Source organism: Parasynechococcus sp., from assembly GCF_042954325.1.
Taxonomy (GTDB): domain Bacteria; phylum Cyanobacteriota; class Cyanobacteriia; order PCC-6307; family Cyanobiaceae; genus Parasynechococcus.
The window spans coordinates 1-42973 of the sequence record NZ_JBGKDS010000069.1 but is presented as its reverse complement, the minus strand read 5'-3'; the positions used below and the strand labels follow the sequence as shown (position 1 = coordinate 42973).

Here is a 42973-nt window from a genome sequence, read left to right as displayed (position 1 = left end):
CATGCTCTCGATCGGTGAGGAAACCGGCGAGATGGACAAAATGCTCAGCAAAGTGGCTGATTTCTATGAGGACGAAGTGGGAGCGATGGTGAAAGCTCTGACCTCAATGCTCGAGCCCGCGATGATCGTTGTGGTGGGCGGCATTGTGGGGTCCATTCTTCTGGCGATGTATCTACCGATGTTCACGATCTTCGATCAGATCGCGTGATCTCTTCAGCGACCGCCTGACCGGCCAACCATCCGCTGGTCCAGCAGTGCTGAAAATTGAATCCCCCGGTGACACCATCGATGTCAAGGAGCTCACCAGCCAAATGCAGCCCGGGGCAGACCCTGCTTTCCATGGTGGCCAGGTTGACCTCACCCAACGTCACCCCCCCCGCCGTCACGAACTCTTCGCCGAACGGTCCCCGCCCCTTCACCGAATACACAGACTCCTGAAGGGAGCGCAGCAGGGCTTGTTCAAACTTCGCTGGACAATCCGCCCAGCGGAGCTCAGGGTTCACGCCAGCCCGTTGCAACAGGGCAAGCCACAGACGTCGCGGTAAACGATCCACCAGCGGACGAGCCGCAGCCAGGGTGCGCCTGGCACTGGTTTGGCGCAGGTCCCGCATGGACTTGGCCAGGGTGGCCTGATCCTGAGCACCACACCAACGCACCTTGAGCTCACCCCGGTAACGCTGCCCATGGAGAGCCCGTGCCGCAAAGGCCGTCAGCCGCAGCAATGCTGGGCCGCTTAAGCCCCAGTGGGTGATCAAAACCCGACCAACCTGATGAAAGCGCTGCCCCTCGAGCTGAAGGGTCAACGCCACATCATCGAGGGCCACTCCGGAACAACTGACCAGTTCAGGGGCATCCAGCGCGAGGGTGAACAGCGAAGGAACCGGTGCAATCAACTGATGCCCCAGGGACTGGGCCAGTCGCCGACCGCTGGGATGACCCCCGGTCGCCAACAACAACCGCTTGGCTTGCACCATCTCGCCACCGCGGCAATGCACGTGAAAGCATCCATCCGGCTGATGCTCCACCCGTTGGGCCATGGCCGTGAGCTTCAGAGCCACCCCATGATCCCGAGCGGACTGCCTTAGGCACTGAACCACCGCGGAGGAGCGATTGGCCTCGGGAAACATGCGCCCGTCGGGTTCCTCCACGAGGTTCAGGCCATGGTCTGCAAACCAGGCGATCGCGTCGCCCGCAGCAAAACGGCTGAACGGCCCACGCAGGGGCCGTTGACCGCGTGGGTAATGGCCGACAAGTTCGGCGGGATCCCAGCAAGCGTGGGTGACATTGCAACGCCCACCACCACTGAGGCGAACTTTGGTGAGGGGATCGGGTGTGGCCTCCAGCACCAGCACCCGCTTCACTCCGGACTCAGCGGCAGTGATCGCGGCCATAAAGCCCGCGGCCCCGCCACCAACCACCAGGAGATCCCAGAGCGGAACGGACTGACTAATCGGCGCGGAAGACAAGGGCGACCCCGTTGTTGCAATAGCGCTTGCCCGTTGGCCGCGGGCCGTCATTGAAGACATGACCCTGATGGCCACCGCAGCGCTGGCAGTGATATTCCGTGCGCGGAATAATCAATTTGAAATCTACTTTTGTCGCGATCGCCCCCTCAAGAGGCTGAAAGAAACTGGGCCAACCGGTGCCGCTGTCGAACTTGGCGTCCGAGGAGAACAGCGCAAGATCACAGCCGGCGCAGTAATACGTACCTGACCGTTTCTCCTCATTGAACGGACTGGTGAACGGCCGTTCTGTCCCTTCATCGCGGAGCACCTGATAGGCCTCTGGAGACAGGCGCTGGCGCCAATCCGCGGCGCTGAGATCCCAGGCAGGATCCTTGGCCTTGGAAGCAGCCAGCACCGGCCGCGGCCACCATGTTGCCCCGAAGACACCAGCCACAGCCGCCAGCAGCAGAGAGCGACGCGACAGAACAGCAGCGGTGAGCGTCATCGGAGCGACTAATCGAAAGAGGTCGGTTCTAGCCGGGGGCGCATCATTCCGACAGGCAGCATGGAGCCATGGATGCCGCAGACACCATCAACAAGGCCTACCGCTTCAGTGTGGCGCCGATGCTCGATTGCACCGATCGTCACTTCCGGGTGCTGATGCGGCTCATCAGCAAACGGGCCCTGCTCTACAGCGAAATGGTGGTTGCTCAGGCCCTCCATCACAGCAATCGTCGCGACAAGCTGCTCGGCTTTGACCCGATCGAACACCCGATTGCACTGCAAATCGGAGGAGACAACCCAGCCCTTTTGGCGGATGCCGCCCGCATGGCAGACGACTGGGGCTATGACGAAATCAATCTGAATGTGGGCTGTCCAAGCCCGCGGGTGAAAGCGGGAAATTTCGGCGCCTGCCTGATGGCGGATCCGGACCATGTCGCACGTTGCGTGGACGCCATGGTTCAAGCCACACAGCGGCCGGTCACGGTGAAGCATCGCGTTGGCATCGATGACCTGGATAGCGATGCTTTGCTGACGGCCTTTGTGGATCGGGTCGCAGCCGCAGGGGCCCAACGCTTTTCCGTCCATGCCCGAAAAGCCTGGCTCGAGGGATTGGATCCCAAGCAAAACCGGACGATTCCCCCCTTGCAGCATGAACGGGTTGTGGAGCTCAAACAACGACGGCCCCAGCTCATCATTGAGCTCAATGGTGGACTGGACACGCCCGAGGATTGCCTCAAGGCACTGAACGATGTCGATGGCGCCATGGTGGGTCGCGCTGCCTACGCCCATCCCCTGCGTTGGCAAACCATCGATGCCCTGATCTTTGGCGAAGCGGAACGTTCGGTTCTCGCCTCAGAGGTGGTGCTCGGACTGATGCCACACGCGCAACGGCATCTCGAACGGGGAGGTCGACTGTGGGACCTCTGCCGTCATCTGGTTCAACTGGTGGAAGGAGTCCGAGGAGCGCGGCACTGGCGACGCAACCTCGGCCTGCAGGCCCAACGGCGGGGTGCAGACCTCAAGGTGCTGCAAGAAGCCGGTATCCAGTTACAGGACGCCGGCCTCTAATTCCACAACAGGGATCAGCCCTCAGCACCGCCGTAGCCGGAATAATCGCTGCCGCCACCCTCACCGCCACCGGAGGAACGACGGCGACGGCTGCGGCCGTCGTCATAGCTGCCGCTGTCGCTACCCGCATCGCGAGAACCAGCGCCATAGCTGCGATCCTCCCAACCACGGGCGCCGGATGGACGATCACCGCCACCACCGCCGTAGCCGCCACCATCACCGCCGCCGCGATAACCACCGCCACCGCCGCCGCCGTAGCCGCCACCACCACCACGGGGTGCACTCCCACGGGGTTCAGCTTTGTTGATCCGGAGCGGACGTCCCATCAGTTCGGCGCCCTGAAGGCCTTCGATGGCTGCGTCCTCAAGGGACTCATCGGCCATTTCGATGAAGGCGAAACCGCGTTTGCGTCCGGTATCACGCTCGAGGGGAAGGGCACAGTTGGTGACTTCACCAAACTGGGCAAACAGCTCAATCACATCCTCCTGCTCAGCGCGGAAGGGAAGGTTGCCAACAAAAATGCTCACGTTTCGCGTGGACCGGGTACGAAGAATGGGACCTGGAACATCGCCATGGGGCCATGACTCCGGAAAGAAGCGGCGTACCTCTGGCATCTTCAGGGTAGACCCGCCGGAGCAAACGGGTCATCCAAGCTGTTATGAACCTTGCAATCGCTGTGCCCAGAGCGCCAGCTGCTCGTCCACCCGCTCGAAGGCCGTCCCCCCTTCGGAACGACGGGCCGCCACCACAGCCCGAGGGGCCAGGGCCTCATGCAGATCAGCTTCAAAAGCGGGATGCAACTCCTTCCAGGCCTCCAAGCTGAGATCCCTCAACAGACAGTTCTCGTCGAGACAGCGGCGCACAACGGCGCCAACCAACTGATAAGCCTCGCGAAAAGGCACACCACGGGCAACGAGGTAATCGGCCACATCGGTGGCGTTGGAGAAGTCGGTCGCGACGGCTTGTTCCAAACGCTCCGGACGAAAACTCAGACCCTCCTCAAACAAAATCGCCATGGCTTCGGTGCAATCCCGGGTGGTGCGGAAGGCATCGAAGAGGGCTTCCTTGTCCTCCTGAAAATCCTTGTTGTAGGCGAGCGGAAGGCCCTTGATCATCGTCAACAAGCCCTGGAGATGACCGAACACACGGCCGGTTTTGCCGCGAACCAACTCGGGCACATCAGGGTTTTTCTTCTGTGGCATCAGGCTGCTGCCGGTCGCACAGCGGTCCGTAAGGCGGACAAAAGCAAATTCTTCCGACGCCCAGGCAATGACCTCCTCAGACAGACGACTGAGATGTGCCATCACCAATGAGGCCGCTGCCGTGAATTCAACGCAGAAATCACGATCACTGACGGCATCCAAACTGTTCGAATAAATCGTCTCGAAACCAAGATCCGAGGCGGTCCGGCGACGATCAATCGGGACCGGCGTCCCGGCGAGGGCCGCAGCACCCAACGGGCAAATGTTCACCCGCCCACGGACGTCGCGTAGACGCTGACGATCCCGCTCCAGCATCTCCATGTAGGCCAGCAAATGGTGAGCCAGGCAAAGCGGTTGGGCACGCTGCAGGTGCGTGTAACCCGGGATCAATGTGCTGCGGTGCTGGTCAGCCTGCTGGAACAGCGCACGCTGCAAGCGCTGCAGATCACCATCCAGCTCATCGAGACGACGGCGCAACCACAAGCGCAGGTCTGTGCCCACCTGATCATTGCGGCTACGCCCGGTGTGCAGCTTTTTGCCGACCGGCCCCAACAACGCAATCAGACGGCGTTCAACCGCGAAGTGAACATCTTCATCGGCCAGACCAGGCTGAAACGTCCCCTCGGCAGCCTCACGGCGCACAGTCTCCAAGCCTTGGACGAGTTGATCGGCCTCATCCGAGCTGATGACACCCGTGGAGGCCAACATGCGCGCATGGGCGATCGAACCGTCCAGGTCCTCCTGCAGCAGGGTGAGATCAAACCGAATCGAAGCATTGAACGCTTCGATGAACGGATGGAGACCCTGCTCGAAGCGATCACTCCAGGTGCCAGCCGAACCACCGGTCACACCACCAGCCATCACACGATCCATCGGTGCCCTCAGCTTGTCAGGCCAGTGGTCGCCGATCGACCAGAGCAACACTCGGCAGATTCACCGCTTCCGGAACTTTCAGCACCACCATTGAGGCATCGTCTTCCAACTGACGATCAACACCCACGAAGCGATCGAGCCGGTCGAACAGAGCATCAAGAATGTCCTGGGCACTGCGACCACTCCTGCAGGCACGCTCCAACGCGCTGATCAAGCGCTCTTCATCAAAGCGATCGCCGGTGATGCCAGGGGCTTCGGTGACTCCATCGGTGTAATAAAGCAGCACATCACCGGACTCGAGACGCACCTCACCGAGGCCGTAGTCCGCCTCCGGCTGCAAACCGATCAACAATCCCGCCGCATCGAGACGGGTGATGCTGCGACGCTCCGAGCGCCAAAGCAAAGGAGGGTTGTGGGCAGCATTGGCGTAGCGCAACCGGCGCGTTCGCGGATCGAAATCCGAATAGAACAGCGTCACGAACCGATGGGACTGGGCGAGATCCTCCTGGGCGAGTTGATTGAGATCGTGAAGGATGCGATCCGGTGGCAGACCACTCAGCACCTCAGCACGAAGCATGCCGCGAAGCATGGTCATCAACAGACCCGCTGGAACGCCTTTGCCCATCACATCACCCATCACGAGAGCCCAACGACCCCGTTCCCGTCGTCGCCCCATGAGCTCAGGCCGCGTTGGGATGAAGTCGTAGTAATCACCTCCGACCTGAAACGCCGGACGACAACGCGCCGCCAGGTCCACCCCCTCAATGACCGGACAGTGATCCGGGAGCAATTGAGCCTGAATCTCAGCTCCGATGCTCAGCTGGCGATCCACCCGTTCGTGACGACGAGCCTCCTGCAGCAACTGATCGTTTTCAATCGCCACACCGGTGAGATCAGCAACCATCTGGGCGTGACGGCGATGCACCTCGGACCAAACCAACGGCCCAGAACGATCAAAGACGTACAAACGCCCTCTGGAACGACCGCGGGCCACGATCGAAGTCGCGAACAGACCCGCCTTGGGAATGAAGCGCTGAACAAGACGATCCAGGGAGAGGATCTGAGTGTCATCACTACCGAAACCGGCCAGATGACCAGCATCCAGAGAGCCGAGCCGACGCAACAACTCCTGCTGCTTCGGCATCTGTTCAGACACCAAATGGATCTGTTCACGCCAGATCCGCCCGTCCGCCTGGAAGGGCACCAACAGGGCCCCATCGGTCATCAGCAACCGCGACGCAACCACAGGCACCAACTCAAGAAAACGCGTGAGGTTGGTGAAACTGCGCTGTGCAAACGACAGGGACGCCAGCAGATCCTGATTCCGTCTCTGCTCGCCGGTCAGGCTTTCAAATAACTGCCGCAGATTGGTTGTCTGCGCTGGAGAACTGGCGCCTCGAGCCGACGGTGAATGGTGCTGCCGGGGCGGCTTGCTGCTCACGGCTCAGCCCCTCGATGAGCCGCAAAGTAGCAACCCCGTCAGCGTCCGGCCAGCAAAGCCTCCACAAATTCAAAACTGTTGAACGGTCGAAGATCGCGAATCCCTTCACCGGCACCGATGAACCGAATCGGCAGGCCCGCTTCCGAGGCGACGGCTAGGGCGACCCCGCCTCGAGCGGTTCCGTCGAGCTTGGTAATGACGACACCGGTGAGCTGGGCAGCGTCGGCAAAGGCCATGGCCTGCCGCAAACCGTTCTGGCCCTGACTGGCATCCAGGACAAGCAGCGACTCGACATGGGCCTCCGGCGCGAGGCGATCAATGATCTTGCGAACCTTCTGGAGTTCCTCCATCAGATTGTGCTTGGTTTGTAGTCGACCGGCTGTATCCACTAGCAGTAGGTCGCTGCCGCGGGATCGAGCAGCGCCAACCGCATCGAACACAACCGCAGCGGGGTCAGCGTTGCTGGTGGGATTTGAAATCACATCCACGGCACTGCGCTCGCCCCACACTTCCACCTGTTGAACCGCCGCAGCACGGAACGTGTCGGCGGCCGCGATCAATGCGGAATAACCGCTGCGAACGGCCAGGTTGGCCAACTTGCCCAATGTGGTGGTCTTGCCAACGCCGTTGACTCCCACCATCAACCAAATGTTGAGGCGACCGCGCTGGGGACCCAACAACTCGACCCCTGATGCGCTGATCGGTGCCTCCAGCAGACCTCGCAACTGCTCCTTGAGGAAACGAATCCCTTCGGCGGGATCGACCACCTCCTGATTCATCCGCTCACGCAGGGCATCCAAGACTTGATCCGTGGCGGTCACGCCTGCATCGGCACGCAGGAGCAAGGTCTCCAGATCGTCAAGAACCTCTGGCGTTAAAGGGTCATCCCCAAGGTTCTCCAGGAGGCCCGCAACAAATCCCTGGCGGGTTTTTTCAAGCCCCCGTCGCAGACGCCCGAGCCAGTCGATCTCTTCGAGGGAAACCTCATCCGCCTTGCGCCCTTGAGCCGCAAGCACCTCCGCCGACCAGGTGAAGTCGTCATCAAAGGATCCAAGTTGAGGCTCTGCCGCATCGGCAACAGGCTGCACCGGAGCTGCGGAAGAGGCTGTGGATGAAGGAGCCGCTGGAACCGCAGGGGCAATCGGTGCCGACGTGGGCTCGACTGGAACAGCACGGGCGTCTAAGTCCCTCTGGCGTTGCTCACGCTGGGCCGCGGCCTGCTCCAAAAATGAGAGTGCCTGGGGCTGCTCAGGCTCAGGCTCAGGCTCAGGCTCAGGCTCAGGCTCAGGCTCAGGAGATGGTGCTGGTTCCGGCTCGGGCTGGGGCTCAGGTTGAGTGTCCACAGCTGCGGTCGGCTCGGGTTCAGCCGCAACAGCAACAGCCTCCTGCTGTGCTTTCAGGCGGGCATAGGCCGCCTTCGCCCAGGCCAGGGCTTCATCTTCTTTGGTGGTGGGCTGCGGAGCCGGTTCCGGTGCCGCAGGCTCGGCTACGACAGGTTCGGCTGCAACCGTTGTTGCGTCGGGTGTGGTTTCAGGCGCAGCCGGTTCCTCCACAGCCTGGGGACTGTCCGGTTCGGGCTGAACGGCCGGCGTTGCTTCGGAACTTTGATCCGATTCGCCGTTGCGTTGAAACCAGTTGAACACCATCAGGCCGACGCAGTGGATGCCGAATCATGGAAGCGTCGCAGGACTCCATTGATCATGCGCCGACCCTGTTCGTCGCTGTAGCGATTTGCCAGCTCAACAGCTTCGTTGAATGCAACGGCAGCAGGTGTTTTCAGATCGGTCAGATCCACCACCGCTAAGCGAAGGATGTCCCGATCAATCCGGGGCAATCGGCTGAGGCGCCAATTTTCCATCACTCCATCAAGCCGACGATCAATCTGATCTCTGGCCTCGAGCACCAGAGACACCCGACGCATGGCATCCAGGCGAATCTGTTCCTGATCACTGAGCATCAGCAAACGAGGCAGCTCCAAGCTGGCTGACAGACCGTTCAGCACCTGCTCCGCTCCGGTCAAGGCACTGCGGAGATGTGTTCTCACCTTGTCGTGGTTGGCACGATCGCTTTCTTGAAGCTCACTGTCGAGCAGGTTCTGCTGCGCTTGATCCAGTTCGGACGCACTGGCATCCAAGGCTTCCCGCCAATGGAACATCAAGCTGTCGAGAGCTTTCTGAAGCAAGCCATCCATGGCGAGCTTTTCCAGCTTGGGTTGGTTCTGTTCAGACACCTGGCCCAGGACTAACAAAGCCAGCTCGCGAGAGAGGGATCTGGACTGCATGGCGGTCAGGAGGACGGTGTAGCGGACGAACGAAGCTGAGCGATCAGGCTCGAAAAGCTGCGATTCACTGGAGCTTCACGCTCATCAGGATTCACGATTCCCGCGGAAATGATGGTGCGGAAGGCCTCTTCAACAGAAATGTTGAGCTCCCGGACGGAACCTTCAGGAACAAGGGTGTACCAACCGGTCGTGGGATTGGGTGCCGTGGGGATAAAGACACTCAACAGGGGCTGGTCGAGATCGGACTGCAACGACGGACCAACTTCACCGGTGACAAAACCAACGCTGAACAGTCCCTCACGGGGATATTCCACGAGCACAACGCGACGGAAACGGGTGGAATTGTCCCTGAGAACCGTTTCCAGAAGCTGTTTCAGGGTCTTGTAGACCGATCCAGCCAAGGGAATACGCGTGAGCGTGCCTTCGCCGAATTCGAGCAGCCAACGGCCAACGATGTTCCTGGCCATCAGGCCGATCAGGAGAATCCCGAGCAACGGAACAGTGAGACCCAACGCCAGGTTGATCAGATCCTGGAGCAGGGGGTTAAGGGTGATGAAGGGATTGAACTGCTTCGGGATGGACGTCAAAAACGCCAGCACGAAACGACTGACGATCGTCGACAACCAAATTGTGGTTGCTAGTGGAATCACCACCAGCAACCCTGCAATCAGATCGTTTTTGAGATCCTGCTGAAGCCGAGCTGTCAGCGGCAGATCTGGCCTGGGATTGGACTGGACCAAGGAAGGAAGGGTCCGTAGTCAGAGAGGTTGATCCAACCTAACCAGAGGTCAGAGCACGGCGGTCAGAGCCAGCAGCACAAATGCGATCGCGAGCACCACGGCACTGCCGGTGACTCCGACCAATCGTTGACGGGATTCACGGCTCTGCTGCTGTTCCGCCTTCTCGAGCTGCTCCTGCATCTGAGTGATCTGAGAATCAACCATCTGCTCTGCAGCACGCTGTTTGTCCTCATCGGTGGCATCGGTGGCCAACTGACCGGCCTGGGCTAACTGCTCACCCAGAGCTTTGACCTGATCCTGGTCCTCACGGAAGCGCTGGGCTTCGGCAATGGCCTGGCGACCCTGGGTGAGGTTCTGGAGCTTTGGACTGTCCTCAGCAGGCTTGGCCAGCGACAGGTACACCGCAGCAATCATCCCCAAGGCCAACAGGGTCGAAATCAGGCAAATCACCCAGCGCAAGGGGGTCTGAGTCCGGCGTGGATGATCAAGACGGGACCCGATCAAGGCCACAAGGAGCCCGAGAAAACCCAAAGGAGCCAGGGTGACAACCGCACCCATTGCCTGGACTTTGATGCTGGGATCCGACCAATCGAGGCCGGTGAGCAAGGCAGCAAGCTGCAAACCCAGCACGACGACCATCGTCAAGCCGAGCCAGCGGAGCAATGGAGACAAGCGACCGACGGAGGCGCTTCCGATCTCGGATGAGCTCACGTGAAGATGAAATTGAACTGAAATCCTAGGGGCGATGTCTGCATCCACCCAGCAGCTCCGGTGGGATCTGACTCAGGCACTCAAACAGCGTGCCCGTGATGAAGGGTTCAGCCCCGTAGGCCTGGCCAGACTCCCGGGAAGCCATCGGTTGCAGCTGCGGACTGCGGCCCTGGAACGTTGGCTGGAGCAAAACCATCAGGCGGGAATGGGATGGATGGCCGCACCGCGGCGGCGGGATGCCTCGCAACTGCTGGACGGGGTGCAAAGCCTCCTCGCGGTGGGACTGAACTACCACGTTGGAACCAACCAACAACCAGGAAGCCTCAAGGTCGCCCGCTACGGCTGGGGCCGGGACTACCACCGGGTGGTGGAGCAACGGTTGAAGCGCGTCGGCCGCTGGCTGAGCGAGCAACGGCCGGACTGTCGCTGGCGTGTGTGCGTTGACGCAGCACCACTGCTGGATAAAGCCTGGGCCGAAGAGGCCGGACTGGGCTGGATCGGCAAACACAGCAACGTGATCCATGCCGAACAAGGGTCATGGATGGTGCTCGGCCACCTGCTGACCACCGAAGCCCTTGAGGCGGATGAACCCGCCCGCAGCCTGTGTGGTCGCTGTCAGGCCTGCATGGACGCCTGCCCAACGGATGCGATCCGAGAACCCTTTGTGGTGGATGCCAATCGCTGCCTGGCGTATCACACGATTGAAAACCGTGAACCGTCTCTACCACCGGAGATTGCGACTGCTCTGGGCCCATGGGTCGCTGGCTGTGACATCTGCCAGGAGGTCTGCCCCTGGAACCACCGCAACCTGCCGAGCAGCGACGATCCGGATCTTCAACCAAGGCCCTGGTTGCTGAATCTGCGCAAGAGCGATCTCCTGAACTGGGATGACGCCAGCTGGGATGAACGCCTACGTGGCTCTGCTTTGCGACGGATCAAACCCTGGATGTGGCGACGGAACGCTGAAGCAGCGACACCGGATTCGCCCACTAGCCTTTAAAAACTGCTCGTGACCCATGGCTCGCCGCCGCATCGTGGCCACCGTTCTTGCTGCGGGAGCCCTGGCCTGGACCACTCCAGCCCAGGCTTTGGTCCCTTACGTCTACCTGCCGACTCCCGAGGAACGGCGAGGGTCATCGATCGGCATCGGACGCACCGCAGCGCAACTGCTGCAATTGGGCCAACCCCGCGAAGCCGCACAGCTCGCCGCTTTGGCGGTCCGACTGCAACCTGACGATGAACGTCTCTGGTCGGTACTGGCGGAAGCGCAACTGCGCAGCAATCAACTCACCGAAGCCAGCCGGTCCCTGGCCCGGGCCAAAGCCCTCAACCCAGACAAAGCCGGGCTTTGGTTTGCCGAAGCAGCGATCGCCCTGCGCTCGGAACGCCCCGATGAAGCGGTCAGCCTGCTGCGACGCGGCCTGCAACTGGACCCCAAAAATGCTGCTGCCTACTTCGATCTCGGCAATGCCCGAATTCTGCAACGCAACCTGCCCTCGGCGCTCGAAGCCTTTGAACAGGCCACCGGCCTGAAACCGAGCTTCTGGGAAGCCCTCAACAACCAGGCCCTCGTTCTTTACGAAATGGGCCAACGGGATGAAGCGATCGTGCGCTGGCGCCGCGTTCTGACCATCGACAACAACCCTGAGCCAATGCTGGCGCTAGCGGCCGCTCTGCATCGCCGGGGCGGAGCGGAACAGGAAGCGCTGACCCTCGCCAAGGACGCCCTGGCCGGTAACCCCAATTACGTGCTGCCCCTCCATCAAGTGGAGCAGTTGTGGGGCCCGCAGATTCGTCAAGCGACGGCCGACTTGCTGATGCGTTCGGAATTGCGTGACACTGTTGAGCGCGCCCAGGCCAACGCCACGTGGAAGAAATCCAATTAGAAGTCTGTAGGCTGAGCGCCTTCCGCCTTGGAACCCGCGGACAGGATGGCTGAGGAGCGCGTTCAACCGATCGCCCTGCATCAAGAGATGCAGCGCTCCTACCTCGAATACGCAATGAGCGTGATCGTGGGTCGGGCATTACCGGATGCACGTGATGGCTTGAAGCCCGTGCAACGGCGCATCCTTTACGCGATGCAGGAACTGGGCCTGACCCCGGATCGCCCTTATCGCAAATGCGCCAGGGTCGTTGGTGATGTCCTGGGTAAGTACCACCCACACGGTGATCAGGCGGTTTATGACGCCTTGGTGCGATTGGTACAGACCTTCGCCAGCCGCAATCCACTGCTGGATGGTCATGGCAATTTCGGCTCTGTGGACGACGATCCGCCCGCTGCCATGCGGTACACGGAAACGCGTCTAGCCCCGATCGCCCATCAGGCTCTGCTGGAGGAGATCGGTGACGACACCGTCGACTTCGCACCGAACTTCGATGGGTCCCAGCAGGAGCCGACCGTTCTTCCAGCTCAGCTTCCATTCCTTCTGCTGAATGGCTGCTCAGGCATCGCCGTCGGCATGGCAACGAGCATTCCACCGCACAACCTCGGTGAAGTTGTTGATGGTCTGATCGCGCTGGTTCGCAAGCCTGACCTGAGCGACGACAAGCTGCTGGAGCTGATCCCAGGACCAGACTTCCCGACCGGCGGAGAAGTCCTGCTGGGCAGTGGATTGCGTGAAACCTACCTTCAGGGGCGTGGCAGCATTCCCATGCGTGGCGTCGCCCACACCGAGGAAGTGCAACTCGGCAAGGGACGGCATAAACGCAATGCGGTCGTCGTCACGGAGTTGCCTTATCAACTCAGCAAAGCCGGCTGGATCGAAAAACTCGCCGATCTGGTGAACGACGGAAAAATCGGTGGCATCGCCGACATTCGGGATGAATCCGACCGTGAAGGCATGCGCGTCGTGGTGGAACTGCGGCGGGATTCAGATCCCGACAAAGTTTTGAAGGAACTGCAGCGCCGCACCGCTCTACAGAGCAACTTCGGCGCCATCCTCCTGGCTCTGGTCGATGGACAACCTCAACAGCTCTCCCTGCGCCAATTGCTGCAGACCTTCCTGGATTACCGGGAACTCACACTGATCCGGCGCACCAGCCATGCCCTGCGGAAGACGGAAGATCGGCTGGAGGTTGTGGACGGACTGATCACCGCCCTGAACAACCTTCAGGCGGTGATCGCCATGATCCAAGAGGCTGCCGATGCAAGTTCTGCCCGCGCCAGCCTGATGGTGCGCCTGGAGCTCAGTGAACGCCAGGCCGATGCGGTTCTGGCCATGCCATTGCGACGTCTCACGGGGCTGGAGCAAGAAAGCCTGCGCAAGGAACTCGACGAACTTCGTGCGGAACGGGAACGTCTGACGCTTCTGCTGCAAAACCGTGATCAGCTTCTTGATGCTCTCGTCAGCGAGCTCAAGACACTCAAGAAACGCTTCTCGACACCAAGGCGCACCCGCTTGATCGAAGGGGGGGACATGCTGATGGCGGAGCGTGCCGCCAGCCAACGCCCCAACACCGAACTGCTGCGCCAACAAGCCCTGTCGGCCTTACCCGGCGATGCACGGCTCCTGATTCAGGCAGATGGTCAGGTCAAAGTGGTGAGCCCGCAGGTGCTCGGACGCATGCATCTGCATGAGGCGTCCCAACTTGGGGATGATCCCAGTCCAGCGCGACTGATCCTGCCGATCGAACCGCCCCCACGCCTACTGGCGATCTCTGCGGCCGGTCGCGTCGCAATGATCCGCTGGGAATTTGCCGGACAACAGCCAGGATCTCTCGAGCGATTCCTACCCACGGCGCTCGATCAAGACCCAATCATCGGCATCGAATGTCTACCCGCCCATGACGATCCGACCCTGAGCCTTGGACTGCTCAGCAGCGATGGACGCTTCAAACGACTGCCCCTGAGCGAAGTGTTCGACCTGTCGGGACGGGCCACCAGTGTGGTGAAGCTGAAGGAGGGTGTCCAGCTCCAAGCCGCCATGATCTGTCGCGATCAATCCGATCTTCTGCTGGTCACCGACATCGGCCGTGCCCTGCGTTTACCGGTGAATGAAAGCTGCCTGCCACTAATGGGGCGGCTCGCACAGGGACCCATGACCCTGCGCCTGCTGCCGGGAGAAGCGATTGCCGGTGGCATCAGTCTCGATCGACCGAACAAGGCATCCAATGACCCCGACAGTGTTGTCATCGTGAGCCGGGGCGGACGGATGAGCCGCGTTGATCTCGGCGCCTTGCAACCGTGCTGGCGGGGAGATCTCGGTCGAATCCTGATCAAACTGGACGACGATGCTGACCGGATCCAAGCGATCGCTCCCGGTGATGGCCTGGTGGGCGTGGCCACGAGTACCAAGCGTCATGCCCGTTTCATCCCGGCAGACCTGGAACTCAACGAACTCGCGCAAGGATTTGCCACCAACCTGCAGCTTCGTCAGGACGAACACGTGGAACGAATCGTCCCACTGATCAAGGACTGAGCAGAACGGATCCGATCAGCTGCCGGCAATGCCGGCAGGTTCGAGCATCAACTTGCTGGCCATCACATCGCGATCCATCGGAATCGGGTACTGACCGTCGAAGCAGGCGCTGCAGAAATGACCGGATTCGGCTTTCGCCGCTTCCACCATGCCTTCCTTACTCAGATAAGCGAGGGAATCCACCTTGAGGTGCTCTTTGATTTCCTCCAAGGTCAGTCGGGCCGCGATCAACTGATCCTGTGTATCGGTGTCGATGCCGTAGAAGCAGGGATGGGTGACCGGAGGGGAACTGATCCGCATGTGCACCTCCGTGGCACCGGCATCGCGCAAGGCGACCACAAGCTTGCGACTGGTCGTTCCCCGCACAATCGAATCGTCGATCACGATCACCCGCTTGCCGGAGAGAACATCCGGCAGGGGATTGAGCTTGACGCGAATGCCAGCCTCCCGCATCGCCTGGGTGGGTTGAATGAAGGTGCGCCCCACATAGCGATTCTTGATCAAACCATCGGCGTAGGGGATCCCGCTTTCCTGTGAGAACCCGATCGCCGCTGGAATGCCGGAATCAGGAACACCGATCACCAAATCGGCATCGACACCCGATTCACGGGCCAAGGTGCGGCCGATGCGCTGGCGGTAGCTGTACAACGATTCACCGAAGAAGCGGCTGTCGGGGCGCGCGAAATAGATCATTTCGAAAACGCAGAGTCGATTCGGCTCTTCGCTCCAACGTTCCCGCAGCAGATCAGCGGAACCCAGCTTGAACTGCACCAATTCTCCGGGCTGAACGTCATCGACGTACTCCGCCCCAATGATCTCGAGGCCGCAGGTTTCACTGCTGACCACCCATTGGCCCGCGGCCTGATCACCCAGAAAGCCAAACACAAGGGGGCGAATTCCGTGTCCATCACGGATCGCAAACAGACCTTCAGGGGTGCCGATCACAAGGCTGAAGGCCCCTTTGCACAGATGCAGAGCGGCTTCAATCCCGGCCTTCCAATCCAAGCCGCCATTCACGGCCTGCTGAATGGCAAAGGCGATGAGTTCGGAATCGGTGGTGGAAGTGAATTCCACCTGGCCATTGTCCACGGCCTTTCTCAAATCAGGCGCATTGACCAGGTTGCCGTTATGGGCGAGGGCGAAGGCACCGAGACGGGTCATCAACACCACCGGCTGGGCATTGCAAACCTTGCTGCTGCCAGTGGTCGAATAGCGGTTATGGCCAATGGCGAGATTGCCGGGCATCCGCGCCAGCACATCCTGGTCAAACACCTGGCTGACGAGGCCCATGTCTTTGTGCAGACGAACCTTGTCCTGATTGAAAACTGCGATGCCTGCGGATTCCTGACCGCGATGCTGCAGGGCGTACAAGCCGAAGTAGGTGAGGTTGGCGACGGACTGCTCAGCAGCAAGAACTGCAAAGACCCCGCAGGCCTCTTCCATCCGATCAGGACGCTCCGCCTCAACCTGCAGCATGGGGCGTCCCTTCAGAATCCTTTCAGAATTCTGCATCACGCCAGGCGACGGGGCAGAGCTTCAGTGTGGGCCCGTTGCAACGCGGGCACCGGCACCTTGAGTTCCGGTCCGTCACCGCAACGGATCTGGAGCTGAGCGTGCTCACTGACCCGACCAAGATCGGTGGCTGGCACATCCGGCATCTCGGCCAGTAAGGCCTGCCAGGCAGCGACCTGCTCAGCCTTCACGGACACCACAATCCGAGCCCCTCCTTCGGCGAACAACACACGCTCCAACCGTGACGTCGACGCCATGAGCTCCAGGGTCACACCCAACCCGGAGGCAATGCTGGATTCCGCAAGGGCCACGGCCAATCCGCCATCGCTGCTGTCGTGTGCTGAAGCGATCAGACCATCGGCGATCGCCCGTCGGACCAACCCCTGCACCGCCTGCTCAAGGGCCAAGTCAACCCGCGGAGGACGACCGGCGAGATCGCCCTGAACCAGCTGCTGATAACTACTCCCAGCCAGTCCAAGGCGATCATCACCGTCCTCCTGGGGAGGCACTCCCAGCAGCACCACCTGATCCCCGGGCTGACGCCAGCCCAGGCCCACAACGGTGCGGATGTCATCGACAAGGCCAACCATGCCCACCACAGGGGTGGGGTGAATGGGTTGAAGCGTCCCATCATCCCGACGGGTTTCGTTGTAGAGGGAGACATTCCCTCCGGTCACCGGCGTGTTCAAAGCCCGGCAAGCCTCCGAAATTCCACGGCAGGCCATCGCCAACTGCCAATACCCGATGGGAGTTTCCGGTGAGGGAAAATTCAGGTTGTCGGTGATCGCGAGCGGTTCCGCACCCACACAGCTGAGGTTGCGAGCAGCTTCAGCGACGGCCGCCATGGAGCCACGCTCGGGATCAAGCGCCACCCATCGGTTCGGGCAATCGACCGTGGCCGCCACCCCTCGCGTGACGGTGGTCATGGCATCCGCTCCCTGCTGCGGACGCAGACGCACAACAGCGGCATCGGCCGCCCCAGATGACACCACGGTGTTGGCCAGCACCTGCTGGTCGTACTGACGGTGCACCCAACGCTTGCTGGCGATGGTGGGATCGTCGAGCAACCGCAACAGGGCATCGCCCGGATCAGCCAGAGGCGTGAGTTGATCCTCCTGCCAGGTCCACAGTTTCTGCAGGTGTTCCGGCGGCTCCTTCAAGAGTTCATGGCATTCGATCGGCGTGTCATCGGCGAGAGCCGTGGCCGGAACCTCAGCGGCAACGGAACCGTGATGCAGCACCCGCACCACCGGTTCCTCCAAAACACGACCCACCACAGCTGCCTGCAATCCCCAACGCCGGAAGCGATCCATCAGGGGTTCTTCGCGGCCGGATTTGACCACGAACAGCATCCGCTCCTGGGACTCGGACAACAGGAACTCATAAGCCGTCATCCCCGCCTCTCTGGCGGGAACACGGTCGAGATCCAGCTCAACCCCGAGCCCACCCTTGGCGGCCATTTCCGAGCAGCTACAGGTGAGACCGGCGGCCCCCATGTCCTGGGCGGCGACCACATCACCACTGGCAAAGGCTTCGAGACAAGCCTCAATCAATCCCTTTTCCAGGAATGGATCACCGACCTGAACCGCGGGGCGATCATCGAGGGAATCCGCGCTGAGTTCCGCACTGGCAAAGCTGGCACCACCCATGCCATCACGGCCGGTTGTACTGCCCACGTACACCACCGGATTGCCGACACCGATCGCTCCTGATTTGACGATTTCATCGGTTTCCATCAGGCCCAGCGCCATGGCATTGACCAGGGGATTGCCGGAATAGGAGGGGTCAAAGGCCACTTCACCACCCACCGTCGGCACCCCGACGCAGTTGCCGTAATGGGCGATCCCGGCCACAACCCCTTCGATCAAGCCAACATTGGTTGGATCCTCCAGCGGCCCGAAACGCAGGGCATTCAGCAGCGCGATCGGCCGGGCGCCCATCGTGAAGATGTCGCGAAGAATCCCACCGACACCGGTGGCTGCTCCCTGAAACGGTTCAACAGCCGATGGATGGTTATGGCTCTCGATCTTGAACGCCAGGCGATGGCCGTCGCCGAGATCAACCACCCCGGCATTTTCACCAGGGCCCACCAGGATCCGAGGCCCCTCGGTGGGGAAGCCACTCAACAGCGGTCTGGAGTTGCGATAACAGCAGTGTTCGGACCACATCACCCCGAACATCCCCAATTCCGCACGATTGGGCTCGCGACCCAACCGACGGCAAATCTCATCCCAATCTCTGGGCTTCAGCCCTTCCTGCTTGAGGGCTGAAGCAACGTCATACCCAACCGCGTCAGCAGAGGAAACCACAACCAGTGATGCACCTGTAGCCAGTCTTGCCGACGGAGGGCACGCTCCTCAGACCCAGGGATCCTCGTCGCGCGATCTGGAACGACGCTGTTGCTGCTCGTCCCAGAGTTGATCATCCCAATCATCCAAAGGATCCACCTGATCCGAGGACGGCGCTGGGGGACGACGTTGGGGCGGGGGCTCAGCGGAGTCTTGCCAGCTGGGTTCACTGGGCTCATCCCAGGGGGGTTCATCCAACCAACCCTCCAAGCGATCACCAGCACGATCACCGATGTCCCGGAGCTGATCCCGCCAACGCTGGGTGCGTTGCAAAAGATCCTGACGGACACTGGAGCGGGACAAGGGCAGATCATCGAGACCGTCCAGTCCGGTGGAGACCACCCCTGGCTGCTGGTCGACGATGCGATCGGGGGTCAGACGCCAGCGCGACGTCCCCGGAAGCCGGGGGTCACTGCGGGACACGAGGTAGTGCTGAATGTCTCCCGAGGTCGGGTCAAACACCAAATCCGCCACGGCCCCCAGCCGCTCGCCATGGCGATCCAAAAGCTCAGCATTGAGCAACGTCGGCAAGCGATCAAGCGTGGTCGGGTCGGTGACCGCGGGTTCGCCGCGGACAAACACCTGATCGTCGGTGAAACCACAGCACTGATCCAAACGCCAGACCTCACGGGTCATGCGCAACGCCGATGGGCGACTCACCCAACCGAGCAGGCGATGCACCGGAGGGTGCATCCAGGCCATCACACCCGGACCATGATCCAGACCCAGATCACAGCGCACGGTGTGCTGCAGAAGATCACTGAGCAACAGCTGATCGGAGGAACCCACGGTCAGGAGCGAATCTGCACGGGCATCACCAGATAGGTGAACGTTTCAGTGTCGTCCTCAGACTTCAGGATCGCTGGAGTGGTGGGTGTATTGCAGTGCAGCACAACCCGATCGCAACCCATTGCTTTGAGGCCATCAAGCAAATAACGCACGTTGAACGCAATTTCGGTGGCTTCCCCGGTCAAGACCGCCGCCAGAGATTCCGAACCACTGCCGACATCCTGGGCATCAGCGGTGAGCTGGACCAGACCATCTTCGGGCTGGCTGCTGAATTTGACGACATTGTTGTGCTGATCCGCGAGAACGGCGATGCGTTCGAGGGCAGCCACAAGTCCACGACGATCGAGCGCGAACGTCCGGGTGAAGCCGTCGGGAATCAGCTGGCGATAGTTGGGGTAGGTGCCTTCCAGGGTGCGACTCGTCACCATTTGGTCGGCGGCGAGAAACACCACCTGGCCGCGATCACAGAACAGGCTGACCGGTTCCTCGGAACGCCAGCCAGCCACCAAACGTTCCACTTCCCGGAGGGAGCGTGATGGGAGCGTGACGGCGAAACCGGCAGCACCATCGCTTGAATCCCCCACGGCTGTGGAAAGCGGTTCGTCTTGAAGGGCGTCTTCGACTTCCAGCACCGCCAAACGGTGTCCATCGGTTGCCGCGGCTTCGACGGTTCTGTTGCGGAAGCTGAGATGAACGCCGGTCAGCAACTGCTTGGCTTCATCGTTACTACTGGCAAACAGAGTGCCTTTTAAAGCTTGGACCAGAGCCGTGGCTTGAAGTTTCAAGGTCGTACCGCTTTCCACCATCGGCAGATCGGGGTAGTCGTCAGCGGGCATGCCCCGCATCTGGTAATTGCCGCTCAGGCTGGTGAGTTGCACTTGCTCACCGCCATCGGCGGTCGCAAGGGTGAGTGGGGAATCACTGGAGAGTCGCGAGACGATCTCGCCAAGCAGACGCGCTGGCAGGGTGATGGCACCACTGCTTTCCACATTGGCGGGCAGCGACGTTTGGATGCCGAGGTTGAGATCAAATCCAGTCAGGCTCAAGCGTCCGCTGCCGGCATCAGCGGTCAGCAAAACATTGGCTAACACCGGATGTGTTGGCCGGGTTGCCACAGCACGACTCACGAGCTGGAGAGCTCCATTCAGCTCGGACTGAGAGCAGACCACTTTCATCGCGCTGAGGCCTGAAGGGATAACGGCAACCCACCGTTTCACAGGCTCAGGGCAAGCGCAACGGTGCTTTTGTTCGGATCTGCTTTCGGCTGTTCTGTTCTAAAGAACTAAAAAAAAGAACAAACAACAGTCGTAGAAGGCTCTGTGGAAACGGTGGAAAACACCCCAGACCCCTTCGCCTGAGCGCTGTTTTCGATCAACGGGGCTGAGGAAAGTGCTTTCCACGTTGTGAGGAAAACAGTTGCTTTCCACTTTTCCCAGGATGGGGAGAACGGGGTCGGAGATCAAGGGCCGCATTGCCGGCGGTTCTCCCCAGGTTGTGGGGGGTGTTTCAGGGGGTTGTCCGCAGACACTTTTTGGGTTGATTGGACCGTTTGTGGGGGTCTTGCCATCAAAAAGCCCCCTTGCGGGGGCGGCGGGTCCTGCGGGTTTTGGTCTCGGCGGGGTGTCTAGAAGCCCATCACGTTGGCGACGGTGGCCAGATCCGGGTTCAAGTCGGTATGGAAGGCGGCATCGTTGTTGTTGATGGCGCAATCGGGATCTTTGAGGCCGTTGCCCGTGAGGACACACACCACCGTTGCTCCGGCAGGCACCTCGTCCTTGCGCTTGATCAGGCCGGCAACCGACGCGGCACTCGCCGGTTCACAGAAGATTCCTTCTTGGCCGCCGAGCAGTTTGTACGCCTCGATAATTTCGGCATCTGTGACATCGAGGAAGGCTCCTTTGCTGGCGGCCCGTGCTGCGACTGCTTTGGCGCGGTTCACCGGGTTGCCGATTCGAATCGCGGTGGCGATCGTCTCCGGATCGCTGACGGTGGTGTCGTTGACCAGAGGTGCTGATCCACTGGCTTGGAATCCCATCATTCGAGGCAGTGTGCGGCAGCGGCCCGCGTTTTGATATTCCTGGAATCCCATCCAGTACGCGGTGATGTTGCCGGCGTTGCCCATGGGAATACACAGCCAGTCCGGGGCTTCACCCAGGGCATCGATGATTTCGAATGCAGCGGTCTTCTGACCCTGCAAGCGGTAGGGGTTCACCGAATTCACCAACGTCACCGGATATTGATCCGCTGCTTCTCGGACGATGTCGAGGGCACGGTCGAAGTTCCCGCGAATGGCGAGGACTTCAGCGCCATAGACCAAGGCCTGAGCCAGTTTTCCTTGGGCGACGTAGCCGTCCGGAATCAGAACGAAGGCCCGCATGCCGCCCCGGCGGGCGTAGGCCGCGGCCGCAGCACTGGTGTTGCCTGTGCTGGCACAAATCACCGCTTCACAACCGTCTTCCTTGGCCTTGCTGATCGCCATGGTCATGCCTCGGTCCTTGAAGGAGCCGGTGGGATTCAGACCGTCGTATTTCACGTACACCTTCACGCCCTTGCCGATGCGTTCTGCGACGGATGGCACGGGGATGAGGGGTGTCGCTCCTTCTCGCAGCGTGATGACCGGGGTTTTGCTGGTGACGGGGAGCCACGTCCTATAGGCCTCAATCAGGCCTGGCCAGTCCTGCATGACAGGACTGGGAGCAAAGCGCCGACGGAGGTTCTGAAGCAGGGTCACCAGCTGGATGGCGTGATGAGCCGGAATCTAGGCGTCAGGGTTGGCTTTCCTTTAATCCATCCAGTGGAGAGTCGGAGAAGAAGTTCACCAAGCCTGCGATGGATTCTGCTTTTTCGATCACAGCGGTCAGTGCCGGAATGTTGATCGCCAGGGTGGAGTTGGGATAGGCCTTCAGGAAACCGATGGCCGTCAGTGATCCGTCGTTGTCATGGAGTCCATTGATCACGGCAGCACGGATCGCCGGCACGCTGACCGAGGGGGCGTCGGTGCTGATTGGATACAGAATCCGTGCCACTCGCCGGATGATCGCTTCGCCGATCCGGGTGTTGATCAGGCGGCTGGTGAGCACTAAAGGAAGGCTGATTTCCTTGTTTAAAAGCTCAGAGACATCCTCTGGATTTTGTCCTGAGATCTCCAGCAGGTTTTTGAGCAGCCCCACCGGTTCACCGGTCGTTGCCAGATGCTCAATGTCTTTGACCGGGATCGAACGGCGAAATGCCCCACTCACCAGGGCGACATTGTCCGCAGCAAGCGCGGGTGTTCCCAGGGCCCCAAAGCTGAGTCCCATCGCCGTGATGGCCACTAGACACCGGCGTCGACGATCACCAGAGCTCACGAGCACAGAATTTCGCAATGGTGGGAACCTAGGCGGGAACTCCAGCAGCCACCCGAACCAATCGGACAACTCCCCGTTCGGCCAATCCTTGGGCCACCTGCAGTCCCATTCGGCGGGCATCCGGTTCGTTCAGCACCCGTGGCAAGCGTTTCAGCAGCAGATCCGGCGTGAAGCCAGGCAGGGATTGCAGCACCTGAATCAGTTGGCGAATCGGTTCCAGTTCCAGCAATGGATCGGAGGAGGAGCGTGCGTTGGTTCCGAAGGCTTTGGGTTGCAAGCGGCGGGGCAGTGGCAGGCGCTGGCTGAGGCGCTGCACCGTGGACCAGCCGATCGCGTCCAGTCGGGTGACGGCGGTATCCACCAATTGATCGCGAAGCAAACCGTTCCGTGCCGAGAACAGAAAATCCAGGAGTTGGTCCAGCAGGGTGTCGAGGTCGAGCTGCGCCTGACTTGCGGCGCTGGAGACCAGGTTTTCCAGCCGTGTCCAACGGAAGGCATCGCCGTCGAAGAGCATCTCTTTCAGGCTCTGTCGCAATTGAGGGTCGGGATCTTCCATCAACCGCCTGGCGAAGTAGGGGTAGGCCGCGCCGAGGATTTTGAACTCTGGATCCACACTCAGAGCGATGCCTTCCAGCGTCACGAGAGAACGAATGATCAGGGCGTAATAGGGAGGGACACGGAAAGGAAATTTGTACATCACACCTGACATGTCGTCGGTGACAGCTTTGAAATCCATCCGATTCACCCCGGCTTGAAGGGCCTGGCTGAACACTTTTTCGAAGGCTGGAACAATCGGTTCCAGGTTCACGTCCTCGGCGAGGAACCCAAGCGTGACGAAGTCCTTGGACAGCTTGCCGAAATTACGGTTCACCAGATGAACCACCGCTTGAATCAGTCCTGTTCGGGAGTCGCGACTGACTTCGCTCATCATCCCGAAGTCCAGATAACACAACCGGCCATCCTTTAGAGCCAGAAGATTTCCCGGGTGCGGATCAGCGTGGAAAAAACCATGTTCCAGCAGCTGTTGGAGGCTGCAGTTCACCCCCACCTCCACCATGTCGTCAGGATCGATGCCGAGGTCTCGGACGGCGTCGAGGTTGGTGAGTTTGACCCCGTCGATCCACTCCATGGTGAGCACCCGTCGACTGGTGATCTCGCGGTAGATCGCCGGAACCGCAATGCGGGGGTTATGGCGGTGCAGATCCCGGAACTTTTCGGCGTTATCCGCTTCATTGATGTAATCCATCTCTTCGAACACCCGACGTCCCAGTTCGTCGATCAGTGCGACGAGGTCGCTGCGGATGAGACCGATGTTCGTGTTCAGCCACGCCGCGATATTGCGGACGATGTAGAGATCAAGGGTGATTTGTTCGCGCAGTCCGGGGCGTTGAACTTTGACGGCGACTTTCTGGCCGTCCTTAAGGACGCCGCGGTGCACCTGGCCGAGGGAGGCCGCTGAAATTGGATCGCGTTCCAGTTCGGCGTAGAGCTCATCGACGGGAGACCCCAGGTCTTCCTCGATGCAGGCCATGGCGAGATCGCTGTCAAAGCCAGGCAGTTGGTCCTGCAGTTGGGAGAGTTCCTCCAGCAACAGCGGCGGCACGATGTCTGGTCTGGTGGACAAGGCCTGTCCGGCTTTGATGAAGGCAGGGCCGAGGTCGACCAGCAGCTCCGCGCATTCCCTGGCCCTCCCCCGGGCCCGTTCCTCGTCCTTCAGCAGTTGAAAGATCCAGTCGAAGCCGACGCCCAGCAGCAAGAGGCCGATGGGAACAAGGGTTTGCCAGAGCCGTCGAATTAAGCGTTGCGGATGCCCGGCGTAGATCCGGGTAATGGCGGCAGGGTCGTACTCGAGCAGACCGGCCGCTTCGATGAAATCCCCGAGCTCCGCCGCCATTGTTTAGGGGTGCATTGACCCCCCTTCTAAACGACGCATGCCGTCGCTACGGTCGGCGTCACCACCGGGAACCAACGTGCTGATCGGTCTGCAACTGCAGAACATCGCGCTGATCGACAGTCTGGATCTGAGTTTTCAGCCTGGATTCACGGTATTAACCGGTGAGACCGGTGCCGGGAAATCCATCCTTTTGGATGCATTGGATGCCGTGCTTGGGGGTGCTCAGGCGGCGGCGGGAGTTCGCCTGCTGCGCGGGGGATCGGATCGAGCGCGGATTGAAGCCAGTTTTGACCTCACGGCCGCGGTGCGGCAGTGGCTGCTCGACGAAGACTTTGATCTCGATGGTGTTGAGGAGCTGCTCGTCAGTCGGGAATGGCGGCGGCAGGAAGGGTCAGACGATCGTTTTCTGAGCCGTTCGCGAATTAATGGCGTGTCAGTCAACCGTCAGCAATTGCTGGAGTTACGGCCGCTTCTGATTGATCTCACCGTGCAGGGGCAGACGCAGCAGTTGTCTCGTCCGGGCCAGCAACGTCATTGGTTGGATCGACTGGGCGGTGCTGATCTGTTGGAACGTCAGGAGGAGGTGGCGCGGTGTTGGCAGAGCTGGCGGGAGTCAGCGGCGTCACTTCAGGCCTGTGAACGCGAACGCGAACGTTCCGAACAGCTGCGGGACGAACAGGAGCAGTTGCTTGAACAGTTGGAACGGGCGGGATTGGACGACCCCGGGGAACAGCAGCAGCTGGAGCTCGAGCAGGACCGTTTGGTCCATGGTGTTCGTCTGCAGGAAGGCCTTGGCGTTCTGTTTGGACGGCTGCGTGATGGTGCCGATCAGGCCCCGTCCTTGCAAGAGCATTTCGCGGCCGCCATCCAGGAGTTGCAGTCGATGGCTGTGTTGGATGGATCCCTGGAGCCGCTGAAAGATCAGGCCCTGGATTTGGAGGCAGGTGTGGATGCCTTGCTGCGTTCCCTCGACCATTACGGACAGTCGCTCGAGAGTGACCCTGACCATCTGGATCACATTCAGGAGCGTTTGGCCGAGCTCAAGCGCCTTCAGCGACGCCATGACCTTGACGTTTCCGGCTTGATTGCCCTCCGTGATCAACTGCGTCAGCGATTGGGAGATGGTGGCTTTGCTGCTGATCTCGAGCGGTTGCGTCAGATCGAACAGGACCAGCGCCTGGCGCGGGATCTGGCCAATGCGGGCTTGCATGAGCAGCGTTTGAAAGCAGCCCACCATGTTCAGTGCGCCCTGCTGGCCTTGCTGCCTCCCATGGGGCTGACCCATGTCCGTTTTGAGGTTGAACTGGAGCCCGTCGAGCCCGCCGAGCATGGTGCCGATCGGGTGCGCTTTCTCTTTTCCGCGAATCCTGGTCAGCCCTTGGCTCCGCTCACGGAGGTGGCCTCTGGGGGCGAAATGTCTCGCTTTCTCCTGGCTTTGAAAACAACCCTGGCCGCTGTGGATGGTTCCAGCACGCTCTTGTTCGATGAAATCGATGCGGGGGTGAGCGGGCGTGTCAGCGGAGCGATGGGAGAGGTGCTACGCGCACTGGCAGAGAAGCGACAAGTGTTCTGTGTGACCCATCAGCCCCTGGTGGCCGCTGTGGCTGATCACCATTTCAAGGTCAGCAAGGAGGTCAGTGATGGGGTCACCCGCTCGCGAGTGTCCCGACTGCGGGACACTCAAGATCGCCGTCAGGAACTTGCGGATCTGGCCGGTGGCGATCAGGCCGAGGCCTATGCGGCCAGCTTGCTGGACCAGACGAGCGCCTGATCCTCTGGGTTCTTCTTAAGATTTTGTGCTTTCAATCGGAGCGTCATGGGGCGAGCGGCTGCCAAGGGCTCTGATCAGAGCGACATAACCCTGCATCAGCCAGGCCGCCACGACGAGGATGTCATTCGGGTCCGAGGTGCCCGCCAACACAACCTCAAGGATGTTGACGTCACGATCCCCCGCAACAAGCTGGTTGTCTTCACTGGGGTGAGCGGAAGCGGCAAGAGTTCGCTGGCCTTCGACACGATCTTTGCCGAAGGGCAGCGTCGTTATGTCGAGAGTCTCTCGGCCTACGCCCGTCAGTTCCTTGGCCAGGTGGACAAGCCGGATGTGGACGCCATTGAGGGGTTGTCGCCGGCGATTTCGATCGATCAGAAATCCACCAGCCATAACCCTCGCTCGACGGTGGGAACCGTCACGGAGATTCAGGATTACCTGCGCTTGCTGTTCGGTCGCGCCGGTGAGCCCCATTGCCCCAAATGTGGGCGCTCCATCAAGCCTCAGAGCATCGACGAGATGGTCGATCAGATTCTGTTGCTGCCTGAGGCAACCCGTTACCAATTGCTGGCACCGGTGGTGCGTGGCAAAAAAGGCACCCACGCCAAGCTGATCAACGGGTTGGCGGCCGAAGGCTTTGCTCGGGTGCGCATCAACGGTGAGGTGCGCGAGCTCTCGGACAACATTGAGCTGGACAAGAACCACAGCCACAACATTGAGGTGGTGGTCGACCGGCTTGTGGCTCGGGAGGGCATCCAGGAACGCTTGACCGATTCACTCAGAACCGCCCTGAAACGCGGCGATGGCCTGGCCCTTGTGGAAGTGGTGCCCAAGAAGGGTGAAGAGCTTCCGGACGGGGTGGATCGTGAGCGTCTCTATTCAGAGAATTTTGCCTGCCCTGTGCACGGGGCGGTGATGGAAGAGCTGTCACCCAGGTTGTTCTCCTTCAACAGCCCCTATGGCGCCTGCGAGGCATGCCATGGCATCGGCCACCTGCGCAAGTTCACGGTGGATCGGGTGATTCCGGATCCAACCCAGCCGGTCTATTCCGCCGTTGCGCCTTGGGCTGAAAAAGACAACAGCTACTACTTCTCGTTGCTGTATTCGGTCGGTGAAGCCTTCGGCTTCGAGATCAAGACCCCATGGAACCAACTCACCGATGAACAGCGTGATGTGCTGTTGCATGGCAGTCGTGACCCAATTCTGATCCAAGCGGACAGCCGTTACCGGAAGGGCAAAGGCAGTTACGAGCGACCCTTTGAGGGCATCCTTCCCATTCTTGAGCGTCAGCTCAGGGATGCCAGTGGCGAGTCCCAGCGCCAGAAATTAGAGAAATATCTCGAGCTGGTGCCCTGTGAGGCCTGCGCCGGTCAACGGCTGCGACCGGAAGCTCTTGCCGTCAAGGTGGGTCCTTTCCATATCCCCGAGCTCACGGCCGTCAGTGTTGGTCAGACCCTGGATCGCATTGAGCAGCTGATGGGTGTGGGCTCCTATGAGGGGGCACAACCTCTGCTCAACCCCCGTCAGATTCAGATCGGTGATCTGGTGTTGAGGGAGATCCGGCTGCGGCTGCGTTTCCTGCTGGATGTGGGTCTTGATTATCTGAGTCTGGATCGTCCTGCGATGACGCTCTCGGGGGGTGAAGCGCAGCGGATCCGTCTTGCGACCCAGATCGGTGCTGGTTTGACGGGCGTTCTCTACGTGCTCGATGAGCCGAGCATCGGACTGCATCAGCGGGATAACGACCGCTTGCTCAGCACCCTGATGCGGTTGCGTGATCTGGGCAACACCTTGGTGGTGGTTGAACACGACGAGGACACGATTCGGGCGGCTGACCATGTGGTGGACATCGGTCCCGGAGCCGGTGTCCATGGCGGCCACATCGTGGCGCAGGGATCTTTTGATGATTTGGTCCAGAGCGACGCGTCACTGACCGGTGCCTATCTCAGTGGGCGTCGTTCGATTCCCACCCCCGCTGAACGTCGGAACAGTGGATCGCGCAGGCTTCAGCTGATCGACTGCAATCGCAACAATCTCAGAAACGTTTCCGTTGAATTCCCCCTGGGTCGGCTTGTGTCGGTCACCGGTGTGAGTGGCAGTGGCAAGAGCACCTTGGTGAATGAATTGCTCCACCCGGCCTTGGAAAATGGCCTTGGGCTCAAAGTTCCATTTCCAGCGGGCCTGGGTGAGCTGCGGGGGATCAAATCGATCGACAAGGTGATCGTGATCGATCAGTCACCGATTGGTCGGACGCCACGCTCGAACCCCGCCACGTACACGGGCGCATTTGACCCGATTCGTCAGGTTTTTGCAGCAACGGTTGAGGCCAAGGCCCGTGGTTACCAGGTCGGTCAGTTCAGCTTCAACGTCAAGGGAGGTCGCTGCGAAGCCTGTCGTGGTCAAGGTGTGAATGTGATCGAGATGAATTTTCTGCCCGATGTCTACGTGCAGTGCGATGTCTGTAAAGGGGCTCGTTTTAACCGTGAAACACTGCAGGTCAAATACAAGGGCTACACCATCGCCGATGTTCTGCAGATGACGGTGGAACAGGCTGCTGATGTGTTCTCAGCGATTCCGCAGGCCGCTGATCGGCTGCGCACCTTGGTGGATGTCGGCCTCGGCTACGTGAAGTTGGGTCAACCGGCTCCCACCCTCTCCGGTGGTGAAGCCCAACGGGTGAAGCTGGCGACGGAATTGTCCCGACGCGCCACAGGGAAGACGCTGTATCTGATTGATGAGCCCACGACCGGTCTCAGCTTCTACGACGTGCACAAACTGATGGATGTGATGCAGCGCCTGGTGGATAAAGGCAACTCGATTATTTGCATTGAGCACAACCTGGATGTGATCCGTTGTTCCGACTGGATCATTGATCTCGGTCCTGAAGGGGGTGATAAGGGCGGCGAAGTTCTGGTCACAGGTACGCCTGAGGAGGTCGCCCAACATCCGACCAGTCACACGGGTCGTTATCTCCAACGTGTTTTGGAGCAGCATCCACCTGAAGTTCCCGTCGCAATCGCAGCCTGATGATTTCGATCTCCGTTCGTCTGGCTGCTGTTCTCGGCAGTGTTCTGCTCAGTGCCGGTCCGGCCTCGGCTCTCGAGCGACTGGTGCTCAAGATGCCTGCCCTCGACACGAGCATCACCCTCAATCTTGGGGAGGCATCCGATGCGCAAAGCCTGATCCGTTCCAGCCCGGATCTGCGCGATCTGCAGGAGGTCAGCGGTGGTCGCCTGGGTGCCCTGCTCCAGAAAATCTTCATGGCTCCCTTACCGGTGGAGACCAAGGCGTTCCTGGAAGGGTCCAGCGGTCAACCCCTGCTGGAACAAGCGTTGCTTGCGGCCACCAGCTTGGTTCAGCTCGAAGGGATCGAGTCAGATTCCAGCGGTCGCATGCTCACCGATGCGCTCACCCGTGCCGAAGCCAACGGCCAGGCCACCGTCCTGGGGTTGTTGCGTGAAATGCCCGGTGATGAAGCCTCCATCGATCTTTCTGTGTTGGGGTTCTATGCGGACCGTCTGAAGACAAACCAGGAGTCGGCAGTGGTTCTGGCGAAGACGCGTCCCGCTGCTTCGGTGTCAGCGTCCCTGCGACAGCGGCCTCGGGGGGGATGGAAACGGCAGCGTTTTCAGCTGTCGGTGTCCCATCGTTCGCAGCCGCTTCAGGGTCTTTTGTTGCTGCCGTCGGCTGAGACCAATGGTCGATTGGTGGTGATTTCCCACGGGCTGTGGGATGACCCGGAATCGTTTGAGGGTTGGGCCGAACTGTTGGCTGCCAATGGCTACACGGTTTTGATGCCCGACCATCCCGGCAGTGATTTCAGCCAGCAGCAGGCGATGTTGTCCGGTGACCGTCCGCCGCCAGGTCCGGAGGAATTGCAGAAACGACCAGTGGATGTGTCGTCCTTGTTGGATGCGGTCGCGGCGGGTCGGCTCTTACCCGGCAGCAACCTGAACACCGAGTCGGTTGCCGTGATCGGTCACTCCTGGGGTGGAACAACGAGCCTTCAATTGGCTGGGGGAGTTCCGACTGAGGTCAAGATGAAGTCACGCTGCGGCAATCTCCGTGATCCGGAAGGCAATCTGAGCTGGGTTCTTCAATGCAGTTGGCTGTCTGGCGTGGCCAAAGCCAATGCGGCTGATCCCCGTGTCCGTGCCGTTGTTGCCGTCAGCCCTCCATTGCGATTGCTGTTTGATCCGGCGAGTGTGACCTCACTGTCGGCCAAGGTGCTGCTGGTGAGCGGAACGCGGGACTGGGTGGTTCCACCTGGCCCTGAGGCCCTTCAGCCGATGCGCGATAGCGGTGCAGCGAGCGGTGGACATCGGTTGGTGCTGGCCGAGGGGGCTGATCACTTCAGCTTGCGCAGTTTTCGTGATGAGCCGGAGCCGGCGACCATTGGTCCGCTGTTGTTGAGCTGGCTCAATGAACAGCTCGGTGTTGATCCGGACCGCGGCTTCCGTGCCGGTGGTTGGGGTGATGAGCAGGTTCGTCTGGTTGATGTCACCGATTCGCTTTAAATCAGTGTTGATTGTTCACGTTGAGTGGTCTTGATCGTTGGCTGGTTCAGCCCTGAGAAGTGCTGTATTTGGAATGGGTTTGAGCGAAAAATGTTGGTTTGATTTGTTGAATTCTCACTCTTTTCTTTATCTTTAGGCCAGTCGATTGCACCTAAGAGGGCAGTGGTGCTAACCGCATCGCTCTTTTGTTGGTGAGGTCGTCGGAGTGGGGTTGCGTCTGCTGCATTTGCATTTGCATGGTCTGTTCCGATCCCACGATCTTGAGTTGGGTCGCGATGCTGATACCGGTGGTCAGACCCTGTATGTCCTTGAGCTGGCGCGCAGTTTGGCGCTGCGGTCCGAGGTGGATCAGGTGGACGTGGTGACGCGTCAGATCTTTGATCGCAAGCTTTCAGCCGAGTACAGCCGTTCCGAAGAGTCGATTGCTCCAGGTGCTCGGATCCTGCGCTTTCCCTTTGGACCCCGGCGTTACCTGAGAAAGGAGCTGCTCTGGCCCCATCTCGAGGAGTTGGCCGATCAGCTGGTGCTCCATCTCCGTCAACCGGGCAACCAGGTCGACTGGATTCATGCCCACTACGCCGATGCCGGCTTTGTCGGTGCCTTGGTCAGCCAGCGGCTTGGTATTCCATTGGTCTTCACCGGTCACTCGCTTGGGCGTGAGAAGCAACGTCGGTTGTTGGAAGCCGGTGTCGACCGTCATCAGCTCGAGACGACCTACGCCATGTCGCGTCGCATTGAGGCTGAGGAACAGGTCCTGGCGCAGGCAGACCTGGTGATCACCAGCACCCGTCAGGAGGTGGATCATCAGTATTCCCGTTATGGCCATTTCTCCTCCGATCGCGCCCAGGTGGTGCCCCCCGGTGTCGATGCCATTCGTTTTCATCCACGGGGCAGCGTCACGGAACGCTCCGATGTCCACAACCTGCTGCTTCCGTTCCTGAGAGAACCTGATCGCCCGCCACTGCTGGCGATTTCCAGGGCCGTGCGCCGCAAGAACATTCCGGCCTTGGTCGAAGCCTATGGGCGCTCATCGGTGTTGCGGCAGCGGCACAACCTTGTGCTGGTCATGGGCTGTCGTGGGGATTCACGCCAGCTGGAAAAACAACAGCGCGACGTTCTCCAAGAGGTGTTCGACCTGGTCGATCGTTACGACCTCTATGGCTCGGTTGCTTATCCCAAACATCACAGTGGTGATCAGATTCCAGCCTTGTACCGCTGGGCCACCCATCTCGGGGGATTGTTCGTCAATCCAGCTCTCACCGAGCCATTTGGACTCACCTTGCTGGAGGCCGCGGCGTGCGGCTTGCCGATGGTGGCGACGGACGATGGAGGCCCGCGAGATATTCAGGCCCGCTGCGAGAACGGTGTTCTGGCGGATGTCACCGATTCCGATGCCCTGCAGGACGCCCTAGAGCGAGCCGGAGCTGATCGCAAGCGCTGGGCGAGGTGGAGTGACAACGGTGTCGAGGCCGTCAGTCGTCATTTCAGTTGGGATGCCCATGTCTGTCGCTATCTCGGCGTCATGCAGGAGCTCTGCCAGCGACAGGTCACTCTGCAGAGCATCGATGGGGGGACGGCTGTCCCGTCACCACAGCTTTCCCGCTTGTTGGTGCTGGATCTGGACAGCACCTTGGAGACCGTCGAAGGTCGTTGGTTGTCTGATCTTCGGCATCGCCTCAATCAAGAGGGCTGTGGAACCGAGGAGGCTCTGGCGATTCACAGTGGTCGCTCCCTGGCGCAGGCCCGCCAGCGTTATGCCGAGTTGCACTTGCCGGATCCCCAGGTCTGGCTGACCCGTGCCGGCTCCGAGATCCATGTCGGTGCTGAGCTCGAATACGACACCCTCTGGCAGCAGCAGATTGCTCAGGACTGGGACCGTGATGTGGTGGTGGAGGCCCTGGACGATTTGCAGGACTACTTCAGCGAGCAGGATCCTGCGCATCAGGGTCCGTTCAAGGTCAGCTATCTCCTGCGAGAGAGTGATCCCCAGGTGGTGTCGATGGTGCGTAGTCGGCTGCGACGACGTGGTCTCCATGCCCATCCGAAACTGCGCTGCCATTGGTACCTGGATGTTCTGCCCCGCCGGGCCTCCCGCAGTGAAGCGATCCGTCATCTCGCCCTGCGTTGGAAGCTTCGCTTCGATCAGGTGTTAATCGTCGCCAGCCAACAGGGGGATGGCGAATTACTGGAAGGGCTTCCCGCTGCTGTGGTGCCGTCCGACCATGACCTCAGCCTTGAGCGTCAGCGTCACCATCACCGCGTTTATGTCTCCGCCAAGCCGGGGGTGGCTGGTGTGTTGGATGGTCTCAGCCACTATCGGTTTTCAGGCCTGCGTTGAGCCTGCCACCACGCTGATGCAGGCCGCGGCCCGGTCGGCCTGCGCCCGGGCCGCCTCAATGGTTTCGGCTTTGGCGAGGGCAACCCCCATGCGTCGGCCTGGCCGTGCATTCGGCTTGCCGAAGAGCAGCACCTGGGTGTCGGGGTTGTCGAGGGCTTGTTCAACACCTTCGTATTGCACGCTTTCCAGGGAGCGATCCGCAAGGATCACGCGACTGGCCGAGGCTTTTGCTGTGCTGAAGCTTGGGATCGGCAAGCCGAGCACCGCTCGCAGGTGCAGTTCGAATTCACTCAGGTTCTGGCTGATTAGTGTGACCAAACCGGTGTCATGGGGCCGTGGTGACAGTTCTGAGAACACAACTTCGTCGCCACAGAGAAAGAACTCAACACCGAAGAGACCTGCGCCGCCGAGGTTGTCGGTCACGGTCCGGGCCATGGCCTGTGCCTGTTCCAACTGACTGGTGCTGAGTTGGGCTGGTTGCCAACTGCATTGGTAATCCCCGCGTTCCTGCTCATGGCCGATCGGTGCACAGAACAGCGTGTCTCCCTGGCGCTGACGGATGGTGAGCAGGGTGATTTCAAGGTCAAAGTGGAGAAATTCCTCAACGATCACCCGCGCAGAGGTTCCCCTGGCATTGGCCATCGCCGCGTCCCAGGCTGCAGCCAATTCCTCCGGGCCGCGCACCACGCTCTGACCTTTCCCGGATGAACTCATCACCGGTTTCACCACCACGGGCCAGCCGAGGGGTTCGGCGGCACGGTGCAGCTCTTCAGCGCTGGCGGCATAGGCGAATCGCGCTGTCCGCAATCCCAGTTCCGAGGCAGCCAAGTCGCGGATGCGATCACGGTTCATGGTGACGGCCGTCGCACGGGCCGTTGGAATCACCGTGATGCCGTCCTGCTCCAGATCAGCGAGGGCACCGACGGCCAGGGCTTCGATTTCAGGAATCACCACATCTGGACGATGGCGGCGCACCACGTTGAGCAGGGCGTCGGCATCCGTCATCGGAAACACTTCGGCCACGTCAGCCACCTGCATGGCAGGAGCACCTGGGTAGCGATCACAGGCGACCACGCGGCAACCCAGCCGTTGGGCCGCAATCACCACTTCCTTGCCGAGTTCACCACTGCCGAGCAGCAGCACTGTCCTTGGAAATGCGGCCATGGGTCGGTGCCATCTGGGTGGCATCATCCGACACCCCGGAGCCTGGTCTTGCCGTTGGCGTCAGCCTCGCCGCATGTCCCGGATGTAACCGATCAACCACACCCCCATGAAGCCCAGGGAGGAGACGCCGAAGTAGATCAGGACCCACTTGAGCACTCTGTCGGGATCGGCTGCTGCTGCTGACAGCAGCTCGGACGTGGTCTGAAGCAGGTCGTCGATCGACATCTAAGGGTTGGGGTCGGGGATCAGGGTCAGTTGTTTCACAGGTGGTTCTTCACTGATGAAACCCCAGGCCTCAAAGGTGGACGGGTCGGGATGGGTGATGCGTTGTTCCGAGCCATGGCGTTCGAGCTGAAACCCTTCCGCAGCCATGCGGCGCATCAGGCTGGCCGATTCTTCGAAGCGAGCAGCCATGGATTCGAGGCTCGCACAGTCGGTGGTGAGTCCGGCTTCTCGCCAAGTGAAGTAGGTCATCGCTGTCAGCTGATTGGACGGAGGAACAGACCAAGCAGCACGAGCCCGGTCGTGACGAGCCAAAAGCATGGCACCACCGTTCGTTCACTGGTTCCGCCGAGTTCGAAGTGGTGATGGAGGGGTGCCATTCGGAACACCCGACGCCCAACACCGTCTGCATTTTTGGTGGCTTTGAACACCCATACCTGGATGATCACGGAGAGGGATTCCGCGAGGAACACCCCACCCATGACCAGCAGGGGCCAGAGGCTGTCGGACAGCAAGGCGACGGCAGTCAGGGCGGCGCCCATGGCGAGAGATCCCGTGTCGCCCATGAAGGCTCGGGCTGGGTGGCGGTTGTGGGCGAGAAAACCCAGCCAGGCTCCCGCCATCGCCAGGCAGAACCCGGCCAGAGCCGGATCACCGCTGTGACCTCTGAGCATCAACTGCAGACCAAGGCCGGTGAACACCAGTGCACCGCAACCGCTGGCCAGGCCGTCGAGACCATCGGTCAGGTTGGTGGCATTGCTTTCAGCCAAAAAGACGAACAGTCCCAGGGGCCAGATCAGGGGGCCGAGGGGGATCTGAATGCCCTGCGGCAGGCTGATGCTCTGGTTGATCCAACCTTGGCTGGCGGCAACTCCCAGGAAAACCGCTGCAGCCAAGGCCTGGAGCAGCAGTTTGCCCTTGGGGGTCAGCCCTGTGTTGGTCTGTCGGGTCAGGCTGCGCCAGTCATCGAAGCCGCCAATCACCATGTAGGCCAGCGTGACGGCTGCAACGGCGAGGAGTTGGTTGGCACTCTCCCCGTCCAGGCTGATCAGACAGCCGACGATCGCTCCCACCGGCACAACCAACAGTCCACCCATGGTGGGCGTCCCTGATTTCGCCTGGTGTCCTTCCGGACCCTCCTCGCGGATCACCTGGCCCATTTTCAAGGCACGCAGGCGGGGAATTCCAAGGGCGGCAACCACCAAAGTGCTGACGAAGGCGATCAGCAGCGGCAGCGTCAACTGGGAATTCGCCACCCATTTGTCACTGGCCAGGCCTGCGGCCAGCACAGTGAGGCTGAGCAGGATTGCCGTGAGGGAACCCTGCTGCCACCACTTGGTTTGAAGTCCTACCGAGCTCGCCGTCACCGGCTTCAACGTCGCGCCGACGGACCTTAGGCGAGCTGACGTGACTCAGTGGACGCTGAACATCCCCAGGGGAATCAGTCTTCCCACTGCTCTTCGTTCTGTTCGTCGGCGTTGTTGTAATCCTCCTTCTCGCCCATGAGTGCGGAGAGTTCCTCCTCCTCAACGGTGCTCACTTCGGCTGAATCCGAATCCTCGTCCGCCACCAGACGGCCGCTGGCTTCCAGCCAACTGAGCAGATCGGGCTCTTCTCGCAAGGGAAGTACCGGCGCCGGATCCTTGCGCCCAAAGCGGGTCAGCGACGGATTGACGCTGTCCAAGGCATTCAAATCGACGAGCGCGCTCATCCTTGGGACCACGGTGCAATCCATCACTATAGGCAACAGCTGATGACCGGGCCTTGACCAAAGTTCAAGCGCTTCTAGCCATCTGGCTGTGCTCCCTTGCGGTGAGTGCCGGATTGCATGGATGGGGTCTGCGTCAGCCGGATCCGCTGCAGGCGCCTTGGCTGCTCGTTCTGGCCCTGGTTCTTGCCCCCGCAATCGGCTTTGCCATGTGGTTGCTTGGTGCGCAGGACCATGGGGAGCGAGAATCTCCCGATTGAGATCAGGAGACCCGTTGATGGGCCGTGCGAAGAAGGTCGTGCTCGCCTATTCCGGTGGAGTGGATACCAGCGTCTGCATTCCTTACCTGAAGGAGGAGTGGGGCGTCGAGGAGGTGATCACCTTTGCCGCTGACCTGGGTCAGGGGGATGAGCTGGAGCCGATCCGCCTCAAGGCCCTGGAGGCCGGCGCCAGCCAGTCGCTGGTTGGTGACCTGATCGAGCCTTTCATTAAGGACTTTGCGTTCCCTGCGATCCGAGCCAATGCTCTGTACGAGGGCCGTTACCCCCTCTCCACGGCCCTGGCTCGTCCGCTGATCGCTCGCCGTCTGGTGGAGGTGGCCCGTGAGGTCGGTGCGGATGCAGTGGCCCACGGTTGCACGGGCAAGGGCAACGATCAGGTGCGTTTTGACGTGGCGATCGCTGCTCTGGCCCCTGATCTGAAGGTGCTGACCCCAGCCAGGGAATGGGGGATGAGCCGGGAAGAAACGATCGCTTACGGCGAGCGTTGTGGCATCCCAGCACCGGTGAGCAAGAAGTCGCCCTATTCGATCGATCTCAACCTGCTGGGTCGGAGCATCGAGGCCGGACCCCTTGAGGACCCCATGGTGGCTCCTCCTGAGGAGGTTTTCGCGATGACCCGTTCGGTGGCTGACAGCCCCGATGCCCCTGATGAGGTCGAGATCCGCTTTGAGGGTGGAAATCCCGTGGCCATCAATGGTCAGCGCCTGGATCCCGTGGCCCTGATCCGAGAGGCGAATCGTTTAGCTGGAACCCATGGCATTGGCCGTCTCGACATGATCGAGAACCGGGTGGTCGGCATCAAGAGCCGTGAGATCTACGAAACCCCTGGTCTTCTCCTGTTGATTCAGGCCCACCAGGAGCTGGAGAGCCTCACGTTGGCCGCCGATGTCCTGCGCAGCAAGCGTCAGTTGGAGATGCAGTGGGCTGATCTTGTGTATCAGGGCCTCTGGTTTGGTCCCCTCAAGGACGCGCTCGATGGCTTCATGGACCGCACGCAGCAACACGTCAATGGTGTGGTCCGGCTGCGACTGAATAAGGGAACCGCCACGGTGACCGGCCGTGCTTCAGACACCAGCAGCCTTTATGTCCCTGCCATGGCCTCCTATGGCAGCGAAGATCAGTTCGATCACCGAGCGGCAGAAGGATTCATTTACGTCTGGGGACTGCCAACCCGTCTCTGGTCTGCATCCCAGCGACGTTCATCCTGATCGGCGTTGCTTCTGCAGAAAGCGTGGAAGTCTCAGCACTGGAAAACGCACGACGTTGTCCGGTGCTGGGTCTAACAGAGGTTGCTGCGCCGGTTCGGGTGCATTGATCTCCGCTGCATTGACCTGTTCTGCGAGCAGGCGATAACGCTCCATCAGCGGTTCCAGGCGCCGTTGAAATTTGCGTTCGAACAGGTCGGGAAGATCCGCTAACAGGTCTTGATAGGCCTTGTTCTCTGCTTCGAGCTCAACAATTCTGCTTTTCAGCAACCGAATCACCTCGACGTCGCCATGACGTTCGTTCCAAGCGGGCTCGGGTGCCTGATAGTTGTCTGGTGACTGATCCATGGGTGGACGCTATCGCCCGCCCATGGATCTCACAACGCTGATCAGTCAGCTGATGCAGCGGTTTCAGCGGGTTGTTGCTGAGGAGCTGCTTCACTGCCGGGCACCACGCGGGGCGCAGGCAGAGGACCGTCCTGCTTAACGGTCAGATAGCGAATCACGTCTTCGCTGAGACGCATGGCCTTTTCAAGGACAGCCACGTGTTGGCCGTCGCCGTTGTGGCTCAGCTGAACGTAGATGCCTTCCTTGTGCTTATCGATGGGATAAGCCAGACGGCGCTTGCCGCGCATCTGGTTGTCGAGAACCTCAGCACCAGCTTCCACGAGCATGTCGCGGTACTTGGTCACATGGCTTTCGACTTCCTCTTCCGGAATATCCGGACGGAGGATGTACATGGTCTCGTAATAAGGCTCGAGCGTCATGGGCTGCGCCGACGGGGACTTCAGGCTCACCGAAGTGAGCGACGGATCCAACACCTTATCCCCCCAAGGGGCCCCCCTCTCAGTACAGCTGCATGCGCACCGCTGAACTGATCCCGGGCAGATCGGCTTCGCGACCCCGCACGCATTCGATCGTTGCGAAGATCCAGATGGCGAGAACCGCGAGTAACACTGCGCTGTTCAAGGTGTTGAACAAGAGGCTGCCGGGCAGCATCGGCGCCAGGATCCCGTTGATGGCGAAGCTGAGTGCGATCAACACGATGTTGATCAGCAGGGCCTGCAGGGTGTTGAAGCGAATGAAATAAGGCACCTCGGCGTTGCGGACAACGGCGAACAGCAGCACGAAGAACAACAGCAATCCGCCCAGGCCGAAACGATCGAGCTGATTGAGGGCAAGGAAGGGCAAGGCTGGATAGATCAGCAGACGCAGCATGGGGATCTGTTCGAACAGTCCGTTGATCCCCATGCCAAAGCGAATGGCGTCACTCCAGGGCATCAAATAAATCAGCAGTCCGAGGACGCGTTGCCAGACGGGAATCTCCATGCACTCAGCCTGCTGCTGCTTGGACGCTAGGGCTTGAGTGCAGCTTCAGCGGCGCTGCGCATGGTTTCGACAGGCACTGTGTCGCTGTGGCTCCACAGACGGAGGGACGCTGCTCCCTGCTGCACCAGCATCTCCAATCCATCGATGCAGCGATGGCCGCGGCCGTGCCCGTATTGCAGCCAGGGGGTTGGCCTTGGGGTGTAAATCAGGTCATAGAGGGTGGCCTGCGTGGGCAGCTGCGTCCAGAGCTCTTTCCCGAGAGGAATGGCTCCTGCCTCGTCGTGTTGGTTCATCCCCACCGGGGTGGTGTTCACGATCAGATCGGCATGGGCGATGGCGGTGGTCAGCGCCGGATCGCTGTCCAAACAGCTGCGCAAGGGAGCGTCGGCCGTGGCCATGCCCTTGAGGAAGCCGTCCAGCCCGGTGGCCCGTCGCCCCACCAGGGTGATTGTGGCCAGGTTGAGGCTCTGGAGCCCGGCGACGACGGCTTTGGCACTGCCGCCATAGCCGATCACAACCGCATGACGTCCCGCCCAGTTGTCGCGGGCCCCCAGTGGTGCCAGAAATCCCTCCACATCGGTGTTGTGGCCATGCCAACCACCGTCGTCCCGAGGAATCAGCGTGTTCACAGCGCCCAGGCGCTGGGCCAGGGGACTGAGATCTCTGCAGAGGGCGGCCACCGTCTGCTTGTGGGGGATGGTCACATTGAGCCCATGGCAGCCGACGGCGTGCAGGCCTTCGAGCACAGCCGCCAGCCGTTCTTCGGAGCAGGGCAGGGCCAAATAGCGCCAGTTGCGTTCCATCGCCTGCAGTGCCGCGTTGTGCATCACCGGTGAAAGCGAGTGCTTCACCGGGTGACCCAGCAGCCCCACCAGCCCTGTCCCACCGTTGATCATCAGGTCGCCGGATCGCTTACCCAGCCTGCCTGTTCGGGAACCCCACCTCGCCTGTCTCGGGGTCTGCTGATGAAGATGTGCTCACTCAGATCACCATTTCAGGAGGTGGGCACTTATGGGCAAGGTTGTCGGCATTGACCTTGGCACCACGAACAGCTGCGTTTCCGTGATGGAGGGTGGCAAGCCCACCGTCATCGCGAACGCCGAGGGCTTCCGCACCACGCCCTCCGTGGTTGCTTACACCAAGAACCAGGATCAGCTGGTCGGTCAGATCGCCAAGCGCCAGGCGGTCATGAACCCGGATAACACCTTTTATTCCGTCAAGCGCTTCATCGGCCGTCGGGTCGATGAGGTGAATGAGGAGTCGAAGGAAGTGAGCTACGGCGTCGAGAAGGCCGGCTCCAACGTCAAGGTGAAGTGCCCGGTTCTCGACAAGCAGTTCGCCCCGGAAGAGGTGTCGGCGCAGGTGCTGCGCAAGTTGGCGGAAGACGCCGGTAAGTACCTCGGCGAGACCGTCACCCAGGCGGTGATCACCGTTCCCGCTTATTTCAACGACTCCCAGCGTCAGGCCACCAAGGACGCCGGCAAGATTGCCGGTCTTGAGGTGCTGCGCATCATCAACGAGCCCACCGCGGCGGCCCTGGCCTACGGCCTCGACAAGAAGAGCAACGAGCGCATCCTGGTGTTCGACCTGGGTGGCGGCACCTTCGACGTGTCCGTCCTGGAAGTTGGCGACGGCGTGTTTGAGGTGCTCTCCACTGCTGGTGACACCCACCTCGGCGGTGACGACTTCGACAAGGTGATCGTTGATCATCTGGCCGAGACCTTCAAATCCAACGAAGGCATCGATCTGCGTCAGGACAAGCAGGCTCTGCAGCGTCTGACTGAGGCCGCTGAGAAGGCCAAGGTTGAGCTGTCCAATGCCACTCAGAGCGAGATCAACTTGCCGTTCATCACGGCAACCCCTGAAGGTCCGAAGCACCTGGATCTCACCTTGACCCGCGCCAAGTTCGAGGAACTGGCCTCCAAGCTGATTGACCGCTGCGCCATGCCCGTGGAGCAGGCGCTCAAGGACGCCAAGCTCTCCTCCGGCGAGTTGGACGAGATCGTGATGGTGGGTGGTTCCACCCGCATTCCGGCTGTGCTGGAGCTGGTGAAGCGCATCACCGGTAAAGACCCCAACCAGACCGTCAACCCCGACGAAGTCGTCGCGGTTGGTGCCGCCATCCAGGGCGGTGTGCTGGCCGGTGAGGTCAAGGACATCCTGCTGCTGGACGTCACTCCGCTGTCCCTGGGTGTCGAAACCCTCGGTGGCGTGATGACCAAGATGATCAGCCGCAACACCACGGTGCCGACCAAGAAGTCGGAGACCTACTCCACGGCTGTGGATGGACAGACCAACGTGGAGATCCACGTGCTCCAGGGTGAGCGCGAGATGGCGTCCGATAACAAATCGCTCGGAACCTTCCGCCTCGATGGCATCCCTGCCGCTCCCCGTGGCGTGCCCCAGATCGAAGTGACCTTCGATATCGATGCCAACGGCATCCTCAGCGTCACCGCCAAGGACAAGGGCAGCGGCAAGGAGCAGTCCATCTCCATCACCGGCGCCTCGACCCTCTCGGATTCCGAGGTCGACAAGATGGTGAAGGATGCGGAAGCCAACGCCAGCGCTGACAAGGAGAAGCGCGAAAAGATCGACCTGAAGAACCAGGCTGAAACCCTCGTCTATCAGGCTGAAAAGCAGATGGGCGAACTGGGCGACAAGGTCGATGCTGACGCCAAGGCCAAGCTGGAGGAGAAGCGCCTCAAGCTCAAGGAAGCCACCGAAAAGGATGACTACGACGCGATGAAGACCCTGCTGGAGGAACTGCAGCAGGAGCTCTACACCGTGGGTGCCTCGGTGTATCAGCAGGAAGGTGCTGCAGCCGGAGCCCCCGGCGCTGATGCCGGTGCGGATGCCGCGGCCGGAGCCGCTGGTTCATCGGCCGCCGATGACGTCATCGACGCTGAGTTCACCGAATCCAAATGATCCGCTGAACGGATTGTTCCGAGGGGCCCGAAAGGGTCCCTTTTTTTTATGCCTTCGCCACGGAGCTGGCGACCCATTCGGCTGTGGCCGGTGTGAGCAGCACACCGTTGCGGTAGTGACCCGTGGCCAGGATTAATCCAGGCTCCAGTTCCTCCAGCAGGGGGGCCGGGCGATCCACGGGCCGTGCCCTCAGGCCGCTCCAGTGTTCAATCGGCTCTGCATCGCGCAACCAGGCCGGGGCGCGGTTGTTGAGGGTGCGCATCAGAGCTAACGGATCCGATGCGGCGGCAGCTCCCGGTTCAACGGTGGCTCCAAGCCAGAGCTGGCCGCAACCATCGGGAATCAGATTGAATCCCTGGTCCACCAGAACGCCAGGCCAGGACGTCCAATCAGCCGTGGCGTTGGTGATTTGCAAGCGGAGGGCCTGGCCGAGCACGGGGGTCATCGGACGGCTGTGACCCAGGGGCTCCAACAGTTCGGCGCTGGCCAGGGCGGTACAGATCACCACCGTGTCGTGGCTGCTGCGGTCTCCTCCAGCGGTGGTCAGAGTCCAGCCCTGGTGCTCGCGCTGCAGTTCGGTGACGGGCTGAGCCAGACAGGTTGCTGTGCTGGCGGCGAGGGCTGCCCGCAACGCGGTCTGGAGCAGCAGCGGATCGAGGCGACCGTCGAGCGGGGATAACAACCCTCCGTGCTCGGCACCCCTCCAGATGTCGGTGATCTCTTGGGGAAGGAGAGCGCGCAGACCCAGGCTCTGGCGCTGTTCCGCCAGCGCTGTCATCCGCGCGAAGGCGTCGGCATCTTCTGCGATCTGGATCAGACCTTGATGCAGGGTCAGCGCGGGCACCCAGGCTTTCAGTGCCTGAATCCACTGCGGCCAAAGGGCCATGCTGCGTTGGCGCAGTCTCCATCCCCGCCCACTGGAGCGGCGGAAGACGTGGCCCAT

38 protein-coding genes are annotated in these 42973 nt (G+C 60.7%); 12 read left to right on the top strand and 26 right to left on the bottom strand.

The genetic code is table 11. The annotated features are described in order from the left end of the window. A partial coding sequence (locus tag ACGVKB_RS09010) for a type II secretion system F family protein (protein WP_392351268.1) occupies nt 1-208 on the top strand: 208 nt, incomplete at its 5' end. Here ACGVKB_RS09010 and ACGVKB_RS09005 read toward each other — a convergent pair. Both ACGVKB_RS09005 and msrB read right to left on the bottom strand, forming a co-directional pair. Beyond that, the gene (locus ACGVKB_RS09005; RefSeq protein WP_392351266.1) at nt 183-1517 is read right to left on the bottom strand and encodes an NAD(P)/FAD-dependent oxidoreductase; all 1335 of its coding nucleotides are present in this window, start codon (nt 1515-1517) and stop codon (nt 183-185) included. The genes ACGVKB_RS09010 and ACGVKB_RS09005 overlap by 26 nt on opposite strands. Continuing rightward, complete coding sequence (gene msrB / locus ACGVKB_RS09000) at nt 1447-1950, bottom strand: peptide-methionine (R)-S-oxide reductase MsrB (RefSeq protein WP_392351264.1); 504 nt, start codon at nt 1948-1950, stop codon at nt 1447-1449. The genes ACGVKB_RS09005 and msrB overlap by 71 nt, the downstream gene beginning before the upstream one ends. A gap of 68 nt (nt 1951-2018) precedes the next feature. Between msrB and dusA the strand changes: the two genes are divergently transcribed. Next, a complete protein-coding gene (dusA, locus tag ACGVKB_RS08995; RefSeq protein WP_392351262.1) occupies nt 2019-3017 on the top strand; it encodes a tRNA dihydrouridine(20/20a) synthase DusA in 999 nt (332 codons plus the stop codon). A gap of 14 nt (nt 3018-3031) precedes the next feature. Here the strand turns inward: dusA and ACGVKB_RS08990 are convergent, their stop codons facing one another. From ACGVKB_RS08990 to ACGVKB_RS08960, 7 genes are all read right to left on the bottom strand, one after another. After that, nucleotides 3032-3544 carry an RNA recognition motif domain-containing protein gene (locus tag ACGVKB_RS08990; RefSeq protein WP_392351260.1) on the bottom strand — a complete coding sequence of 171 codons (513 nt, stop codon included), beginning with the start codon at nt 3542-3544 and terminating at the stop codon, nt 3032-3034. 129 nt (nt 3545-3673) lie between these two features. Next, the gene (gene argH, locus ACGVKB_RS08985; RefSeq protein ID WP_392351278.1) at nt 3674-5080 is read right to left on the bottom strand and encodes an argininosuccinate lyase; all 1407 of its coding nucleotides are present in this window, start codon (nt 5078-5080) and stop codon (nt 3674-3676) included. 28 nt (nt 5081-5108) lie between these two features. Next, nucleotides 5109-6533 (bottom strand): PP2C family protein-serine/threonine phosphatase, encoded by a 1425-nt coding sequence (locus tag ACGVKB_RS08980; protein ID WP_392351258.1) that lies wholly within the window; start codon nt 6531-6533, stop codon nt 5109-5111. 38 nt (nt 6534-6571) lie between these two features. Then, entirely contained in the window at nt 6572-8179 is a 1608-nt protein-coding gene (gene ftsY, locus ACGVKB_RS08975) for a signal recognition particle-docking protein FtsY (RefSeq protein ID WP_392351256.1), read from the bottom strand. Then, nucleotides 8179-8814, bottom strand: a complete 636-nt coding sequence (gene nusB, locus ACGVKB_RS08970; RefSeq protein WP_392351254.1) for a transcription antitermination factor NusB — start codon at nt 8812-8814, stop codon at nt 8179-8181. The genes ftsY and nusB overlap by 1 nt, the downstream gene beginning before the upstream one ends. A gap of 5 nt (nt 8815-8819) precedes the next feature. After that, nucleotides 8820-9554: a DUF502 domain-containing protein gene (locus ACGVKB_RS08965; RefSeq protein WP_392351252.1), complete on the bottom strand. Its 735-nt coding sequence runs from the start codon at nt 9552-9554 to the stop codon at nt 8820-8822. 48 nt (nt 9555-9602) lie between these two features. Continuing rightward, nucleotides 9603-10265 carry an HpsJ family protein gene (locus tag ACGVKB_RS08960; protein ID WP_392351250.1) on the bottom strand — a complete coding sequence of 221 codons (663 nt, stop codon included), beginning with the start codon at nt 10263-10265 and terminating at the stop codon, nt 9603-9605. Nucleotides 10266-10299: 34 nt separating this feature from the next. Here ACGVKB_RS08960 and queG point away from each other — a divergent pair, with 34 nt between their 5' ends. From queG to ACGVKB_RS08945, 3 genes are read left to right on the top strand one after another with little or no spacing between them, the layout of a single operon-like run. After that, on the top strand, nt 10300-11265 hold the full coding sequence (gene queG, locus ACGVKB_RS08955; protein ID WP_392351248.1) for a tRNA epoxyqueuosine(34) reductase QueG: 966 nt from the start codon (nt 10300-10302) through the stop codon (nt 11263-11265). A gap of 16 nt (nt 11266-11281) precedes the next feature. Continuing rightward, nucleotides 11282-12151, top strand: coding sequence for a tetratricopeptide repeat protein (locus ACGVKB_RS08950; protein WP_392351246.1), 870 nt, complete (start codon nt 11282-11284; stop codon nt 12149-12151). A 45-nt stretch (nt 12152-12196) separates the two neighbouring features. Beyond that, on the top strand, nt 12197-14683 hold the full coding sequence (locus ACGVKB_RS08945; protein WP_392351276.1) for a DNA topoisomerase (ATP-hydrolyzing) subunit A: 2487 nt from the start codon (nt 12197-12199) through the stop codon (nt 14681-14683). A 15-nt stretch (nt 14684-14698) separates the two neighbouring features. Here the strand turns inward: ACGVKB_RS08945 and purF are convergent, their stop codons facing one another. From purF to ACGVKB_RS08910, 7 genes are all read right to left on the bottom strand, one after another. Beyond that, entirely contained in the window at nt 14699-16159 is a 1461-nt protein-coding gene (purF, locus tag ACGVKB_RS08940; protein ID WP_392351244.1) for an amidophosphoribosyltransferase, read from the bottom strand. A 35-nt stretch (nt 16160-16194) separates the two neighbouring features. Beyond that, nucleotides 16195-18504: a phosphoribosylformylglycinamidine synthase subunit PurL gene (gene purL / locus ACGVKB_RS08935; protein ID WP_392351242.1), complete on the bottom strand. Its 2310-nt coding sequence runs from the start codon at nt 18502-18504 to the stop codon at nt 16195-16197. A gap of 48 nt (nt 18505-18552) precedes the next feature. Further along, entirely contained in the window at nt 18553-19332 is a 780-nt protein-coding gene (locus ACGVKB_RS08930; protein WP_392351240.1) for an RNA methyltransferase, read from the bottom strand. Nucleotides 19333-19334: 2 nt separating this feature from the next. Next, nucleotides 19335-20507 (bottom strand): DNA polymerase III subunit beta, encoded by a 1173-nt coding sequence (gene dnaN, locus ACGVKB_RS08925; RefSeq protein WP_392351274.1) that lies wholly within the window; start codon nt 20505-20507, stop codon nt 19335-19337. A gap of 449 nt (nt 20508-20956) precedes the next feature. Beyond that, nucleotides 20957-22015, bottom strand: a complete 1059-nt coding sequence (gene thrC / locus ACGVKB_RS08920; RefSeq protein WP_392351272.1) for a threonine synthase — start codon at nt 22013-22015, stop codon at nt 20957-20959. 82 nt (nt 22016-22097) lie between these two features. Next, the gene (locus ACGVKB_RS08915; protein ID WP_392351238.1) at nt 22098-22631 is read right to left on the bottom strand and encodes an alpha/beta hydrolase; all 534 of its coding nucleotides are present in this window, start codon (nt 22629-22631) and stop codon (nt 22098-22100) included. A 76-nt stretch (nt 22632-22707) separates the two neighbouring features. Beyond that, complete coding sequence (locus ACGVKB_RS08910) at nt 22708-24573, bottom strand: ABC1 kinase family protein (protein ID WP_392351236.1); 1866 nt, start codon at nt 24571-24573, stop codon at nt 22708-22710. 76 nt (nt 24574-24649) lie between these two features. On the opposite strand from ACGVKB_RS08910, the gene recN reads away from it, so the two are divergent. The 4 genes from recN (at nt 24650) to ACGVKB_RS08890 (ending at nt 33196) form a co-directional block, all read left to right on the top strand. Then, the gene (gene recN, locus ACGVKB_RS08905; protein ID WP_392351270.1) at nt 24650-26344 is read left to right on the top strand and encodes a DNA repair protein RecN; all 1695 of its coding nucleotides are present in this window, start codon (nt 24650-24652) and stop codon (nt 26342-26344) included. Nucleotides 26345-26389: 45 nt separating this feature from the next. Further along, a complete protein-coding gene (uvrA, locus tag ACGVKB_RS08900; RefSeq protein WP_392351234.1) occupies nt 26390-29368 on the top strand; it encodes an excinuclease ABC subunit UvrA in 2979 nt (992 codons plus the stop codon). Further along, on the top strand, nt 29368-30858 hold the full coding sequence (locus ACGVKB_RS08895) for an alpha/beta fold hydrolase (protein ID WP_392351232.1): 1491 nt from the start codon (nt 29368-29370) through the stop codon (nt 30856-30858). Before uvrA ends, ACGVKB_RS08895 begins: the two co-directional genes overlap by 1 nt. 205 nt (nt 30859-31063) lie before the next feature. Beyond that, nucleotides 31064-33196, top strand: coding sequence for an HAD family hydrolase (locus ACGVKB_RS08890; protein WP_392351230.1), 2133 nt, complete (start codon nt 31064-31066; stop codon nt 33194-33196). Here the strand turns inward: ACGVKB_RS08890 and purT are convergent. The 5 genes from purT to ACGVKB_RS08865 all read right to left on the bottom strand — a co-directional run bounded on the left by purT (nt 33182) and on the right by ACGVKB_RS08865 (nt 36293). Beyond that, complete coding sequence (gene purT / locus ACGVKB_RS08885; protein WP_392351228.1) at nt 33182-34360, bottom strand: formate-dependent phosphoribosylglycinamide formyltransferase; 1179 nt, start codon at nt 34358-34360, stop codon at nt 33182-33184. The two genes, ACGVKB_RS08890 and purT, sit on opposite strands and share 15 nt — an antisense overlap. 60 nt (nt 34361-34420) lie before the next feature. Beyond that, complete coding sequence (locus ACGVKB_RS08880) at nt 34421-34585, bottom strand: hypothetical protein (RefSeq protein ID WP_392351226.1); 165 nt, start codon at nt 34583-34585, stop codon at nt 34421-34423. Then, entirely contained in the window at nt 34586-34834 is a 249-nt protein-coding gene (locus ACGVKB_RS08875) for a hypothetical protein (RefSeq protein ID WP_392351224.1), read from the bottom strand. 5 nt (nt 34835-34839) lie between these two features. After that, nucleotides 34840-35949 carry a phospho-N-acetylmuramoyl-pentapeptide-transferase gene (gene mraY, locus ACGVKB_RS08870; protein ID WP_392351222.1) on the bottom strand — a complete coding sequence of 370 codons (1110 nt, stop codon included), beginning with the start codon at nt 35947-35949 and terminating at the stop codon, nt 34840-34842. Nucleotides 35950-36023: 74 nt separating this feature from the next. Next, a complete protein-coding gene (locus tag ACGVKB_RS08865; protein WP_392351220.1) occupies nt 36024-36293 on the bottom strand; it encodes a DUF3134 family protein in 270 nt (89 codons plus the stop codon). Nucleotides 36294-36346: 53 nt separating this feature from the next. Here ACGVKB_RS08865 and ACGVKB_RS08860 point away from each other — a divergent pair, with 53 nt between their 5' ends. Both ACGVKB_RS08860 and ACGVKB_RS08855 read left to right on the top strand, forming a co-directional pair. Further along, nucleotides 36347-36550, top strand: coding sequence for a hypothetical protein (locus tag ACGVKB_RS08860; RefSeq protein ID WP_392351218.1), 204 nt, complete (start codon nt 36347-36349; stop codon nt 36548-36550). A gap of 17 nt (nt 36551-36567) precedes the next feature. Further along, entirely contained in the window at nt 36568-37779 is a 1212-nt protein-coding gene (locus tag ACGVKB_RS08855) for an argininosuccinate synthase (protein WP_392351216.1), read from the top strand. On the opposite strand, the gene ACGVKB_RS08850 is transcribed toward ACGVKB_RS08855, so the two are convergent. The 4 genes from ACGVKB_RS08850 to ACGVKB_RS08835 form a co-directional block, all read right to left on the bottom strand. After that, on the bottom strand, nt 37771-38124 hold the full coding sequence (locus tag ACGVKB_RS08850; protein WP_392351214.1) for a hypothetical protein: 354 nt from the start codon (nt 38122-38124) through the stop codon (nt 37771-37773). The genes ACGVKB_RS08855 and ACGVKB_RS08850 overlap by 9 nt on opposite strands. A 41-nt stretch (nt 38125-38165) precedes the next feature. Then, on the bottom strand, nt 38166-38543 hold the full coding sequence (gene rpsF / locus ACGVKB_RS08845) for a 30S ribosomal protein S6 (RefSeq protein ID WP_392351212.1): 378 nt from the start codon (nt 38541-38543) through the stop codon (nt 38166-38168). Nucleotides 38544-38622: 79 nt separating this feature from the next. Then, entirely contained in the window at nt 38623-39105 is a 483-nt protein-coding gene (locus tag ACGVKB_RS08840) for a Tic20 family protein (RefSeq protein ID WP_392351210.1), read from the bottom strand. A gap of 26 nt (nt 39106-39131) precedes the next feature. Then, a complete protein-coding gene (locus tag ACGVKB_RS08835; RefSeq protein ID WP_392351208.1) occupies nt 39132-40001 on the bottom strand; it encodes a shikimate dehydrogenase in 870 nt (289 codons plus the stop codon). 115 nt (nt 40002-40116) lie between these two features. On the opposite strand from ACGVKB_RS08835, the gene dnaK reads away from it, so the two are divergent. Then, nucleotides 40117-42030 (top strand): molecular chaperone DnaK, encoded by a 1914-nt coding sequence (dnaK, locus tag ACGVKB_RS08830; RefSeq protein WP_392351206.1) that lies wholly within the window; start codon nt 40117-40119, stop codon nt 42028-42030. Nucleotides 42031-42076: 46 nt separating this feature from the next. Here dnaK and ACGVKB_RS08825 read toward each other — a convergent pair. Continuing rightward, a partial coding sequence (locus ACGVKB_RS08825) for an NAD(P)/FAD-dependent oxidoreductase (RefSeq protein ID WP_392351204.1) occupies nt 42077-42973 on the bottom strand: 897 nt, incomplete at its 5' end.

Coding starts and splice junctions, on each gene's coding strand:
- ACGVKB_RS09005 (WP_392351266.1), bottom strand. CDS start 1,517: ATGACGGCCCGCGGCCAACGGGCAAGCGCTATTGCAACAACGGGGTCG.
- msrB (WP_392351264.1), bottom strand. CDS start 1,950: ATGACGCTCACCGCTGCTGTTCTGTCGCGTCGCTCTCTGCTGCTGGCG.
- dusA (WP_392351262.1), top strand. CDS start 2,019: ATGGATGCCGCAGACACCATCAACAAGGCCTACCGCTTCAGTGTGGCG.
- argH (WP_392351278.1), bottom strand. CDS start 5,080: ATGGCTGGTGGTGTGACCGGTGGTTCGGCTGGCACCTGGAGTGATCGC.
- ftsY (WP_392351256.1), bottom strand. CDS start 8,179: ATGGTGTTCAACTGGTTTCAACGCAACGGCGAATCGGATCAAAGTTCC.
- nusB (WP_392351254.1), bottom strand. CDS start 8,814: ATGCAGTCCAGATCCCTCTCTCGCGAGCTGGCTTTGTTAGTCCTGGGC.
- queG (WP_392351248.1), top strand. CDS start 10,300: ATGTCTGCATCCACCCAGCAGCTCCGGTGGGATCTGACTCAGGCACTC.
- ACGVKB_RS08950 (WP_392351246.1), top strand. CDS start 11,282: ATGGCTCGCCGCCGCATCGTGGCCACCGTTCTTGCTGCGGGAGCCCTG.
- ACGVKB_RS08945 (WP_392351276.1), top strand. CDS start 12,197: ATGGCTGAGGAGCGCGTTCAACCGATCGCCCTGCATCAAGAGATGCAG.
- purF (WP_392351244.1), bottom strand. CDS start 16,159: ATGCTGCAGGTTGAGGCGGAGCGTCCTGATCGGATGGAAGAGGCCTGC.
- dnaN (WP_392351274.1), bottom strand. CDS start 20,507: ATGAAAGTGGTCTGCTCTCAGTCCGAGCTGAATGGAGCTCTCCAGCTC.
- thrC (WP_392351272.1), bottom strand. CDS start 22,015: ATGCAGGACTGGCCAGGCCTGATTGAGGCCTATAGGACGTGGCTCCCC.
- ACGVKB_RS08915 (WP_392351238.1), bottom strand. CDS start 22,631: ATGGGACTCAGCTTTGGGGCCCTGGGAACACCCGCGCTTGCTGCGGAC.
- ACGVKB_RS08910 (WP_392351236.1), bottom strand. CDS start 24,573: ATGGCGGCGGAGCTCGGGGATTTCATCGAAGCGGCCGGTCTGCTCGAG.
- uvrA (WP_392351234.1), top strand. CDS start 26,390: ATGGGGCGAGCGGCTGCCAAGGGCTCTGATCAGAGCGACATAACCCTG.
- ACGVKB_RS08895 (WP_392351232.1), top strand. CDS start 29,368: ATGATTTCGATCTCCGTTCGTCTGGCTGCTGTTCTCGGCAGTGTTCTG.
- purT (WP_392351228.1), bottom strand. CDS start 34,360: ATGGCCGCATTTCCAAGGACAGTGCTGCTGCTCGGCAGTGGTGAACTC.
- ACGVKB_RS08880 (WP_392351226.1), bottom strand. CDS start 34,585: ATGTCGATCGACGACCTGCTTCAGACCACGTCCGAGCTGCTGTCAGCA.
- ACGVKB_RS08875 (WP_392351224.1), bottom strand. CDS start 34,834: ATGACCTACTTCACTTGGCGAGAAGCCGGACTCACCACCGACTGTGCG.
- ACGVKB_RS08865 (WP_392351220.1), bottom strand. CDS start 36,293: ATGAGCGCGCTCGTCGATTTGAATGCCTTGGACAGCGTCAATCCGTCG.
- ACGVKB_RS08855 (WP_392351216.1), top strand. CDS start 36,568: ATGGGCCGTGCGAAGAAGGTCGTGCTCGCCTATTCCGGTGGAGTGGAT.
- ACGVKB_RS08850 (WP_392351214.1), bottom strand. CDS start 38,124: ATGGATCAGTCACCAGACAACTATCAGGCACCCGAGCCCGCTTGGAAC.
- rpsF (WP_392351212.1), bottom strand. CDS start 38,543: ATGACGCTCGAGCCTTATTACGAGACCATGTACATCCTCCGTCCGGAT.
- ACGVKB_RS08840 (WP_392351210.1), bottom strand. CDS start 39,105: ATGGAGATTCCCGTCTGGCAACGCGTCCTCGGACTGCTGATTTATTTG.
- ACGVKB_RS08835 (WP_392351208.1), bottom strand. CDS start 40,001: ATGATCAACGGTGGGACAGGGCTGGTGGGGCTGCTGGGTCACCCGGTG.
- dnaK (WP_392351206.1), top strand. CDS start 40,117: ATGGGCAAGGTTGTCGGCATTGACCTTGGCACCACGAACAGCTGCGTT.